Annotated in this window: 57 protein-coding genes and 1 tRNA gene (1 of these 58 cut by a window edge); 8 read left to right on the top strand and 50 right to left on the bottom strand. The window is 37.9% G+C overall.

Features of this window, described 5'->3' with window-relative positions; all coding sequences use genetic code 11:
• From gatA to KKD45_02035, 19 genes are all read right to left on the bottom strand, one after another.
• A protein-coding gene (gene gatA, locus KKD45_01945; GenBank protein ID MBU4309265.1) for an Asp-tRNA(Asn)/Glu-tRNA(Gln) amidotransferase subunit GatA crosses the window boundary here: on the bottom strand, position 1 shows a 1-nt sliver of it. It extends 1442 nt beyond the left edge of the window; just 1 of its 1443 coding nucleotides falls inside the window; its start codon straddles the left edge of the window (only 1 of its three bases is visible, at position 1); its stop codon lies beyond the left edge, outside the window.
• Position 2: 1 nt separating this feature from the next.
• Positions 3–293, bottom strand: coding sequence for an Asp-tRNA(Asn)/Glu-tRNA(Gln) amidotransferase subunit GatC (gene gatC, locus KKD45_01950; protein ID MBU4309266.1), 291 nt, complete (start codon positions 291–293; stop codon positions 3–5).
• On the bottom strand, positions 290–2389 hold the full coding sequence (gene ligA, locus KKD45_01955; GenBank protein ID MBU4309267.1) for an NAD-dependent DNA ligase LigA: 2100 nt from the start codon (positions 2387–2389) through the stop codon (positions 290–292). Before ligA ends, gatC begins: the two co-directional genes overlap by 4 nt.
• Positions 2390–2393: 4 nt before the next feature.
• Complete coding sequence (locus KKD45_01960) at positions 2394–2819, bottom strand: hypothetical protein (protein MBU4309268.1); 426 nt, start codon at positions 2817–2819, stop codon at positions 2394–2396.
• Positions 2820–2829: 10 nt separating this feature from the next.
• A complete protein-coding gene (locus KKD45_01965; GenBank protein ID MBU4309269.1) occupies positions 2830–3420 on the bottom strand; it encodes a hypothetical protein in 591 nt (196 codons plus the stop codon).
• 24 nt (positions 3421–3444) lie between these two features.
• A complete protein-coding gene (locus tag KKD45_01970) occupies positions 3445–3951 on the bottom strand; it encodes a prepilin-type N-terminal cleavage/methylation domain-containing protein (protein MBU4309270.1) in 507 nt (168 codons plus the stop codon).
• Positions 3952–3960: 9 nt separating this feature from the next.
• The gene (locus KKD45_01975; protein ID MBU4309271.1) at positions 3961–4476 is read right to left on the bottom strand and encodes a prepilin-type N-terminal cleavage/methylation domain-containing protein; all 516 of its coding nucleotides are present in this window, start codon (positions 4474–4476) and stop codon (positions 3961–3963) included.
• 70 nt (positions 4477–4546) lie between these two features.
• Positions 4547–5347 carry a prepilin peptidase gene (locus KKD45_01980; GenBank protein MBU4309272.1) on the bottom strand — a complete coding sequence of 267 codons (801 nt, stop codon included), beginning with the start codon at positions 5345–5347 and terminating at the stop codon, positions 4547–4549.
• Positions 5348–5357: 10 nt separating this feature from the next.
• Positions 5358–5807, bottom strand: a complete 450-nt coding sequence (locus KKD45_01985; GenBank protein MBU4309273.1) for a type II secretion system protein GspG — start codon at positions 5805–5807, stop codon at positions 5358–5360.
• A gap of 110 nt (positions 5808–5917) precedes the next feature.
• The gene (gene secF, locus KKD45_01990; protein MBU4309274.1) at positions 5918–6919 is read right to left on the bottom strand and encodes a protein translocase subunit SecF; all 1002 of its coding nucleotides are present in this window, start codon (positions 6917–6919) and stop codon (positions 5918–5920) included.
• Between the two features lie 30 nt (positions 6920–6949).
• Entirely contained in the window at positions 6950–9007 is a 2058-nt protein-coding gene (gene secD, locus KKD45_01995; GenBank protein ID MBU4309275.1) for a protein translocase subunit SecD, read from the bottom strand.
• Between the two features lie 210 nt (positions 9008–9217).
• A complete protein-coding gene (locus KKD45_02000) occupies positions 9218–9982 on the bottom strand; it encodes an HD domain-containing protein (GenBank protein MBU4309276.1) in 765 nt (254 codons plus the stop codon).
• Positions 9983–10126: 144 nt separating this feature from the next.
• Positions 10127–11539, bottom strand: coding sequence for an adenosylhomocysteinase (ahcY, locus tag KKD45_02005; protein ID MBU4309277.1), 1413 nt, complete (start codon positions 11537–11539; stop codon positions 10127–10129).
• Positions 11536–12552 (bottom strand): adenosine kinase, encoded by a 1017-nt coding sequence (locus tag KKD45_02010; protein ID MBU4309278.1) that lies wholly within the window; start codon positions 12550–12552, stop codon positions 11536–11538. Before KKD45_02010 ends, ahcY begins: the two co-directional genes overlap by 4 nt.
• Before the next feature lie 107 nt (positions 12553–12659).
• A complete protein-coding gene (locus KKD45_02015; protein ID MBU4309279.1) occupies positions 12660–14207 on the bottom strand; it encodes a glycosyltransferase family 2 protein in 1548 nt (515 codons plus the stop codon).
• Between the two features lie 52 nt (positions 14208–14259).
• Positions 14260–14913: a DUF1361 domain-containing protein gene (locus KKD45_02020; GenBank protein ID MBU4309280.1), complete on the bottom strand. Its 654-nt coding sequence runs from the start codon at positions 14911–14913 to the stop codon at positions 14260–14262.
• Between the two features lie 2 nt (positions 14914–14915).
• Positions 14916–17003, bottom strand: coding sequence for a type IV secretion system DNA-binding domain-containing protein (locus tag KKD45_02025; GenBank protein MBU4309281.1), 2088 nt, complete (start codon positions 17001–17003; stop codon positions 14916–14918).
• Between the two features lie 81 nt (positions 17004–17084).
• The gene (locus tag KKD45_02030) at positions 17085–18665 is read right to left on the bottom strand and encodes a hypothetical protein (GenBank protein ID MBU4309282.1); all 1581 of its coding nucleotides are present in this window, start codon (positions 18663–18665) and stop codon (positions 17085–17087) included.
• A gap of 109 nt (positions 18666–18774) precedes the next feature.
• Positions 18775–21093, bottom strand: coding sequence for a M23 family metallopeptidase (locus KKD45_02035; protein ID MBU4309283.1), 2319 nt, complete (start codon positions 21091–21093; stop codon positions 18775–18777).
• A gap of 242 nt (positions 21094–21335) precedes the next feature.
• On the opposite strand from KKD45_02035, the gene KKD45_02040 reads away from it, so the two are divergent.
• The gene (locus tag KKD45_02040; GenBank protein ID MBU4309284.1) at positions 21336–22661 is read left to right on the top strand and encodes a hypothetical protein; all 1326 of its coding nucleotides are present in this window, start codon (positions 21336–21338) and stop codon (positions 22659–22661) included.
• Positions 22662–22745: 84 nt separating this feature from the next.
• On the opposite strand, the gene KKD45_02045 is transcribed toward KKD45_02040, so the two are convergent.
• The 3 genes from KKD45_02045 to rpsB all read right to left on the bottom strand — a co-directional run bounded on the left by KKD45_02045 (position 22746) and on the right by rpsB (position 25461).
• Positions 22746–23588, bottom strand: coding sequence for a stage 0 sporulation protein (locus tag KKD45_02045; GenBank protein MBU4309285.1), 843 nt, complete (start codon positions 23586–23588; stop codon positions 22746–22748).
• Positions 23589–23777: 189 nt separating this feature from the next.
• Positions 23778–24548 carry a translation elongation factor Ts gene (gene tsf / locus KKD45_02050; protein ID MBU4309286.1) on the bottom strand — a complete coding sequence of 257 codons (771 nt, stop codon included), beginning with the start codon at positions 24546–24548 and terminating at the stop codon, positions 23778–23780.
• A gap of 181 nt (positions 24549–24729) precedes the next feature.
• A complete protein-coding gene (gene rpsB, locus KKD45_02055; GenBank protein ID MBU4309287.1) occupies positions 24730–25461 on the bottom strand; it encodes a 30S ribosomal protein S2 in 732 nt (243 codons plus the stop codon).
• Positions 25462–25731: 270 nt separating this feature from the next.
• On the opposite strand from rpsB, the gene KKD45_02060 reads away from it, so the two are divergent.
• Entirely contained in the window at positions 25732–26040 is a 309-nt protein-coding gene (locus KKD45_02060) for a hypothetical protein (GenBank protein ID MBU4309288.1), read from the top strand.
• Between the two features lie 47 nt (positions 26041–26087).
• Here KKD45_02060 and mnmA read toward each other — a convergent pair whose 3' ends face one another.
• The 7 genes from mnmA to lepA all read right to left on the bottom strand — a co-directional run bounded on the left by mnmA (position 26088) and on the right by lepA (position 34411).
• Positions 26088–27161, bottom strand: coding sequence for a tRNA 2-thiouridine(34) synthase MnmA (gene mnmA, locus KKD45_02065; GenBank protein MBU4309289.1), 1074 nt, complete (start codon positions 27159–27161; stop codon positions 26088–26090).
• A gap of 64 nt (positions 27162–27225) precedes the next feature.
• The gene (locus KKD45_02070; protein ID MBU4309290.1) at positions 27226–27837 is read right to left on the bottom strand and encodes a 50S ribosomal protein L25; all 612 of its coding nucleotides are present in this window, start codon (positions 27835–27837) and stop codon (positions 27226–27228) included.
• A gap of 143 nt (positions 27838–27980) precedes the next feature.
• On the bottom strand, positions 27981–29090 hold the full coding sequence (gene rodA, locus KKD45_02075) for a rod shape-determining protein RodA (GenBank protein MBU4309291.1): 1110 nt from the start codon (positions 29088–29090) through the stop codon (positions 27981–27983).
• A 13-nt stretch (positions 29091–29103) separates the two neighbouring features.
• Positions 29104–30126: a hypothetical protein gene (locus KKD45_02080; protein ID MBU4309292.1), complete on the bottom strand. Its 1023-nt coding sequence runs from the start codon at positions 30124–30126 to the stop codon at positions 29104–29106.
• 53 nt (positions 30127–30179) lie between these two features.
• Positions 30180–30584: a ribonuclease HI family protein gene (locus KKD45_02085; GenBank protein ID MBU4309293.1), complete on the bottom strand. Its 405-nt coding sequence runs from the start codon at positions 30582–30584 to the stop codon at positions 30180–30182.
• Position 30585: 1 nt separating this feature from the next.
• A complete protein-coding gene (gene recJ / locus KKD45_02090) occupies positions 30586–32310 on the bottom strand; it encodes a single-stranded-DNA-specific exonuclease RecJ (GenBank protein ID MBU4309294.1) in 1725 nt (574 codons plus the stop codon).
• A 316-nt stretch (positions 32311–32626) separates the two neighbouring features.
• Positions 32627–34411 (bottom strand): translation elongation factor 4, encoded by a 1785-nt coding sequence (lepA, locus tag KKD45_02095; protein MBU4309295.1) that lies wholly within the window; start codon positions 34409–34411, stop codon positions 32627–32629.
• A 211-nt stretch (positions 34412–34622) separates the two neighbouring features.
• On the opposite strand from lepA, the gene KKD45_02100 reads away from it, so the two are divergent.
• Positions 34623–36506 (top strand): alanine--tRNA ligase, encoded by a 1884-nt coding sequence (locus KKD45_02100; GenBank protein ID MBU4309296.1) that lies wholly within the window; start codon positions 34623–34625, stop codon positions 36504–36506.
• Between the two features lie 229 nt (positions 36507–36735).
• Here KKD45_02100 and cysS read toward each other — a convergent pair whose 3' ends face one another.
• The 3 genes from cysS to KKD45_02115 all read right to left on the bottom strand — a co-directional run bounded on the left by cysS (position 36736) and on the right by KKD45_02115 (position 39903).
• Positions 36736–38130 carry a cysteine--tRNA ligase gene (gene cysS, locus KKD45_02105; protein MBU4309297.1) on the bottom strand — a complete coding sequence of 465 codons (1395 nt, stop codon included), beginning with the start codon at positions 38128–38130 and terminating at the stop codon, positions 36736–36738.
• A 96-nt stretch (positions 38131–38226) separates the two neighbouring features.
• Positions 38227–39111 carry a ParB/RepB/Spo0J family partition protein gene (locus tag KKD45_02110; protein ID MBU4309298.1) on the bottom strand — a complete coding sequence of 295 codons (885 nt, stop codon included), beginning with the start codon at positions 39109–39111 and terminating at the stop codon, positions 38227–38229.
• A gap of 30 nt (positions 39112–39141) precedes the next feature.
• Positions 39142–39903 (bottom strand): AAA family ATPase, encoded by a 762-nt coding sequence (locus KKD45_02115; GenBank protein MBU4309299.1) that lies wholly within the window; start codon positions 39901–39903, stop codon positions 39142–39144.
• A 137-nt stretch (positions 39904–40040) separates the two neighbouring features.
• Between KKD45_02115 and KKD45_02120 the strand changes: the two genes are divergently transcribed.
• A tRNA-Leu gene (locus tag KKD45_02120) sits at positions 40041–40124 on the top strand.
• Between the two features lie 57 nt (positions 40125–40181).
• Here KKD45_02120 and KKD45_02125 read toward each other — a convergent pair.
• Positions 40182–41240 (bottom strand): AI-2E family transporter, encoded by a 1059-nt coding sequence (locus KKD45_02125; protein MBU4309300.1) that lies wholly within the window; start codon positions 41238–41240, stop codon positions 40182–40184.
• A gap of 67 nt (positions 41241–41307) precedes the next feature.
• On the bottom strand, positions 41308–42009 hold the full coding sequence (locus KKD45_02130; protein MBU4309301.1) for a hypothetical protein: 702 nt from the start codon (positions 42007–42009) through the stop codon (positions 41308–41310).
• A 102-nt stretch (positions 42010–42111) separates the two neighbouring features.
• Here KKD45_02130 and KKD45_02135 point away from each other — a divergent pair, with 102 nt between their 5' ends.
• Positions 42112–44367 (top strand): hypothetical protein, encoded by a 2256-nt coding sequence (locus KKD45_02135; GenBank protein ID MBU4309302.1) that lies wholly within the window; start codon positions 42112–42114, stop codon positions 44365–44367.
• A 62-nt stretch (positions 44368–44429) separates the two neighbouring features.
• Here the strand turns inward: KKD45_02135 and KKD45_02140 are convergent, their stop codons facing one another.
• The 4 genes from KKD45_02140 to KKD45_02155 all read right to left on the bottom strand — a co-directional run bounded on the left by KKD45_02140 (position 44430) and on the right by KKD45_02155 (position 47209).
• Entirely contained in the window at positions 44430–45197 is a 768-nt protein-coding gene (locus tag KKD45_02140) for a hypothetical protein (protein ID MBU4309303.1), read from the bottom strand.
• A gap of 196 nt (positions 45198–45393) precedes the next feature.
• Positions 45394–45816 (bottom strand): hypothetical protein, encoded by a 423-nt coding sequence (locus tag KKD45_02145; GenBank protein MBU4309304.1) that lies wholly within the window; start codon positions 45814–45816, stop codon positions 45394–45396.
• An 87-nt stretch (positions 45817–45903) separates the two neighbouring features.
• The gene (locus tag KKD45_02150) at positions 45904–46632 is read right to left on the bottom strand and encodes a hypothetical protein (GenBank protein ID MBU4309305.1); all 729 of its coding nucleotides are present in this window, start codon (positions 46630–46632) and stop codon (positions 45904–45906) included.
• Between the two features lie 4 nt (positions 46633–46636).
• On the bottom strand, positions 46637–47209 hold the full coding sequence (locus KKD45_02155) for an RNA polymerase sigma factor (GenBank protein ID MBU4309306.1): 573 nt from the start codon (positions 47207–47209) through the stop codon (positions 46637–46639).
• A gap of 187 nt (positions 47210–47396) precedes the next feature.
• On the opposite strand from KKD45_02155, the gene KKD45_02160 reads away from it, so the two are divergent.
• From KKD45_02160 to KKD45_02170, 3 genes are read left to right on the top strand one after another with little or no spacing between them, the layout of a single operon-like run.
• Complete coding sequence (locus KKD45_02160; GenBank protein ID MBU4309307.1) at positions 47397–48164, top strand: 4Fe-4S binding protein; 768 nt, start codon at positions 47397–47399, stop codon at positions 48162–48164.
• Positions 48165–48168: 4 nt separating this feature from the next.
• A complete protein-coding gene (locus tag KKD45_02165; GenBank protein MBU4309308.1) occupies positions 48169–48471 on the top strand; it encodes a metalloregulator ArsR/SmtB family transcription factor in 303 nt (100 codons plus the stop codon).
• 52 nt (positions 48472–48523) lie between these two features.
• The gene (locus KKD45_02170) at positions 48524–48844 is read left to right on the top strand and encodes a cupin domain-containing protein (protein ID MBU4309309.1); all 321 of its coding nucleotides are present in this window, start codon (positions 48524–48526) and stop codon (positions 48842–48844) included.
• 93 nt (positions 48845–48937) lie between these two features.
• Here the strand turns inward: KKD45_02170 and KKD45_02175 are convergent, their stop codons facing one another.
• The 12 genes from KKD45_02175 to KKD45_02230 all read right to left on the bottom strand — a co-directional run bounded on the left by KKD45_02175 (position 48938) and on the right by KKD45_02230 (position 57495).
• A complete protein-coding gene (locus KKD45_02175; GenBank protein MBU4309310.1) occupies positions 48938–49216 on the bottom strand; it encodes a hypothetical protein in 279 nt (92 codons plus the stop codon).
• 211 nt (positions 49217–49427) lie between these two features.
• The gene (locus tag KKD45_02180) at positions 49428–50399 is read right to left on the bottom strand and encodes a permease (protein ID MBU4309311.1); all 972 of its coding nucleotides are present in this window, start codon (positions 50397–50399) and stop codon (positions 49428–49430) included.
• A gap of 4 nt (positions 50400–50403) precedes the next feature.
• On the bottom strand, positions 50404–50697 hold the full coding sequence (locus KKD45_02185) for a TM0996/MTH895 family glutaredoxin-like protein (protein MBU4309312.1): 294 nt from the start codon (positions 50695–50697) through the stop codon (positions 50404–50406).
• A 4-nt stretch (positions 50698–50701) separates the two neighbouring features.
• On the bottom strand, positions 50702–51010 hold the full coding sequence (locus KKD45_02190) for a metalloregulator ArsR/SmtB family transcription factor (GenBank protein ID MBU4309313.1): 309 nt from the start codon (positions 51008–51010) through the stop codon (positions 50702–50704).
• A gap of 404 nt (positions 51011–51414) precedes the next feature.
• Positions 51415–51657 (bottom strand): hypothetical protein, encoded by a 243-nt coding sequence (locus KKD45_02195; GenBank protein MBU4309314.1) that lies wholly within the window; start codon positions 51655–51657, stop codon positions 51415–51417.
• Positions 51658–51791: 134 nt separating this feature from the next.
• Entirely contained in the window at positions 51792–52328 is a 537-nt protein-coding gene (locus KKD45_02200; GenBank protein MBU4309315.1) for a hypothetical protein, read from the bottom strand.
• Positions 52329–52686: 358 nt separating this feature from the next.
• Complete coding sequence (locus tag KKD45_02205; GenBank protein MBU4309316.1) at positions 52687–52878, bottom strand: hypothetical protein; 192 nt, start codon at positions 52876–52878, stop codon at positions 52687–52689.
• 226 nt (positions 52879–53104) lie between these two features.
• Positions 53105–53698 (bottom strand): hypothetical protein, encoded by a 594-nt coding sequence (locus KKD45_02210; GenBank protein MBU4309317.1) that lies wholly within the window; start codon positions 53696–53698, stop codon positions 53105–53107.
• A gap of 57 nt (positions 53699–53755) precedes the next feature.
• A complete protein-coding gene (locus KKD45_02215) occupies positions 53756–53896 on the bottom strand; it encodes a hypothetical protein (GenBank protein MBU4309318.1) in 141 nt (46 codons plus the stop codon).
• Positions 53897–53913: 17 nt separating this feature from the next.
• A complete protein-coding gene (locus KKD45_02220) occupies positions 53914–54891 on the bottom strand; it encodes a radical SAM protein (protein MBU4309319.1) in 978 nt (325 codons plus the stop codon).
• A gap of 243 nt (positions 54892–55134) precedes the next feature.
• The gene (locus KKD45_02225; protein ID MBU4309320.1) at positions 55135–56910 is read right to left on the bottom strand and encodes an ATP-binding cassette domain-containing protein; all 1776 of its coding nucleotides are present in this window, start codon (positions 56908–56910) and stop codon (positions 55135–55137) included.
• A 186-nt stretch (positions 56911–57096) separates the two neighbouring features.
• Positions 57097–57495: a hypothetical protein gene (locus KKD45_02230; GenBank protein MBU4309321.1), complete on the bottom strand. Its 399-nt coding sequence runs from the start codon at positions 57493–57495 to the stop codon at positions 57097–57099.
• Positions 57496–57671 lie beyond the last annotated feature (176 nt).

A 57671-nucleotide genomic window follows, 5' to 3' on the forward strand; every position in this document is an offset into this window, starting at 1 on the left:
TATTACAAAACTCGTTTAACTTTAATTTGCCCTTCTTCAATCTCAGGCGCTAAATTTAAAGCCGCCAAGCGCTCATCAGCCACCCAGACTTTTATTTCATCGCTACGATAAACATTTTCCAAGCCGGTTACCTGCGCTGTCGGCTCTAAGTCGTCAGTATTCACCTCCTGCAATTGATCAATGTAATCCAAAACACCTGACAGTTGGCTGCCATATTTTTCAAACTCCGCCTCGGATAAATCCAAACGCGCCAAGTCGGCAATATGTTGTATTTCCTCTTTTGTTAATTTCATATTAATTTTAAAAATTCTTCTTCACTTAATATCTTCAGCCCCAATTCTAAAGCTTTTTCCAATTTACTACCCGCATCTGTTCCGGCAATCAAAAAATCAGTCTTGGAACTGACAGTTGAGGAGACTTTACCTCCTAATTGTCTTATTTTACCCTTTGCCTCGTCCCTTGTCAAACTGGATAAACCACCGGTCAAAACTACGGTTTTACCCTGGAACACTGTATTTTTTGCTACAATTTTAGCCAATTTTATGGTTACACCATAATTAGCTAATCTATGCAATAAGGCGATATTTTTCTCATCATTAAACCAATTTTTAATACTTTTAGCCACAATCGGACCAATATCATTTAATTTTTCCAAAGATTCCAAGCTTAGGCCATTAAAATAACCATAAAGCTCAACTGGATTTGTTATTCTTTGGTCATTATTAGAAATTGATTGTGTAAGCAATAGAGCGGTTTCCTCACCAATGTGGCCAATTCCCAGACCATAAATAAAGCGCGCCAATTCAATGTCTTTTTTCTTTTCAATTGCCTCAATTAAATTGTCCGCCGATTTCTCTGCAAATCTTTCCAGGGATAACAAGTCACCTTTTTTCAAACTATAAAAGTCTGCAATATCACCCACTAATTTTTCTTTCACTAACTGCTCCACCACTTTTGGACCCAAGCCTTCAATGTCCATCGCCCCTTTGCTCGTCCAATGAGTTAATTTACGCAAGTTAACCGCGTAACAATCCTTATTCAAACATTTATATGCCACCTCGCCTAGTGCCTGTTCGGTCACGCTGCCACAAATTGGACACTTTGTCGGTGCAAAAATTTCTTGTTCACTGCCATCACGTAATTTCTCCAACACCTGTACCACCTTCGGAATTACATCACCCGCTCTTTCCAAAATTACCGTATCGCCAATTTGCAAACCGAGACGTTTAATCTCATCCATATTATGCAAAGTCGAATGACTCACTACTACTCCGCCCACGCGCACCGGATCAAGAATCGCCACTGGTGTTAGCACGCCCGTGCGTCCCACTTGCCACTCCACCTCGCGCACCTTCGTGGTTACCTGTTCAGCCGTAAACTTATAGGCCATCATATAGCGCGGCCCCTTGCCAACAATGCCCAACACTGGCCACAGAGATAAATCATTTACCTTTACCACGACGCCATCGCATTCAAACGGCAGTTTATTACGATTCTTGTCCCAATAATCATGAAACTCTTCAACCTCTTGTAAATCTTTACAGATTTTATTTTGCTTTAAAGTTTTAAAGCCCAAAAGATTGGCCAACTGCAATTCCTGGTCATGGGTTAAAAAATTAATATTCGTAACCAATCCATATACGTGAAAATCCAGTTTGCGCTCAGCCACAATCTTGGAATCCAATTGCCGAATCGTCCCCGCCGCCGCATTACGCGGGTTCGCAAAAACTGTCCCACCTTTTTCTACTTGTCGTTTATTGATTTCCGCAAAAACTTTCGTCGTAATAATGGCTTCACCACGAAACTCTAAAACACCATCTTGGACGATACTTAAAACACTCTCAACGTCATCTTGATCAAAGCCAATCTTTTTCAACTCAGCGGCAGTCGGCATGCGCAAACGGAGCGGAATTGCCTCAATCGTCTTGATATTCTGAGTCACATTTTCCCCCACCTTGCCATCACCCCGCGTTGCCCCCTGCATCAACACACCACCTTCATAAAGAAGGCTAATTGCCAGGCCATCCATTTTTAGTTCACAAAAATATGCACCCAATTTACTTGTTTCAGTTTTTAGCAAAATGTTCAAATTACGCGTTTCCCAATCTTGCATATCTGCGAAATCAAAAGCATCAAACATTGACATCATCGGCGCGTTGTGCGGCACTTTAACAAATTTTTCCAAAGGTGTCGCGCCTACTCGCTGCGTTGGCGAGTCAGGGGTGATAAATTCCGGATATTGTTTTTCAATTGCTTCCAATTCATTTTTCAAACTATCATAAACCGTATCATTTATTTCCGGTGTATCTAAGACATAATAAAAATAACGATGCTTATTCAGCTCGTCTTTCAATTTTTCTAAGCGATTTTTGGCTTCTGCTTTATTCATTTGCTTAATACCTTATTTCTATATTTCTGCCTGTTTTATTATATGAACCAATTGAGGTGATGGTGGTAGTTGGTGTTGTGTAATCATATTCTAAAGAGAATGTTGAATTATTACCAGTCAATGTAATTATTTCACCAATTGAATCGCAACCACTTGTTGAAACTTTAATTTTTTTCTTAACCACATTACATGGAGACCCTGGCACGGTAAAATCAAAACTATTTTTCCTAACTCCCCATAAAATTTTTTCTACACCAGCTTCACCAGCATAAAAAGCCTTAACAGCATCAACTTGTGAGATATTCATGCCTAAATTATTCAAGATAATGGTATTAGAAATTATAACAATAACGATAATACTTGCCAATATCAAAAGCGTCATCGCAATTGCAATCACTCCTTCTTGCTTTTTATAGATATCTTTTAACATTTTTTTTAAATTAGTATGTATACTCTCGTGATGAAACCGTTGTCTGCATTCGAAGATTCATTTTGGGCCCGTTATTCATTTCTGCCTCCACCATTATGGTTATACTAGGCTGAAAAGTTACATCGACGTTGGCAACGGTATCATTATTTACAAATTTTAAACTTATGATGTTTAATTCGTTTGGCGTTATATAGCCCTCACTAGCATCTCTCTTAATGCGCAATCTATCATCAACCAAATCGTAAACAACGCACTGTCCGTAAACATTTTTAAAATATAAAGCAGTAGACATCTCTACGCCATCATTGCTAATATTATTAAAAATTTTAAAATGTCCAGAGACTGGTTTCAGTGCACCGCAATCACTCCCAGCGTATAATCCTTGTGCAGTTCTTAACTCTTTGCCCATTGTCTCAATGGCAAAACGCAAGGACTCCTGGGTAACCTGTGAACTCATTGACTGTCTTTGATAATTAACAATATTTATATAAATACCATTAACCATTAAAGTTACAATCACAAAAACGCCTGTCGCCACAGTTAACTCTAGCAATGATATGCCTTGTTGAAACTTTTTAAATTTTAATGAAATTGTTTTCATTTGCAATCAATATATATTTAATAATCAACGCCAATCATACAATAAAGTCTCAGCAATATAGTCATGATTTTTGCCACTCTGACTCCAGCGAACAGTTGATTTTACATTTATAAACTCAGGGTTCGTACGAGACACCGTAATTAATCTCTTAAAAATAGTGCTGGTGGCGCCAGTGTGCCCATAAAAACCATATTCATCCATCTTTATGTCAGTCGCCGAGCTGCTAAAATCTTGACCCGTTGATTCAAACCCATAAAAATCAATTGTCGACGTAGCTGGTATGCCATCATCAAAACTTACAGGTGGATCTATTAACCAATTAGTGTCACGAACCTCTCTAACCAACTCCAATCCCTCTTGCGCCAACATGGACGCGATTAAATTATTTTTATTCAACGTCTGAGTGAGAACATTTCGCGTCATCAAAGACAAAACACCCATCATGCCGACACTTACTATGCCAATCGCGACCATCACCTCAATAATCGAAAAAGCTGTATTATTATTAATTTGTTTTAAAAAATTTTTCATTTTAATGTATTAATCAACATCAACTAAACCGAAGATGTTCACTTCTATCACTTTAGTATTAGTGTCGTCATAATTTGACAAACCAATCATTGCACTACTTACTGCGCCCGGATTAATAGCAATTTTTGGATCTGGCGGCGCATAAACCAAAGAAATCTGTGCACTTGGGTGAACATCCATTATTTTTACGCCCTTTGGCAGATTAACAACTTGGTAGTCCGTATCACCACTATCTCTTAAGTTGTCCTGATCATTGTCTGCAAAAATTATATACTTACCATTATTATCCTTGTCAAAATAAACCCCCCAATAACCCTTATTAGTGCCGACAATTTTCCCATTCAAGGCATAGCTCTGCGTTTTATGAATATCACTGCTTAAGTTTTGTGCCGCCAAAGACACGGAATTTTTTTTACCTATAGACGCATAATTAACAATTGTTACGGCTGATAGTATGCCAATAATGGCGATAGTTACCATTATCTCCATCAAACTAAAACCTGATTGTTCGTGTGAAAAATTCATAAATAAAATTTGTATCCTCTTAATCTATAGCCTTAGAAACGGTGGCTATTATTTAAAAATTATTTTATTACTAAACTCCAATAAAACCAAAATACCACCTTAATAAAGGATCCCCCCAGAATAAAGTCACAATTGTGGCGACCGATAGAAACACGCCAAAAGGAACATGTGAGCTCCATTTCTTTTTACCAAATACAATTAAACCTATTCCTATAAAAGCCCCGGCGATATATGCCAACATTAAGGCGGTAATAATCTGAGGCCAACCCAGGGCGATGCCCATTAAAAATCCAAGCCGAATGTCGCCACCGCCTATCCATTTTCCTTTCGAAATAATAAATTGTAACAAGAAAAAACCACCCCCTATTATACCCGAAAGCAACAGGCTTTGCCAGCTTATTCCCAGAACTAAATTTAAGACAAAAAGTACAGCAATTGATGGCAAGGTTATCACATCTAAAATAAGATACCAGCGTAAATCATAGATAAAGACAATAATCATTGTCGAAATCAAAAAAAAGTCACGAAATAAAGTTATAAAAAATATATAATTAGGCAATTGTCCTCCCAAGACCGACCCACCGCGGGCGGAAAAATTAAACGCAAGCATGAATAACAAACCCGTAATCAACTCCACAAGCGGATACTGAAAAGATATTCGCATTTTACAACCGCGACATTTTCCGAGTAAAAACAAATAGCTCAAAACTGGGACATTGTCATACCACGCAATTGCCTTTCCGCACTTAGGACATTTGGAACGCTCCATCATACTCTCACCGGTATGCAGACGCCAAATTAAGGCATTTAAAAAAGAGCCGATAATTAAACCGAAAAGAAGTGCAAAAAATGAAAAAATTGAATAATCCATTGATTAATTGTTAATATAATTTCCCAGGCACAGCAATGTGCTTACCCATCGGCACTCGCCCAGCCTTGCCATCCAAGGAATAATACAACTGATAGCTAGTCGCATCAGCTAATCCCGCTTGACATGTATACGGGCCACTGCCCACGCAGGGAAGATAATAATACGGCGCATTTGTCTTGGGGTCTGATGGCACAAAAGATAAATATGGACCACCACACTCCTCGTCTCCGATTACACCACCCGGTTTTACTTCAGTCGGATACTTATTGCAATTAAAATAATATAATTCAAGAGCATTTTGCATCTGCACCACGTCAGTCACTCGAACGGTATCACGATTATTTCTCTGTGAATTATTCAGGGCAATTCCCGCCACCAAAGCAATCAAGCCAACAACGGCAATAAGAAGCAAAATTTCTTTTAAATTTAATTCATGTTTAACAGTCTCTCTAATAATCATATTAATTATACAAATTATTAATTATGTAAACATTATAACATAAAAGAAAGAAAGAAACAAAAAAACGCGTTTACACGCGTTTTTTTAAGACATTCTATTATTATAAATATTTACCTCTTACCTACCTTCTCCCAGATTACCAAAATTGGGCTAGCAATAAAAATCGAGGAATAAGTTCCGACAAAAACACCAATGGCTAGGGCAGACACGAATGATCTAATTGTTTCGCCACCAAAAAGAATAATTGCAGTTAGCGCCAACATCACAATCAATGATGTGTTAATTGATCGGGACAAAGTTTGAACTACAGACATATTAACCGTGCCCTCAAAATCCAAACTGCTTTTTGGTAAATTTTCTCTAATTCTATCGAAAACCACAATGGTATCATTAACTGAATAACCCAAAACTGTAAGAATCGCAGCCACAAAGGGAGTCCCAATTTCCACACCATAAAAATGTCCCAAAAAGGCAAAAACACCTAAGGTAATGAAGACATCATGGAATAAGGCCACGATTGAAGCTACGCCATACTTCCAAGAAGCAACTGGCTTTGACACCTTATTAAAGGCAACAGCCATAAAAATAGCAATTGCCAATAAAACAATAATGCCAGCATTAAAAGATTTTGCTTTTAATTCATTGCCAATTGTCGGTCCAACTGACTCGAAACGAATTTCAGAAACTTGAGCCTTTCCCGCCTCAGCTTCATTGCTAGTTGTCTCGATTACAATATTTTTGTTGTCTGTTTTTATTTCTTCACTCTTTTTTGAAGCTTCTTTCTTATCAACAGTAGCTTCACCTCCAGCCATCTTATTCAATTTCACCATAACTTCTTGATGTTTTTCCTCAGTCACATCTTGAAATCTAATAATCATCCCCTTTTCTCCTATTGGTTGCACGACAAGGCTTCCTAAATTCAAATCACTTACTGAAGATTGAACTTCATTAACAGTCGGTCTGTTAGCTGAAAATTCTACCTCCAAAAGACTTCCTCCGGTAAAATCGATTCCGAATTTTAAGCCCCACATAATCAACATTACTGCTGAAGTAGCGACTAATAAACCAGAAATTGATAACCATATTTTTCTTGTTTTGATAATATTAATCATAAAATATAAATTAAATTTAATAAATTAAAACTATTTCTTCACAGCTCCCACTAGCCATTTATTATTTTCAAACCAGCTAACTGGCAACAAATCGAATAATAATCTAGTAAAAATAATCGCTGAGAACATTGACACAACTACACCCAAGCCTAAAGTAATAGCAAAACCTTTTACTGTACTAGTTGATAGCTGAATCAATACAAAACAAGTAATTAAGGTTGACAGATTTCCGTCACGAATAGACGGCCAAGCGCGATTAAATGATTCACGAATTGCCATGCTTAGCGGTTTGCCACTGCGCATTTCTTCTTTTAATCTTTCAAAGATTAATACATTGGCATCAACTGCAATACCCATTGACAAAACAATACCAGCAATACCAGACAAGGTCATTGTTACCGGCCAAATCTTAAAGATTGCTAAAAGTAAAACACCATAAACAAACAAAGAAATAACTGATAAAATACCCGCAAAACGATAGTATAAAATCATAAAGACCGCAATAAAAATTAGGCCGATAACACCCGCTCGCAAACTTGTCCTCAAGGACTCATTACCAAGAGAAGCGCCCACTGTTTGTTGACCTACTAAGTTAATTGGCACAGGCAAGGCACCAGCATTCAATCTCTGTGCTAATAATTTTGCCTCTTGGATATTAAAGCTACCAGAAATAACCGCTTTTCCACCGGAAATCTTTTCATTTACATTTGGACTACTGATAACATAACCATCCAAAAAGATTGCCACCTGTTTGTTCACATTACGCGCGGTAATATCTTCAAAGAATTTTGCCCCCTGTTCATCAAATTCCAAAGACACTTGTGGTTGATTTGAATTTGGATCAAACTGTACTGAAGCTCTTTTTAAGTTTTTGCCACTTAATTCAGTATTTTTCCAATTCTTATCAGTGCCAGCCACATCTTGTGGCGTCATTGATCTAGTAAAAATACGACTCACTTTATATTCATAAGACTCTCTCTCGCCTTCTTTTAAAATAATGTGGTAGCCGAATTTAGTTTCAACAACAAAGGAAATCTCGCCCACTTTTTGTGCAAATACCGCATCAGAAAAAGGCTCAACCATTGCTGCCTTACCAAACCAACCCAAATCACCGCCATTAGCAGCGCCTGGATCATTGGAGTATTCTTTAGCCAAGCTAGCAAAGTTTTTTGGAGTAGCCTTGGCTTTAATTTCCTTGATTTTTGCATAAGCCGCCTCTTTGCTAATTTCTTTAGTACAACCTTCAGAGCCTGTATAACAAATTAAAATATGTGAAGCTTTTACCTCTTTTTCAATTTGCTTGTCGTCAAAAGGATTTGTCTTTTTTCTTTTTTCTTCTAATTTATAAATATCAAAACCATTGGCCGCACGAACTAGATCACTAGAAGTTTTGCCCACAGTCATATCTTTTACTTTAGCTACAATTCCCGGATCGGTAGATTCGTTAATCCAACCCAAATCACCGCCATTATCCTTGGTGTTTGTGTCTTCACTAAACTCTTTAGCCAAAGCTGCAAAATCACCACCAGAAATTACCTTACCCAAGACACTTTCCGCCCGCTTCTCCGCTTCCTTATTAAAAGTATCAATCTTGTCTTGTCCTGCCTTATCCAATTGAGGCGCCTCAGTACCCTCTTCTTTGAATTCTAATAATGGAGTTTCACCAATCATTTTAATCGCTTGATTAACATCTTTAATGCCGGCTAATTCTACAATCACCCGATAATCGCCACCAGAACTATTGGTCTGCACCAAAGGCTCACTTACGCCGAATGCATTTACTCTTTTTTCGATTACATCACGAACGCCTTCTAGGGCTACAACTTGATCGCCACTAGGAACCTTGGACATGTCAGCTTGATAAACTAAATGCGTACCTCCTTGCAAATCAAGCCCTAGTCGAAAAGGAATCTCCTTGGTCTTCGGCAATTGCACAACGTTGTGAGTTTTACCAGCCACCCAATCAGTCGCTCTATTATAATAAGCGCCAGCATCGATAACGGCTGCAAAAATAACCAATAAGGTTACCAAAATGAAAGATCTCCAAACCTTTCCCCTCTGACTTGGTTGAAATACTTTTTTAATCATAGTGTTAAGTTATATTAATAAATAAATTAATTAAATTCTAAAATAATATAATCCGCCGCAAGGGACGGAAGTTGCTTATCCACACTTAGCCATTTTTTCTAAGTAATAGCTATATTTTAAAGCAACATTAAATAAATTGCAATATTGACAAAGATAAATTTCTATGTTGAAAAATAAAAAACCCGATATTTTCTCAGAATATCGGGTTTGTCAAAATAATGTTGGCTGTCTGCGCTTTCTTTGATAGCGCATAATCACCCTTTTTGGCACTTTTAAGGCCAATTTAGCCATAACAACTGCTTCTTGTACTGCCATATAAAGCTTTTCCCCTTCTTTGGCGTATCTGTAGTCAGACTGAGAAATTTTTTCCCCAAGCGGATAAACAAATCTCTCAGTTTCCTTTATATATCTATAAAGCTTCTTCTTGGTAAAAGGTTTTTTAGGACCCTGCCTTACTTCGCCAGGATTTTCTCTAACAACCGGCCTCTTTAAATATAGATTTTTAGCCATATTTCTTAAGTTGTGATACCTGTCGGCTAATTTTACTATAATGCTATCAAAATCCCTTATAATCAAACGAAAATGTTCCCTGTCAGACATATCATCTTTCTTGGTCACCCTATGAACAATTGAATATACTTGTTCTGGATAATCCTCTTCAATTTCTTCCAAAATTTTTTCACTGACATCTTCCGGAGCATCATGTAAATAAGCCGCTGCTGAGATTACCGGCTCATCAACCCCAAACCAAATCAAAATTTTAACAACTTTTTCTGGATGAGTTTTTACCGGCTTACCATCCAGCCTAAATGTGTTATTATGCATACCACCAGAACAATCGTGGGCTTTTTCAACTACACCAGTTTTATCCCTAGCCATTGCATCTTTCACGCTGACTTCATCCCATGGTCTTTTTGCAAAATATTTAATTAATTTCATCGGATATTCATGAATATCCTGATTTTTACTAGACATATCCGCGCCTCCGTAGTTTATAGGTTATTTGTCAATGTTCAATATAGACCTCAACCTTACCCAAAAAATAGTATTTTGTCAAGGTTAATTTGTCAAATAAAAAAACCAGTCCCGATGACTCGGGACTGGTTATCAAAATACCTATTAATAACGATATCTATCTGGCTTATACGGCCCTTCGACGGCCACATCAATATATTTCGCCTGTTCATCAGATAATTGCGTCAAAGTCACACCCAATTTATCTAAATGCAGTCTAGCCACCTCTTCATCAAGTCTTTTTGGCAAAGTATAAACACCGATTTCGTAATCCTTTTCCCAAAGTTCGATTTGTGCCAAGACCTGGTTTGTAAATGAAGCGCTCATCACAAAACTAGGATGACCAGTTGCATTACCAAGATTTACTAAACGACCACGAGACAAAAGCACGATTGCGTGTCCGTCTGGGAAAACAAATTTATCAACTTGTGGTTTGATATTAATTTCTTTAATACCATTATACTTTTCTAATTTTTCAACTTGAATTTCATTATCAAAATGTCCGATGTTACAAACAATTGATTCATCTTTCATTTTTTCCATGTGCTCCACGGTAATAATATCACGATTACCTGTTGTTGTTACATAAATATCACCTTCATCCAAAGCTTGTTCCACTGTCTTCACTTCAAAGCCCTCCATTGCCGCTTGCAAAGCACAAATTGGATCAACCTCAGTCACAATCACGCGTGCGCCAAAACCGCGCATACTCTGTGCGCAACCCTTGCCAACATCGCCATAACCACAAATAACGGCGATTTTGCCAGCCACCATCACATCAGTACCTCGCTTGATACCATCGGCCAAACTTTCGCGACAACCGTAAAGATTGTCGAATTTACTTTTGGTTACAGAATCATTCACGTTGATGGCTGGGAATAATAATCTCTTCTTTTCTGACATCTGATAAAGTCTATGAACACCAGTCGTCGTCTCCTCGGATACGCCCTTCACGTCTTTGATTATACCGCTCCAAAAAGTCGGATTCTCTTTATACATCCGAGCCAAAATTTTCATCAACTCTTTTTCGTCTTCACCTTTATCTGAATAATCTTTTTCCAAAATACTGGAATCCTTTTCAATCTCCACGCCCAAGTGCAACATCAAGGTCGCGTCAGAGCCGTCATCTACGATCAAATTTGGACCCTTGCCACCTGGAAACATAAACGCTTGCTCTGTGCACCACCAATATTCTTCCAAAGTTTCACCCTTCCAAGCATAAACAGGCACGCCCGCTTTGGCAATTGCTGCCGCTGCATGATCTTGGGTAGAATAAATATTACAAGAAACCCAACGCACATCTGCGCCCAACTCAACCAATGTTTCAATCAGTACCGCAGTTTGAATAGTCATGTGTAGACTGCCCAAAATACGTGCTCCAGCAAGCGGTTTCTGTTTGCTAAATTTTTCACGCAAAGCCATTAGGCCCGGCATTTCTTTTTCAGCGATAACGATTTCCTTTCGGCCGTAATCAGCCAAACTAATGTCTTTGATTTTAAAATCCTCTGTGTTTGTCATAAATTCTTATATTTAGAAATTAAATTATGATGTTTTTTGTCCATACGCGCGCCCATGCTCGCCACCACCAAGGCGGAGACATGACTAGCAATTTCGCCAGCTTCTTGCAAATTCAAACCATTAACTAGGCCGTGCAAAATACCGGCAGCGTACATATCACCTGCCCCGTTCGTATTTACCATCTCCACCTTGTGCGGTTCAATATTATAAACTTTACCATTTTCTTTAATCAAGCTTCCCTTCGCTCCTAGTTTTACTACCGCAATCTTGCAGTTATCTGCAATATCGTGTAGCGCTTCAGTTGAGTCTTTTTTATCCGTAAATTCAGACGCCTCTTCTTCATTGGCAAAAACAATGTCCACATGCTCACGCACTACGTCCTGAAATAGTTTTTTATTGCGCTGAATCAAGTGTACATCTGAAAGATCGAGAGAAATTAAGACATTGCCTTCCTTCGCAATGCCCACAGCGTGCATCACCGCATCGTAAGTATTAGGATTCTCCAATTGATATGCCTCAATATGTAAGATTTTACTATGTCGAACTACATTTTCATCAACATGTTTTTTGACAAAATTAGCCGACGCACCCAAATGAGTCGCCATCGTTCTTTCTCCATCTGGTGTGATAAAAATGATTGAATGCCCGGTCATATCGCGATCATGACGCAAAAGATGTGATACGATTCCCTCTTTTTCAATTTCTTCGCTATATCTACGACCATGACTATCATCGCCAATCATGCCCAAAAAAGAAGTACGATTGCCCAGGAGATTAACGCCTGAAAGCGTATTAGCCGCAGAGCCACCCGGTGATAATTCATGAGCCACGTGACTAAGTTCATTTAAGATGTTTTTACTTTCCGCTTCGGAAATCAAATTCATCGAACCTTTTTTGATTTTTAAATCATCGAGAACTTTATCTTCGATATTAATTACAATATCAAGTAAGGGACTGCCGATGCCCAAAAGATCCCAATGCTTATTTTTAACTGTTGTGTTTTCAGTTTTCATATTTTTTCATAATAGCATATTTTCATTTATGTGCCAATTTTTTTACTCACAAAAAAAATACAGACTAATTATTTTAGTATGTATTTTTTAAAAAAATTTTTCAAACATTAACGACTCTTGGGCGTCACCCAAAAACCCATATATTTCCCAAACATCAGCTTGGTTTGTGAGTCCAACCCCGGAATTGAGCCAAAAACGATAATACTGACAGGCAGAATTACCCATTGCACCGGAATTAATAATGTTTTCCAAAAACTATAACCATCAGGTCTTTTTGGCAATAATAAAGTCGCGATAATTGAAGATAGCACCAAGCCAGACATGGCAAAGGTCATCAAAGCTCTGGTTACCATTGGTAGATTGGTTGATAAGGTAGTAGAGTTAAAAGCCGCCCCGCCCAAAAACAATGGCATCCAACCAATAACAGCAATAATCAAAGCATTGGTCGCCCAAGAATGAAAACCATACAATTGAGTAAAAATTCGACTAATCATGGTCATCTTTGGATAAGTCTTCCAATTTTTAATAGTATTAAAAATTAAATAAGGTAAATTCTCCACACCCCAACCCCAACGTCTTTGTTGTTTATAAAGACTAGTTGCCGTCGCCTTCAAGGTCTTGTCCATACACGCATCCATTGAGACAGGATAGTTCATCGGCTCGACGCGGTAGTCACCTTTGTAATAACAAAAGCAATGCCAAAAAATACGCGAATCTTCACTCACCATTTTCGTTGACCAAAAACCAATATCCACCAAAGCGCGCCAAGTCATGGAATGCGAGGAATAGGTCGCCAATTTTTCTTGGCGAATCTGTTGCATCATCTGCCAAAAAGTATTAGATGAAGCGGCAATGCGGGCAAAGAAAGGGGCTTGCCAAATATTATTATGATAAACCGGAATCGGCTGATAACTCGCGCGATAGGGATTGGGTACAGTCAAAAATTTGTAAGTCAGGTTGTAGAAATAATCCGGATAAATAACAGTATCAATATCAAAAACGCTCACCAAAATCTTGTCATAATCAATATTATTCTTATCAACATAGTCACGCTTCAAGGCACTCGCCGCCCAGGCCTGGTTCGCACCCTTACCCTTCAGTTCACCCTCAATGCCATCTGGATGAAAGAAGACAAAAAAATCTTTAAACTTGTGCCCGAATTCATTTTTAATTTTCTCCGCATTAATGTGTGCTATTTCGCCGCCCCGCTCCTCAACTGCCAACACCACCACCATTTTATCAACTGGGTAATTACTAAATAACATCGCTGAAAAACTTGTCCGAATTACTTCAATGCTCTCATTATATGTCGGAAAAAAAACCAAGTGAATAACATCATCCCAGGCCATGGTCTTGCCCTCAATATTCACCGCTCCCAATTCATGACACTTCTGCCCCCAATCAATTTTAATATTTTTTTTCAAACGATCATAGGCCACCAATAAATGCACGCCCAGAAACACCACCAAGAGCAACCAGTACACATCGAAAGCGATAATAAAGAAGGCTACAAAAACAGGCTGCCAATAAGACAGCGCTAATAACAAAAACAAAGTCGCCCACGACAAAAAGCCAGGCAAGATTTCCAACCACCGATACAAACGGCGATCATCACCGGTTAACTCTGTTGCTTTTCCAATTTTTAAATAATCCATACAGCTACAATGCTAATCCGCGAATAAATACTAATCTGCGAATAGCGAATAATTATTTTTTATCTTCTTTTAATAAAAAACTTCCTAAAAAATATAATACGTAAAAGAAAACTGTAAACACGAGGAAATTAATAAAATAATTCCATTCCGTCAAATACAATAAAGCATCTTTCATAATTAAGCCGGGAAAATAAAACATCTCCCAACTATTCCAACGATTTACCAGCCCCAATAGGACACCCAAGGATATCAAGGGAATAATACCGACTATAAAAGAATTCGCCACTGTCTTATTAAAAATAAGAATCAGTAAATTTTTCATCTGTCGCAGTAAATGCACAAAAAATATCCAGCCTACTAAAGCATAGGTAAAAAAGACAATAATCATCCAGGCATTTTTTACACATACTCGATAAAAAGAATACGGACAGTAATTCATCAAATGGCGAACATCTGTCATTATATAAGCAGAATTCGGCACAAAAAGCAACCATAGTAGAAACCAAAAGCCAAAAACTACCTTTTGGGTATTTTTTTCAATCTTTGTCAGATTGTAATACCGCACCAAAACTTTAAAAATCAACAATGGTACCAATAATAAAATAATATTCCAAACAATACCAAAAACCGGATATTCATTAATAAATAAATAACCGGGCAAATTTGAATTATAAAAAAAGTCTGAAATTATCTGATCACTACTCATAATTAAAAATCTATTTCATCATCGTCGCCAAAATCAGTTTCTTTACTATTATTTGTGATGACTGGTCTGGGATTTTCTTGAACAACCTTATTTTGATGATTAACAATTGACTTAACTTCTTCACAAATAACTTGCTTTGGCTGATAAGTCGCCGCCGGAAACTCCTCTCTAACAATCCTATTTGTCTGACTAACAACTGTTAAATTTTCTTCCTTAATAGTCCTATTGGACTGTACCGGCTTAGGCTGATTATTGTTCTTTGGTCGATTCCCAAAATTAACCGGCGCCATTTTTAAAGCCTCACCCAAAGAAACCTCCTTAACATTAATAATCGGCTTTATTTCAACTCGACCAGTTTCCTTCAATTTTTTCAATTCTCTTTCTTTCTGTAAACGACGCTCTTCAATTTCTTTATTCTTCTCCTCTCGTACTAGCGATAGACACTCCTTACAATAAATCGGTCGAATACCATCTGGCTGAAAGGAGGTTTGTGTGTTTTTTCCACAACGATTACAACTAACATCAAATTTATAAACCTTGTTTTTGTCGTCATTACTACTACTTCGAACCTCTTCTGTTTGCGTGTTACTTGGACGAACAATTTCAGCCGTCGGCCGACTGTTCAATTCCGGCGCTATTGGTTTTTTGTCAAAATTACTAACCCGATCTGTTGAAGGTTTTTTATCAAAATTATTTGACGGCACAGCTGTTGTTTTTTTCTCAAAATTATTAACCGGCGCCGGTCTTTTAGTCGCATCAACATTGCGCGCCGCCTCGACAAATTTAGCCTGGCGTGGTAGATCGTCATCATCCTCATCATTATGCCATTTGGCAATTTTTTCTTCAACTATCTCTCTCGGTTTTGCATATCTTTCTCGAGAAATCGCGATTACCTTTTCAAAATTACCAGTTTTCTCCTCAGCGCTTAGGGGCGGCAAACCACGCGCCGAAAAAGGATCAGAAGCAACGCCGTCAATCATTAATTTTAAATAAGTTTCATATTTGGGTAAATTCAAAATATCTTCCGCTGTAAAAGTTGGCATAAATTCCGGTTCCAAAAATTCGGCATCGGCCGCACCCACTCGAAAAGCGACAATCGTGCCCACGTTACCAAACACCGCACTCGCCACTTTCTCTGGTAATTGCTCCACGTATTGATGGGCCAAAATCAAATTCAAGCGATATTTACGCGCTTCGGATAAAATATTCGCAAAAGAATCAGTTGCAAAATTCTGAAACTCATCAACGTACAAATAAAAATCACGCCTTTCGCTTTCCGGCATATCTACGCGACTCATCGCCGCCAACTGAATCTTGGTTACAATCATTGATCCTAAAAGTTGGGAATTATCCTCACCAATTCGGCCTTTACTTAAATTCAAAATCAAAATCTTGCCCTCATCCATGATTTTGCGAATATCAATTGTTGATTTCGCCTGACCGATAATATTTCTAATTAAAGAGGTCGATAAAAACTGACCAACCTTATTCTGAATCGGCGACACCGCCTCAGAGGCAAACTTATCATTATAACTAGCGAATTCATTCACCCAAAAAGCCTTCACAACCGGATTTTGAATATTGTCCACCACCTTCTTGCGGAAATTTTTGTCTGACAAAATACGAGTCACCCCCAAAAGCGTCGAACCAGGATAATCCAAAATCGCTAAAATGGCGTTACGCAAAATATATTCCAAGCGAGGACCCCAAGAATCCGCCCACAACTTTTGAAAAACGCCAATCAGGCCAGAGGCAACTAGATGGCGTAAGTGTGGCTCAACTTGCTCCACAATATTAAAAGCAATTGGAAAATCATAATCAGCCGGATTAAAATAAACCACGTCATTGATTCGATCATTGGGAATATATTCCATGATTTTCTCCGCCAAATCACCATGCGGATCTACCACGGCCACGCCATGACCCGCTCGAATATCACTAATAATCATATTCTCCTGAATCGTGGATTTGCCCATACCCGTCTTTCCAATCAAATACATGTGACGACGTCGATCATCACGCTTGATACCAAATTTTCTATTTTCATTTCGATAAGTTGTCTCTGCAAACAATGCAATATCTTTATTCATAAATTTTTACACCGTCATCCCCGCGGAGGCGGGGATCCAGGCACCTCGTACTATAAATCTTAATTAAAACAAATCTTATTTTTATCCAAACGGCAAATTACTTGGTGGTCCACCCCTTTTCTCGACAGGTTTTTCCGCTGGCATCTCAACCGCCTTCTTAGCCGTTGGTGTTTCAAAAATATCTTCCGAGCCAAAATTACTAATATCCACCACGCCACCTTTTCGTACTTCTTTATTTCCTGACTGTGGCGCGAATACCGGCGCTGATGATTTTAGACTCTCGTCAATCTCAGCAAAAATATTTTCACTACTAACCTTCTCGGTAAAAAAATCATTATCAACTGCATTCTCAAACATCGGCAAGGTCATCGGCGGTTCAGACTTACGGCCCGGAGCCTTCTGGATCATCGGCGCCTTCACTACAAGTTCCAATGGGAAGTGCCACAGCGTTGCCAATTCTTCAATATTGAAATAACCAGCCGTTCTGCCCGCAGACATACTGCGATTTTTATAATTTTTCACTATTTTATGCTTCTTTTCGTTTAAGCGATAATTTTTGAAAAAATAATTAGCCGATGTCATCGTCTTTAAAGAGTCTGGTTTCAAACTATTTAAATCCTGTTCAATGAATTGCTTGATATACCCATTAAAACCATTAACCACTTTCGGCTTAACCATGGTATCCTTTTTGCTAACATAAACCATTCTGATTTTTGACTTAAAACCCAGTTTGGCACTTTTCATTTGAATCGCCTCAACTTGCTTCTTTTCTTTGGGCCGCAAATTCATCATCTTTAATAATTCATCTTTCTTCTCTTCCTTCTTGGCGGATTCAAACGTAAAAAACGCATCACCAATAGATGAAATAACAGCCATTAAAAAACCGGCCAACATATCTACAAAATTATCCTTGGCCGCTGTTTTGTCGCCTAGAATTTTTTTAATTTCCTCATCACTCTTCTTTGTCCAGGCATGATCTCCTGGCTCAATAATTATCTGATACCACATCTGTTCTCCTTTTCGCAAACTACTACACAAATCCATCAATGATGCCATTGGATCCTTAAATTGTTCCTCTGGCTTAGTGCCGTCACTAGCCAAAAACTCAGGATAAGTTTTAATCGGATAAGCGCTAGGTGCGGTTTGAATAAACTCAGCCCCCCAAACATCGTATTCAGAGTCTGGGTATTTGGTGGGTATCCCCACAGTGTAATCATCCACATCGGATATTTCCGCATCTGGATATTGTGAGTAAATCGCAGACTCAACTAAGTTACGGAAAGCCAATGGTGTCCTGATTAAGAATTGCGTATAGCCATCAATGCTTACTATTTCCATGCTAAATGACAGTTGAAACTGCCCCTCCCAATATTTTTCAATCAAATTTTTTGAACCATGTGCTCCAGCCAAATAGGTAAAAATATTTTCCACCGCTCGTAAAGATTGAGTATTGCCTCTAGGAATATCAATAGCTAAAAGAATCATTTTTTGAGTTTCAAACCATTTGTCCTCAATATACTCTTTCCATATATCCCAAGCCCCTACCAAAAAAACCATAGCGACTGGAATCCAACCGACATTAACAAGCACTGTCAAAAGCAGCTCGTCGGCTGGCAATGACAAGAATTGAAATATTGGTGATAAATCTAATGAGATATTCACAGTTTCTCCTTTACTAATAATAAAATTATTATAACATATTTTTTATTTTTCTCAAAACGCAAAAGACTCGCAATGACGCGAGTCTTTATAAATATTCACTTTTATAATTTTATAACAAATAAAGTTCCGGATCAACATAAACACCATCCTTAATAAGTTCAAAATGAAGATGCGGACCATTGGAATACTGACCGGCGCCGGAAGTGCCTGGTGTGCCACCACTCTTACCCAGAAGCGCGGAAACATTAACTTGTTGACCGACACTCACACTAATCTGTGACAAATGACCATAAACAGTTCGATATCCATTACCGTGATCGATGGTAACATAACTATAACCAGACAATCCGCCATTAACAGCTGACACAACCGTCCCACTTTGTGCTGCCCGCACATTTGTACTCTGACTGGCAGCAATATCAATACCCTCGTGAGCAAAACTATAAAGATATTTTGGATCATGAAATCCATAATTCACCCGACCCGAAACCGGCCAATGCAAAACAATCTTTGTCGCCCCTGTTTTTTCATTATATGTGTATGAACTAGTATTATTGCTTATTGCTGTAGGCGTAGTTTTGACACTTGTTGTCATTGTTGTCTTGCTACTTGCGCTCCCCCCAGTCACCACAACACTACTAGTGTTATTGCGCGCTTCATATTTACCGCCAAGCACAGAAACAGTTTTTTTCAAACTAGCGCCGCCATTAGTATTATACCCCACTTCTTTTAATACAATCTGATAATAATCACCAGTGTTTAGAATTGGGAGTTTGGCCACAAAGCCAATATTAACCGATTTATTGGAACTGCTTAATGTCTTATTAAGACCAACGGAATAATAATCACTTGAGCCTATTCTCACTTCTTGCAAAACTTCACCAGTCCCATAATCAATAATATACAGGCTATCTAGCCCTGGCGTGTTAACACCCTTTATCAGACTAAAACCAACTTTATTCAAATCCATTTCTTGCGCTGAACTTCTTAAATTAAATGAAGAAATAATTGTTCCCTTAATTTCATTCAATGTTTTTAAGCCAGGCATAGTACTTGCGGAATTAACCACCAAGCTTTGATCAATAATTTTATTGGACTCATTAAGATTAACACTGCTATTTTTCACACCGACGCCATATTCTGCGCTCTCTGCCACTACTTTTTGCAATTGCAAATCAATATCGCTGTTCGTTCCATCCAAGATTCCCCCCAAGACCACAATCATCTTGCTGGAATTCTTACTAATTTTTAAATAATTCGGTTTAAAGATTATTTCCCGACCACTAATTGTCGGCAGCTGTGCAACAACAGTGTTATCAACTTTTAATTTTAAATTATTAAAATACGAATTTTTCAAACTGCCATTATTAACCAAAACAATCTGCTCGATCAAAACATCTTCACGGCCGCTGATTTCTTGCACAGTAAAACGACCAAAAACTTGACCCATGCTTCCCGCTACAATATCATGACTATAACCAATCAAAGACTCTTCAGTAATACTTAATTCACCAAATAAGCCACTACTACGCACAAATTTATAAGTAGCTGATTTCAAAGACGCACTAGTCACTGCCGGTTTATTATTGTCACCAAAAACATTAGAACTAACTAATTCCAAAAACAAATCATTATTAATACAGGTCTCACAATTATTAAGATCAACAAAAATATTTATCTTTGTTTCATTATTATCAATCACAAAAGCCTTGCTTCCCAAATTAAAAGTCAGTTCGCGATCATTAACGCTATTTTTTTCTGCCAAAACCACTCCGTCTTTTTCCAAATACACTTTAGCAATTGCGGAACTATCATACAACCCCTTCAATGATACATTAATGGTGCTAACCTTGTTTTCCCCATTCAAGCTTCGCGCTCGTATTGTGCCGATATTATTATGTGTCGATCCCAAAGCCAAAGAAGTTTTCTTGGCACTATCCAAATTAACAGAAAAGCCGTAGGGATTAACATTAAAATCCTCCTCACCCGTATTGGCATATTGTGACAATTCAAAAGCACTAATTTCCATTACCTGATTCCACCTGTAACCCAAACTTAAAAATTCCGCCTCAGATACTACAATCCTCTTCTTACCATCTCTGATTATATAAACAGTCGGATTATTTTTCACCTTAACCACCTCCGCTGTTTTCCACTGATTCAAATAAGCCGGCGCGATTGTCTTAATCTGGTTTAATTTATTGCCATATGCTAAAAAAACCGCCTCATTTATATAAGCCTTCTTAATCTTTTGCGCGTGATTCAAATAATAAACCACCGGACTATCCGGATATTTTACCTGGGTTATATTCTTATCAATCCCCAGGGCCGCTTCGGCATTTTGCGCACGCAAAAAAAGCACACAAAAAGCACCAACCGCTAAAATTTTCCAGAATCTATTTAAATTGTCTTTTGAAAAAATAAACATAAAAAAGCCGACGGCTTTTTGTATGGTTGGAAATTCATTTTCCACAACCAAAACAAAATCTGTTAAGATTAAATAACATACCAATATAGCATACTTTTACTAAAATGTCAAACAAATGTAAGTAAATATGCTATTTGCAGTAATTATTTAGACAAAGACATTGGATAAATACCTTAATATAAGCAAATTTCCCATAACTATTGACAAATATTCAATAATATGCTAATATAAAAAATCGTACAATGAAATTATCCAAAGTACGTAATATCAGAACATTAACATTTTATTTTGCTTCACTCACCCCAAATGGAGGAATAACCATGACTGAGATTATTGCCACACCGACCACGCAAACCAAGATTACCCTTTTGGAGAAATCAGCCTGGATCAAACTAGTGTCGGGCATCCGGAAAATTATTGCTGGAAATATCAGAATCACAAACGCCGAGATTGAAAAATCAATCGTGGCCAACAACCCGAACTATGCCAGTAAACTGATTGACCTAGCCGCCAATACGGCCAGAAATTTTCACCAGAGCTATTTGGAATACCTGGCAGTAATGCAGCCACTAAGCTACGGCAACGAAGCCATGGAAGCATCCATTCTTGAATATTTGACGGGAAGCCTTCAAATAAAGAGCACCATCGCCAAGGCGGCCATCCTGGAAGCACGAGCCGAGCTCAAGAAAATGGCTTTTGCCATGATGGAAAAAACTGCCAAGAACGAAGTCAAACCCGAAGATGTCCACACCAAGCCGACAAAGATCGCAGCACGGATCAAAGATGACCACTATGATGGCGATCTGACTGAAAGTCTTTTTGGGATGTTGGTCGTCGCCACTGACGCACAGCAAAAGATTCTCTGGCAAGACTGGCAGAAAAAATATCGGGAAGAGCAGAGGCTACGTTCCGAGCAAAGTGCGGCCGACGAAAAAGCCAGGAAAGAGCGGGCTACAGTCACGGCTACTGCCCGTGCGAATGAAGACGAAGCTAAAGCAATCGCCAAGGCCAAAAAAGATGCAGAAAGAGCACAGAGGCTCAATGAGGTTCTGCGCCGTCCGCGTGTGAAATTCACAATAGCCGGCCGAATCTTCTTTGCTTTTAACGTCAACCAAGAAGAAGCTTTCTTGTTGGACGACGGCACCTTCTGCGTTAACGACGGGGCGTTCTTCCGGGTTAACAAGAACCCTAAAAATGGCCGAACCTCAACCACAACTCTTGTCGGCGCAGAATTTGTTGTCGACAGAAAAGAAGAATCATCAAACATTAATGACTCGCTTACTATGCCGTCCGCCTTTAGTCCGGAAAAAGCTCAGTCAATCTGGGTGGTTTACGAAGATCTATCTGGTCGTGAGCAAACAGTCAAAGCGATGGTAATTCCCAGTAAACACTTCGTCAATCTGACGATTAACGATGACGACAGTGGAATACTCATCATCAACGACGAGAACGGAGGCCCTCTGTACCGAAAAACGGCCAGCACGGAATTCCAAATTGGAACATGTCGACTGGCAACGAGGAGAGAAAAAACCGCCATCAAGGGACAAAAAATGTCCATGGCTGCGTAAAAGCAATAACGTCCAAAACGTACACAAAAAAGCCTGTAAACACTCACGTGAATACAGGCTTTTAAATTTGTAAAAAATATTTACTTATTTCTTATCCTTATTCCGATTCAAATCAACCTCAGCAATCGTATACCCCTCCCCTTTTTCACCTGGAAACTTGACCATCACGCATTGCTTCAAAGTCCGGTGACCAATCACTTCGCCCTTTTTACCATCAACATCCACCTTTTTACCAAGTGGCGGCATTTTTTTAAATAACTCTTCATAACCGGCTTGCTCGTAAGCCAAACAGCACATCAAACGACCACAAATGCCGGAGATACGATCCGAACCGCGATGAGAACATTGTTGCATTTCAGACATTTCTGAGGTAATTGAATCCAAGTTCTTTAAATGCCCACGACAACACAAAGGACGCCCACAGTGACCACAGTCACCACAGATACGCGCTTCGTCGCGAATACCGATTTGTTGCAAACGAATACTACGTCCGAAATGACGGGTCAAATCTTTGACCAGATTACGAAAGTCGATGCGACCATCAGCGATAAAAGCAAAAGTGACGCGAGACCTATCGAAGGAAAAATGGACATCCAGGAATTTCATTTCCAAATTATACTTCTCCTTCATTGACTTAGCATATTCCAAGGCATCCTGTTTGTCTTTTTTTGTTGGCAGACCCTCCGCGTCTCGCTCGGTTACAAAGCGCAAAATCGGCTTGATTTCTCGCTTTTCTTTTTCATCATCCGCCTTGGATTTTTTGTAAAATTCTTCTTCATTGACCTCGGTTAAACCGATAACCTTACCGATTTCCTCGCCAATATCAGTCTTAACAACCACTTGATCATTTACATGAACATCAAGGTTATTCAAAGAAAAATAATATGTCTTATCCCAAGGGGAAAATTGTATTTGAGCTACTTTCATTTAATCATTATTTCGTCCGTCATCCCCGCGAAGGCGGGGATCCAGGTACCTCGTAGATTGATTTCAGTATAAGGAAAATTAAAATTTACGAAGTATTATTTATTATCTATATTTATATTAAGATTAGTCTCTATAACCACATATTCGAAGTCTGTGGCGCCTGGATTCCCGCCTTCGCGGGAATGACGCTTATAGCACAATCCGAATAAACTTCTCAATCACCGCGCTCGCATCAGCCTCTTTCAAAACTTGCTCTACGCTTTTCTTGTCATCTTTGATGTATAATTGCTTTAACAAACAAACTTCTTCGTAATATTTACTTACCTTACCACTCAAGATTTTTTCAATCATTTCTGCTGGTTTACCTTCCTTAGATAATTGTTCACGATAAATATCTTTTTCCTTTTCTACCTCCTCAGCCACTACATCTTCCGGCTTCAAATAAGCAGGCGCCATTGCTACGGCGTGCATTGCAATTCCACTTGCCAATTCAGCGTCAACAACTTTATTAAAAACAATGACACTCGCCAACTTCGCATTTGAGTGCACATAAGTTGCGACAAATTCACCAGTCTCTGTTTCAGTACCACCAAGAGTTAAATTTTCACCAATCTTCAAGATAACGGCATCTTTCTTTTGGCCAAAATATTCCTCAGCGCTACCAGTTAGTCCCGCCTCAGCTACTTCCGCTGCAAAAGCTTTAAAGTCGTCATTGCGAGCCACGAAATCACTTTCGCATTGCACCTTAACTACAGAAACTTTTTTGTTATCACCGGTCAAAGCAATCGCTACTACGCCTTCAGCTGTCATACGATCAGCTTTCTTCGCCGCCTTAGCGCCACTTTTCTTTCTAATAATTTCAATTGCTTTCTCAATGTCTCCACCTGATTCATCCAAAGCATTTTTACATTCAACCATACCAGCACCGGTGATTTCTCTTAATTGTTTAATTTTCTCCATATTGTTTTGATTATATTAATTTAATATATTTTATCGACAGCTCCCTCTCCTTTGTAGGAGAGGGCTAGGGTGAGGTAGAGATTTTTAATAATACTCCCTCACCCCGACCCTCTCCCGGCGGGGCGAGGGAGTATACACACCATCTTCCTTCTAAAAAGAAAAATGAGATGCTTAATATTTGTTATTTAACAACTTCTTTTTTCGCCTCAACTTTTGCTTCTACTTTTGCTCCTTCTTTTTTACCTTCGATAATTGCTTCCTTGACTGAGTTCAAAATTAATTTAATAGTCTTAGTCGCATCATCATTAGACGGAATAATATAGTTAATATTTTCTGGATTTGTATTTGTGTCACATACAGCCGCTACTGGGATGTTCTTTTTCTTAGCTTCCAAAATAGATGTATTTTCATTCTTAATATCCCAAACGAAAATCAAGTCAGGCATTTTCATCAAGTTTACTAAACCGCCGACTTTTCTTTCTAATTTTTCAATTTCACGGTCAATTCCTAATTGTTCTTTCTTGGTATATTTTTCCAATTTGCCACTTGCACGATCATCGGTTAATTCTTTATATTTCTTTACTAATTTTCTCACTACTGGGAAGTTGGTCAAACAACCGCCGATCCATTTTTCACAAACATAAGGCATGCCAGCCTCTTCTGCGATTGCCTTGATAGTATTCTTTGCTTGCATCTTGGTGCCAACGATTAAAATCGTCTTGCCTTCAGCTGAAAATTTCTTCATTAATTCCAAGGCATTTTCTAACATTTTTCTTGATTTAACCAAATCAATAACATGCACGCCATTGCGAGCGCCAAAGATATATGGCTTCATTTTTGGGTGCCATTTGCTTGTTCTGTGGCCGAAATGCATTCCAGCCTTGAGCATTTGCTCAATTGTAGGTGTGTTCATAGTTTTTTTTCCTTTAATCCTCTACTCCTGGGTATATAAATTAAGCTTTAATTAGCCAAATTTACAAGGAATTATTAAATAATAATAGGAGTATGAGTGATTTATTATATTTTTTGAATAAAAACATGGCCTATGTTTAAGCCATGTATATACACTATATAACATTTCTTCCCATTGTGTCAATATTGACAGATATCATTTTATATGATAAATTAGAATATGTTCAAAAAATGTTTTGAACTAAGATTAAAATCTTCAAGAGGGGTGTTTATGAAAAAAATGTTCTTACCTTTGGCCCTTGTCGCTCTTTTCAATTTTACAAATTTTTCCATCACCACCGCTCAGGCCTGTGACGATAATGACATACTAGTTACAACCAAAATTAACATCATTGAAATCGTAACAAAAAACACAAACGTGTGTCTCGAAGGCGGAAAAAATTATCGAATTATATCCCTCGATCGTGGCTACTTCTTTGACACATCACACATCAATACCAATGAGGAGGCTCAAATTCCACTAGACGAGGGTGTCTATATAATTGCCGATATAAAATGGTTGCGCAGTGTAGCCTTGTAAAAAAATAAAAAAATTATCTAACCCTTGCGCAAGTGAGGGTTTTTTATTTACCGAGTTATCACACCACCACCCAATAGTTCATTGCCACGGTAAAAGACAGCGCTTTGACCAATGGCAATGGCGCGCTGCGATTGAGAGAATTTGACGTGATATGATTTTTGGCCGTCATCACTTATTTCTGCTTTTCCAATCACACACTCTACACTTCTGTGTCGATAGCGAATTACCACTTCGCAGGCAAATGGCAAGACTGGCTCTTTGCCGGAAATCCAGTTCACATTTTCAACAAACAATTCATCACGAAAAAGACCGGTGTCATTATAATTATTGACGACATAGAGTATATTATGAACATAATCAAGTTTCACCACATAGTAAGGACCGGTGCCGCCGATTTCGATTCCCCGTCTCTGGCCAATTGTATATAATGGCAAGCCCTGATGTTCGCCTAATTTTTTATCATTCAAATCACGAATCTCACCTGACTCTAATTTAATTTTACCTTTCAAGAAATCATTATGCTCACCAGGCAAAAAACAAACATCTTGGCTTTCAGTTTTTAAATTTGGCAAATCAAGTTTTTCGGCAAGTTTCTTTACATCAGCTTTATCATAGTCAGCTAGAGGAAAAAAAATCTTTTTCAATAAATCCTGACTCAAATTATATAAAAAGTAGCTCTGGTCCTTGTTCTGATCTTCCCCTTTTAATAATTTATAAGTCATTTCATCGTCCGACATGCGAAATTCGACATTCTTGATATAATGCCCAGTTGCCAAATAATCCGCTCCCAAATCCATGGCCCGCTTAAAAAGTTCACCAAATTTTATCATCTTGTTGCAACGCACACAGGGGTTTGGGGTTTGTCCACCTTGATAGGCATCAATATAATAGTCGATAATTTCTTTTTGAAACTTCTCGGCAATATTTAAGGGATAAAATTTAATACCCAACTTTTCGCAAACCAAACGCGCAGCGTCTTCAGCTGGTTTGTAATTATCGTTTAAGCGCATGAAAATACCGATAACCTCATAGCCCTTTTGCAAAAGCAAATGAGCCGCCACGGCCGAATCAACACCGCCAGAAATTGCGATTGCAACTAATTTTTTATTATTGTTAATCATAGGTTAAAAAAATCCCCAAAACTAATTAGTCTTGGGGATTTTCTGAGAGCTTATCTAAAATAATTTACTTACCTTTCTTTGCTGGTGCTTTTGCTTTTTCATCTACTGCCGCTTCTTTCTTTTTCGGTGCCAAGACATTAACGATTAATTCCCCAGGATGACCCAAGATTTCAACACTCTTAGCAATCGGTAAATCTTTCACGCGTATACTATCAGCAAAAGTTTTTAAGGCTGATAAATCAACTTCAACATTTTTTACTAAATTACCTGGAAGACATTTTACTTTTACCGTTTCTCTATTAACCAACATCGTACCACCCATCTTTTTCACTGTTTCCGATTCGCCTACAAAAAGCAAAGGAATTTCTACGATAACTTTACGAGTTTCATCAACTTGGTAAAAATCAACATGGGTAATATCCTCTTTCATTCTTGATTTTTGGATAGTTTTCACAATTACGCGAACTGAATCCTTGCTATCAATAGTTAGGTTAAAAATCTGTGATTGACCAACTTTGTTGTAAAAATTAACAAAATCTTGCTTTTTCAATTTCAAATTAACATTTTTTGATTTTGGACCATAAACACACGCTAAAATAAAACCAGCGTCTTTTACATTTTTTAAATTTTCCTTAATATCTCTAGTCAGAGCATTAAAAACTAGTTCTTGTGACATATTTTTATACAATTATAATCCAAATTATTATTTTAGATTTTTTTTAATTACAAACAAAAAAAATACAAGAATTTCAAGTGATTTTGCAAAATTCTTGCTATTTTTCCTTACTAAAAAAAGTTTAACACATTGTTGAAAAAAAATCAATACTTGGATCGATTCCTAATATTTATGCTTTCAGCAATCCCAACCAAAATAAAGGTCGATATAACCACTGAACCACCATAGCTCAAAAATGGCAAAGCAATGCCCACCACGGGCAAAAGACCGATATTCATGCCAATATTAACAAACATTTCAATAAATATCATAAACATCATGCCCAAAAGAAAATAAATCGCAAAATCATCATTGGCTTTTCTAATTATCGCCACTAAACGCAAGAAAAAAACAGCAAAAAGGGAAATCACCAAAATAACCCCCATTAATCCCAACTCCTCTGAAATAACCGCAAATATAAAATCAGTTTGTGCCTCTGGCAAAAACTTTAACTGCGACTGCGAACCAAAGCCAATACCCCGCCCAAACAAACCGCCTGAGCCAACTGCAATAATCGCTTGGGTAATATTATAGCCCTCACCCAAAGAATCCTCCACTGATGGTTTAAAAAAGGTCATAATTCTTTGTTTTTGATAAGGCTTAAAAAATACCAACCAACCCATCACAAACACCAACACCAAAACACCACCAATGACATAAATATATTTCATATCAAAACCAGCAAAGAAAATCATTGCCCCCCAAATTGCAAACAAAATCAAAGCAGCGCCAAAGTCGGGTTGCTTCATCACCATCAAAATATAAACAAAACTGGCTAAGCCAGACACTAGCAGGTGGCGCAAGGGATTCATCCTAACTGAGTTATTAGAAAAATACTTAGCCAGAAAAATAATCAAGATTATCTTGGCAAACTCAACCGGTTGTAAACGAAAGCCACCGATATCATACCATCCCATGGTACCTTTGACCGTTGTACCGATCACCAGTACACCCAATAGCAAAGCACCGCCGATAATATAAAGATAATTACCAAAACTGCGAAAATTATGATAATCAATAAATGACAAAAAAATCATTACCCCAAGACCTAGTAGCACAAAAACAACCTGCTTCTTAAAATTGCCTAAATCGGAACCACTCTTGCTCAAAGCAATGCTATAAATCTCAGCCAAGCCAAATAAGATCAATAAAAAAACTGAAAAAAACAATATCCAGTCGAACTTTTTTAAATATGAGAATATTCTACCAAACATCTACAGTAAAAAATTATTTCGTAAATCCTTCTCCCTTGAATTTGGAAAAAATATTATTATCAACAATATTAATATCGGGCACGATTTCTATTTTATCAATTCCAGTCACCTGACCGGGAAATATTATACTAACATCTTTTTCAAGCCCTGAATAAAAATCTTCCAGCACATAACGATAAACACTTACAACACGACTATTAGTCGATAGTAATATTACAAAACTAGCTTCTGCGTAATTAAAGCTAGTATTATTTTTTACCTTAAAATTAACTGAATTTAAATCAACCTTTTCGCTTAAGGCGTTTTCGCTAGCCAGGGAAATATCAGTATCTGTGATAATAATTCCGTCTAAACGATCACCTCTGTAATCGTTCCAATTGCCATACTTATGAGGATCAATTCTGTGCCAATGCAGGGCGGTTATTTTGAAACTGACTTCGCTCGGTCGCCAATCAAGCTCCCTACCAAGTGCTAAAACATATTTACTCGCGCCTGGTAAAATTGTCGCCTTATTGTTCTCAATAACCTTCTCGCCACCAGTAAGAGCATATTCAATCTCAACCCAATGATTAGGATTAGGATTTTTTACCTCTGTTAAAAAATCATATCTCCCAGGCAAAAATTCAAAAATCTGCACATTGTCGATTGCTAAGTTTTTTGGACTAGATTCTGTAAAATAATTATGACTTGGAAAAAAATTCTGCGTAAGCCTATTAAGCATGGCGGAGTCCTGTTTCATACCAAAAACAAAATAAGTGCCAAAGGCTGATAAGAAAAAACCCCAAAGCACAATTCCCAAAACACCAAGAAAAACATTTCTCACTAGAATAAAATTCCGTTTATTTTTGATAAGCCAAAAACCAGTATCTAACGACTTTACAGTAATACCCTCTTGGTCTTTGTATCTTTCTAAGTCAATAGCCTGTTCAATTTCTACTTTTTCAACCTCTTTATTCCCGGTATCTTTTTTGACAACCTTTTTCACTGCCAATTCTTCAGGAGTGAAATGGTCGTGTTTATTTTTGAGTAAATCCATGATAATGAAAATTAATTTACTTTATTATACCACATTTAATAAACTAAACAAAATTAGCAACCCTTGTCCATCGCCAAATTCGCCAAAGCATCGGCTTCAGTGTTAAGCTCTCGACGAATGTGAGTATAAGTAATTTTTTTAAAATTAAGAGTCAGATTATGAACCTTAACAAACAACGAGGCCAAATCAGCATTTTTTACTTTGTATTCGAGTTTTAACTGCTTAACAACTAATTCGCTATCCAAAAAACAATCTAATTCCACAGCCCCCAGCTCCTTTGCCCTTTCCAGGCCAGCCAAGATTGCCCGATATTCCGCTTGGTTATTGGTACCATTACCAATAAACTCCGAAACCTCAGCAATGGTTTCGTTGTTTTCATTTTTGAGCACTGCTCCGATGCCGGATGGGCCAGGATTTCCTCTTGCCCCACCGTCGGAATAAATTCTTAGTTTTGTCATATTATTTTATATCAACAATTATCATTTGAATTTCGGTCCGACCGTTAAACTCATTTAAATTAATATTGTAGACCAAGTCGATAATTTGACCAGGGTTTAAGTCTTCCCATTTTTTACTCTGACCAAAGCCCAGTGCATTAATCACATTGGAGTCCTGTTGCTTTAATTTAAATTTCACGTGTTGATTATCTGAGCCCATGAACATTTTATCAATAATCACCGCCTGCATCGTGCTGAATTTCGGTCGGTCATTGCCCTGTCCAAACGGTTCAAAGCGGGCAATATCACTAATTAAGGTTTCGTTGATTTCGGTAATTTTTAGATCCGCTTCAATCTTGATACTAGGCGCCAACTCAACATCCTTCAAGAATTCATTAGTATTTGCAATCATTGTTTGTTTAAACTCATCAATCTTTTTGTCAGACAAACTTAAGCCACAGGCCATGGGATGACCACCAAATTTTTCTAACAATTCACTCACACCAGCAATCGCTTCAATCAAATTAAATTCCTCAATGCTACGGCCAGAACCTTTATAACCATCTTCCACTTTGGTAATTACCAATGTCGGTTTATAATATTTTTCACAAATGCGACCGGCCACAAGACCAATAACGCCCTCATTCCAAATTTCACTTTGTTTTTCTTTATCCAAATCAAAAATCCCAATCAAAATTTTATCCTTACTGTCCTTAACTTGATCATCCACCTGATTAAAAATCGCTACCGTTGCCTCCTGTCTTTGAATATTGCGATCGTTTAACTCTGTCGCTAATTCCAATGCCCTGCCCTCATCCTTAGTAATCATCAAATCAAAAGCCGTGTTCGCATGATCCATCCGACCAGCAGCATTAATCCGCGGCGCAATTTGAAAACCAATATTCCAAGAAGAAACTTTTTTATCATCAATCTTTGACGCTTTTAACAATTCCTTCAAACCAATTCGGCGCGAATCCTGCAACGACTTCAAACCTTCACGGACTAAAATCCGATTCTCACCCAACAAAGGGACACAATCGGCCACCGTCCCAACGGCCACAAGGTCTAACATCCGCTTCTCAATCATCATTTTCATCTCATCATTTAATTTTGCCTTACTCAAGATAGCCGTTGCCAATTTGAAAGCCACGCCCACGCCCGCCAAGAATTTGTAGGGATAGTTTTCTGTCGGCATCGAAGGATTGATAATCAAACAGTTTGGCCAATCCTCGCGATTCTCTGGTGGCATGTGATGATCAGTAATAATTACCTCGATCCCCTGACTAAACGCATACGCCACTTCCTCCTTACTACGAATACCAGAGTCAACGGTAATCACTAACTTCGCTTTTTCGCCAGAAATAAAATCAATCGCTTGCTTATTGACGCCGTAACCCTCTTTAACGCGGTCTGGAATATAAACACTAACATCAGCCTTGAGCATTAGTAAAAAATCATATAACAAAGACGATGAAGTCACGCCATCAGCATCATAGTCACCGTAAATAAAAATCTTGTTACCAGCCTTGATGTGACCAATTACAATCTCGGTCGCCTTTTCCATATCATTAAAAAGAAATGGATCATTGGCGTCGGTATCATAAGTAGCCTTTAATAAACTTTCAATATCGGCCTTTTTTGTAAAGCCGCGATTAAAGAGCAGTTGCAAGATAACCCTGCTATAATCAGGATTATCATTAATAAAATCCTGACTAATCTCCGGCATTAAACGCCATTTTTTTTGCATAGGTTATTTCATGAAAGCCATACCAATAAAGGAAAACAGCATGGAAAAAATCATAATGACTGCAAAGATTGCCAAAACTGTTTTAATTATTTTTTTTCTTCGTTTCATATGTTATGTTATTAATTAATTTATTCATTCGTCATCCCAGCGAAGGCTGGGATCCAGGTACCTCGTAGATAGTTTTCAATATAAGGAAAATTAAAATTTACGAAGCATTATTTATTATCAATATTTATATCAAGATTAGTCTCCATAATCATGTATCCATTATCTGTGGCGCCTGGATTCCCATTTTCATGGGAATGACGCGGAAATTTTATTTCCGCAAAATCTTAATAAAGGTATCACTCGGAATCTCCACGCTACCCTTACCCATTGCCATCATCTTCTTCTTGCCTTTCTTTTGCTTCTCTAATACTTTACGCTTACGACTCGCGTCACCACCATAAAGACCAGCTGTTACATCCTTGCGCATCGCTGATAAACGATCACCAGCCACCACGTGACCACCGATGGCAGCTTGCAATTTAATCACAAACATTTGGCGCGGAATGGTTTCCTTTAAAGTTTCAATAATTTCTTTACCGCGTCGGTTCGCCTCATTGGTATAAACAATCATTGATAAAGACTCAACCACTTCCTCGGCCACCATAATATCCATTTTAACCACGTCCGCTTCTTGGTAGCGAGAATATTCATAATTAATCGACGCATAGCCAGCGCTGATACTTTTTATCTTATCATAAAAATCCGTCAAAATCGTACTCATCGGAATTTCATAATGAATCACTGCTCTCGTTTCATCAATATATTCGGTCGTCTTGTAAACACCGCGACGCTCTTGCGCCAAAGACATAATGCCGCCAATATACTCCTTGGGTGTAATAATATCCAAATTTACCCACGGCTCTTCAATCTTTTCAATTACCTCGCGCGCGGGAAACTGTTGCGGTGTGCGAATAATGCTACTCTCGCCATTTTTGCGATAAATTTTATAAGCCACACTCGGGACAGTCACAATCAGTTCCAAATTATATTCTCGACGCAAACGTTCTTGAAATATTTCCAAATGCAAAATTCCCAAAAAACCACAACGATAACCAATGCCTAGAGCATCAGATTGTTCTGGCTCATAAACCAGAGCTGAGTCATTTAATTTCAATTTATCAATCGCATCACGCAAAGCCTCAAACTCATTACCCTCTTGTGGAAAAATACCAGCAAAAACCATCGGCTTCACTTCAGTATAACCTTTTAGAGGCTCCATATCTTTCGCATCTTTAACCAAAGTAATCGTATCACCCACTCGACATTCATTCACACTCTTAAAGCCTGTCACAATATAACCAATCTTGCCCGGTTCCAAATGCGCTGTCGAAAAATAATCCGGCTTCAAAACCCCAACATCAATAACCTCACTCTCAGCCCGTGTCGCCAATAATTTTATCTTATCCTTTTTACTTACAGTGCCGTCGATAATACGCACATAAGCAACCACGCCCTTAAATTCATCGTAATTAGAATCAAAAATCAAAGCGCGCAACTTGCCGTCATCAATTAATTTTTTCGGTGGTGCCACTTTTTCGATCACAGCTTGCAAAACCTCAGCCACGCCTTCGCCCGTCTTTCCGGAAGCATAAATAATATCTTCTTCATCACAACCCAATAAATTCATAATCTCATTCTTGGTTTTTTCTTTATCAGCGGCTGGCAAATCAATCTTATTCGCCACGGGAATAATCGTTAAGTTCTGATCCAGCGCTAAATAAAGATTGGCCAAAGTCTGCGCCTGAATTCCTTGCGTCGCATCCACAAGTAAAATCGCCCCTTCTACGGCAGCCAAACTTCGTGAAACTTCATAAGTGAAATCCACATGCCCGGGAGTATCAATTAAATTCAAAGTATAACCCTGATAGTCCATGGTTACTGGTTGCAACTTAATCGTTATTCCTCGCTCGCGTTCAATGTCCATTCGATCCAATAATTGAGCCTTCATCTTTCGTTTCTCAACCGTATTGGTAACCTCTAACATTCGGTCAGAAAGTGTCGATTTTCCATGATCAATATGAGCAATAATACAAAAATTTCTGATTTTATCCATATATATAATACTGTAATAAATACTAAACAAAGGCGAGATATAATAATCTTCGCCCCTTTCTCAGTTTCTGCATTTATCTTAACTATTTTTTAACTTTTAGTCAAATTAAGCTTGATTTATTAAATAAATACTGCTAAAATAAAAATAATTTTTAAAAATCATTTAATACAAAACCCGCCTACGTTAGAACTACGGCGCGGTAAGGCAAAATATGAAAGCTAATGAATTACGCCAGAAATATTTGGACTTTTTTAAGTCTAAGGGGCACACTATTATTCCAAGTGAATCTTTGATTCCGCAAAACGATCCAACTACCCTCTTTACCAGCTCGGGCATGCAACCGCTAGTTCCCTATCTTATGGGTGAAAAACATCCAATGGGCACTAAATTAACCAATTCCCAAAAATCATTCCGCTCCGAAGATATCGAAGAAGTTGGCGACAACCGCCATAATACTTTTTTTGAAATGCTTGGTAACTGGTCTTTGGGTGATTATTTTAAACAAGAACAAATCCCCTGGATGTTTGAATTCCTAATTGATGTTGTTGGACTAGATCCAGCCCGACTCTATACTACTGTATATAGAGGCAACGAAGAAATTGGCATTGAACGCGACATGGAGTCAGTCAATCTTTGGAAAAAGCTTTTCAAAGATAAAGGCATTGAAGCGATTGATATTGATTTTGCGGAAGACAAAGGCATGCAAGGTGGCAGAATTTTTTATTACGGCGATAAGAAAAATTGGTGGTCACGCTCTGGTATTCCAGCCAAGATGCCCATCGGAGAAATTGGCGGACCAGACAGTGAAATGTTTTACGACCTCGGCGCTGATTTAAAAAAACACGAAAATTCACAATGGAAAGACGAACCTTGCCACGTTAATTGCGACTGTGGTCGCTTTATTGAAATTGGCAACAACGTCTTCATGGAATTTCGCAAAACCGAAAATGGTTTTGAAAAATTACCGCAGAGAAATGTCGATTTTGGTGGCGGATTAGAAAGAATCCTAATGGCGGCTGAGGGCAAGGATAATATTTTTGAAACTGATTTATTTGTCAATATCTTAAACAAATTAACCGAACTCACCAACGGCAAAACCTACAAAGAAAACATGCACGCTTTTGAGGTTATTTCCGACCACTTAAAAGCAGCGACCTTTATCATGGGTGACAACAAAGGCATTGCCCCAGCAAACACTGATCAGGGGTACATTGTACGTCGTTTAATCAGAAGGGCCATTCGTTATGGTATGCAAATTGGCATCAATAAAAATGATTGGGCAAAAGAAATTGCGCAAATAGTAATCAGTGATTATGGTGATACTTTTATTGAACTTGAAAGAAATAAGAATTTTATTCTTGCCGAAATGTCTAAGGAAGAAGAAAAGTTTAGCAAAACCTTGGAGAATGGTTTAAAAGAATTCAAAAAATGGACAATGACAACAAGTAGTGCAATCGGAATCATACCAGGAAAGGTAGCCTTTGATCTTTTTACAACTTATGGCTTTCCGATTGAGATGACCGTGGAAATGGCTAAAGAACTACATAAGCAGGTCGATTTAATTAGCTTTGAAGAAGAATTAAAAAAACACCAAGACTTATCCCGTACAGCCAGTGCCGGCATGTTCAAGGGCGGACTCGCAGACCAAGGTGAAGAAACCAAAAAACTCCACACTGCCGCTCACCTACTTTTAGCCGCGCTTAGAAAAGTCCTTGGCAACCATGTCGTCCAGCGCGGTAGTAATATTACGGCAGAACGCTTACGCTTTGATTTCTCGCATCCCGACAAAATGACGGACGAACAAAAACAAGCCGTCGAAAAACTAGTCAATGAAGCCATTGAAGCTACGTTGCCAGTCAGCGTCGAAGAAATAACCTTAGATGATGCCAAGGCCAAAGGCGCCATGGGAGTCTTCGAATCCAAATACGGCGAAATGGTCAAAGTCTACGCTGTCGGCGAAGGCACGGATCGATTCTCTTACGAAATCTGTGGAGGTCCACATATAAATAATACTTCAGAATTAGGCAAGTTTAAGATTCAAAAAGAAGAAAGTTCATCTTCGGGAGTTAGAAGAATTAAGGCAATACTAAGCTAAACATCAATTAAAGCTCCCTCTCCTTGCCAGGAGAGGGTTAACGCAATCCTCGTCCGACAAATAATAAAGGGGACGAGGTGAGGTAGTTATTATCAAATCTTCAATATAAAAAAACTCGATTCAAGAACGAATCGAGTTTTTTGTATTCCATATTTTAAATTTTCTTCGGACCACCCCTCACCCCGACCCTCTCCCGCCGGGGCGAGGGAGAATATATAGCATCCTTTTCCTATATTTTCATAACCCGCATTTCCTCACCACTATCCTCCACTCCAAATCCCATCTTATTAATCTCATCGCGCAATCGATCCGACTCAGTCCAATCTTTCGCCACGCGCGCAATTTTTCTTTTTTCCACCAAAGCAATCACCTCCTGTGGCAAGGGTTTTTCTTTTTGCTTATCCAAATCCAAGCCAAGCACCTTGTCAAAATCCAAGATCGTCGCCAACTTATCAACCTTACTCAATTCCGATTTCAAAACTTCCTGCACTACCGCTAAGGCCTGAGGTGTATTCAAATCGTCATTAACTGCTTCTGAAAATTTATCCTTAAATTTCATATTCACAATGCCAGTTTCTAAATCTTCAACCTTAAACATCAAAGTCCGAACTTTATTCACTAAATTCATCAAACCATTATCGGCATTCTTCATTGCCTCCTCACTATATTCCATTGGCTTGCGATAATGTGTTTGCAAGGCCGCAAAACGATAAACCAAGGGATTAATATCTTTTTTAATTAAAGCATTTTCCAAAGTTAAAAAATTATCATCACTCTTCGCCATTTTCTTGCCACCAGCAATATTTAAAAAAGCATTATGTAGCCAATAGTTAAAGAACGGTTTACCCGTTGCTGCCTCAGATTGAGCAATTTCATTGGTATGATGCACATTAATATGGTCAAAACCACCGCAATGAATATCTTGATTATCTGGCAATTCAGCCATACTCATCGCCGAGCACTCTAAATGCCAACCCGGAAAGCCAACACCCCACGGACTCTCCCATTCCATTTGCCGCTTCTCATCCTTAGAAGAAAACTTCCATAGCGCAAAATCAGTCGAATTTTTCTTTTCCTCATTAATCTCCACTCGCGCGCCTTCACGCAAAGTTTCTAAGTCCAAATGTGACAGCTTATTATAATCGGGAAATTTAGCAGTATCAAAATAAATCCCATCACTAATCTTATAAGTAAAACCTTTTTCTTCAAGTATTTTTAATAAATCAATCTGCTCTTGGATATAATCAGTCGCCTTGGTAAAAATGCTTGGTTCCAAAATATTCATAAGCATCAAATCTTTCTTAAAAGCCGCCGTATAAAACTCCGCAATCTCCCAGGCTGTTTTACCCTCGCGCTGCGCCCCTTTTTCCAATTTATCTTGCCCTGTGTCACCATCACCAACCAAATGCCCCACATCAGTAATATTCATCACGTGTCGCACTTGATAGCCATTATACAACAAAACCCTCTTTAGGATATCCTCAAAGAGGTACGAGCGTAAATTGCCAAGATGGGCATAATTATAAACCGTCGGTCCGCAAGTATACAGCCCTACCACATCAGCCATAGCCTTAAATTCCTCCTTTTTCCTGGTTAAAGTATTTTGTAAATAGATTTTTTTCATAAGTTAATTCTATAATATTATTTAATTTTAAGCAAGAAAAAATAGCCACTTTTTTTCCAGGGCTATTTTTTTAAAATCAATAATCAAAGTAAATATTTACGCATTTTTAATTTTATCCATCAATCCATTTAACTCCTCATCGCTATAAAAATGAACAACGATCTGTCCACCCTTGCCGCTTCTCTTAATTTCCGCCTTAGCGCTAAAGAATTCTCTAATTGCAAATTCTTTGTCTTTGTCTAAATAATTAATCTTAACTCTGGCTTGCTTAGTGCCACCCATCTTGCGCACCTCGGTACTAGTATCGCCAACAGTTAATCCAGTGTGTAAAATTTGGCGAAATAATTTCATTTGCTTAACCTCGCCTTCGATACCAATAATGTATTTCGCATGACCTTCTGTGATTTTACCATCAATCAAGGCTAATTTTATTTCTTCCGGCAAATTCAAAAAACGTAAAGTATTGGCCACTACCGGTCTGGATTTACCGACTTTCTTAGCCACATCTTCTTGTGTCAACTTAAACTCATCAATCAGACGACGATAAGACATCGCGCAATCGATTGGATTCAAGTCTTCTCTTTGAATATTTTCAATCAAGGCTAATTCTAGTTTGTCCTGGTCAGCCACATCCTTGATAACCACGGGCACCTCCTTGAGACCGGCCAATTTTGAAGCACGCAAACGACGCTCACCGGCGATTAATTCATATTTACCGTTCTTCTTGGAGCCAACAATCAAGGGTTGAATAATACCATGCTCCCTAATAGACGCTGCTAACTCATCTAGTTTGTAATCAGTGAATTTGTGTCGAGGCTGAAAAACATTGGCAATTACCTCATCCGGACTAATCATCAGAACGCCACCATTGTAAGGAACAATCTCGTCATGCTCATCTCGAACAACTAGTGGTTGCTTCGCTGATTTTTGAGGAATAAGAGAGCCAAGCCCTCGACCCAATCCTGAGTTTGATATTGCCATATATATATTTTAAATTATTTAAATAATTATTTATTCAAGCCCAATTAATTCTCGCGCCAACTTCTCATAAGCCCTACCCCCCTTAGAGTTTGAGTCATAATGCAAAATTGAGCGACCAAAACTTGGCGCCTCGGCTAAGCGGACACTGCGCGGAATTACTGTGCGAAAAACACGATTAGGAAAATATTGATAAAGCTCTTTCATAACAGAACTAGATAAACGGTTACGACTATCAAACATAGTAATCACAGCCCCCATGATGCCCAACTCGGGTTTTAAACCGCCCTGAACCAAACCGATTGTTTCCAATAATTGACTAAGTCCTTCAAGGGCATAATATTCACTTTGAATCGGAATCAAAACCTCATCCGCAGCCACCAAACTATTCACGGTCAAAAGACCTAGTGATGGTGGTCCATCAATAATTACATAATCATATTCATCCTTAATTTCATCAAGAATTTTTTTTAAACGAAATTCACGCTCATCCATGCCAACCATTTCAATGCCAGCTCCTGCCAATGATAAAGTTGCAGGCGCAATCATATACCTGTCTTGAACCGTCCGTTTAATAATATCATAAATCGGTTTATGTCCAATTAAAGCCTCATAAATACCATGTGGCAAACCACGATGATCAATGCCAAGTCCGGAAGTGGCATTGGCTTGCGGATCTATGTCTACCAAGAGGACATTTTTGCCCAAATGTGCCAAATAAGCCCCCAGATTTACTGCAGTTGTGGTCTTACCGACTCCCCCTTTTTGATTTACAATTGAAATAATTTTACCCATTCTTACAATATTTTATACACAAGTTTATTATAACACTATTATACATTATTTTAAAATCTTTGACAATTTTTTTAAAATAGTATATATTAAAAATAATTAAAGCCGATCCGCCATGGCGGATTAGTTTTTTTTAAAAAGCCTCGGTGGCGGAACTGGTAGACGCGCGGGACTCAAAATCCCGTTCCTTTCGGGGAGTGAGAGTTCGATTCTCTCCCGAGGCACACAAAAAAAAGAGTCCTGAGATTTCAGGACTCTTTTTTATTATTCAATTTTCAGAACTATTTATCCGATGTCATCTTATGGTCAAAAAGATCCCCAATAAAAACACTTACTGCCGTCGCCACCGGAATCGACAAGATTGCACCAATAATGCCGGCAACACTAAAACCAATCATCAAAACAGAGATACTAATAATTGGGTTTAAACCAACTACTTTTTGCATTAACTTTGGCACGATAATATTATTCTCAGTCAATTGAATGATGTAGTAAAAAATCGCAACCGAAATAGCCAAAACAATACCGCCCTGCGCAAAAGCCAAAAACACAGCCGGAATTGCCGCAAAAATCGGTCCTAAATACGGAACTGATTCTGTTAAACCCGCAATTAAGGCCAGGACCAAGGCATACTTAACGCCCAACACTGACAGGCCAGCATAAACAAAAATAAAAATTATTACTGATAAAATTAATTGACCGCGCAACCACAGACCAATCTTTTTCTGCATCCTATTAATCAGGTGCATAGTATAAACCTGATATTTTTGTGGCGCCAATGACCAGACGATTTTCTTAATCGCATTTTCTTCAACCACCATATAAAAAGTAATCACCAGTGTCAAAAGAAAAGTAAATATTCCACCCACAAAACCAGAAATGGTTGAAAAGACACCACTCGTCGCATCTTGCACCGAGCCGATAGTGGCAAAATTATCTTTGATATAGGCTATCATGTTGGCAGCGGAAAGATCCTTGAAGACCGAAACTAAAATGGCCGCTTTTTCACCGATATAAGCTTTAAACTCGCCCGCAAACGGCATATTATTAGACAAGTCGGTAATTTCATTGACAATCGGCGGAATAATAAGATAAATCGACATTGCAAATACGCCAAAAACAGCCAGATACACCAATAAGACACCAACGCCTCGCGGAATTTTCTTATGATGCATCCAGTCTACCCAGGGATCAAAGGCTGAGGCTAGAATCAAAGAGATAAACAAAACTGCTAAAATATCCTTAACTAAATACAAAAAATAAAATAACACAAAAATCAAAATAACCTTAATTACGGTCATACTTTTGATGTTTATAAAAAGTTGATTTTTTTCGTCCATATTATTATTTTCGGTTGAGCAATCTTTATATTACCAACCACACAAAAGCCCTGCGGCTTTTTTAATATTAAACTCCTAATTCATTTATGACTACAAATTTTTTGCTCTCTAAAACTTCATACAAAAATACATCAGTTACTTCGCGACGATATTTAAATTCACGCTCCTCCATGCAAGTATAATTAATTTCTCGATCCAACTCTTTTTCCAAATCCTCAACCAGCTTTTCAACCTTTGGTTTATTTACTTTTCCGACTAACAGCAAATCAACTTTTGCAGCCTTGTTGCCAACAAAAAAACCAGACATGACCAACAACTTAATACTACCGGTTTTTTTCAAGCTATTAATAAAGTCCTCCTCGTATAAAACTTGCGCCTTCATTATTAACGCCTTCAGCTCCTCGAACAAAATGAATTGCCTGTTTATCCGAAAAGATTTTTCCACTTTTTTAATTTTAACTGATTCTTCTTTCTCTTTACGTTCCTTGGCCTCTTTTTCTTTTTTCAAATTTTCTCTTTGCATCTCCTGCACTAACATATTTTCAGGATATAATTCCTCACCAATATCAATAGTTCTTCTTTCGTCATTTTTTTCACCAGACGTCAAAAGGCCAAATTTTTCTAAATTCTCAAGCTCCTTTATCACCAAAAGCAATTGCAATCCAAAATCTTTAGCCAACTGCTTGGCAAAAAAACCCTTGTCTGGGCTGGATAAAAATATTTTTAAAATTTTAACTCTTAAATTTGAACCAAATAATTTTTCTAACATAACTAATTTTCTATTATATATTATTTATCCTCCTTGATATTTCTATACCTTTTATAGTATAATATTATTAGAATTAAGTCAAAATTTTAAATAGGAAAATCGATGTACAACAAAATCGCCCAATTCTCTCTATCCTCCAAAAAAGCAAACAATATTAACGATATTTTTGTCGCTCAGCCTGATTTTAATATTGAAAAAATTGCCGGAAAACTGTTTATCGTCATGGAAATTGACACTACTTACAAAAATACGCCCAAAATAATCAATTTCTTAAATAATACGATTAATAGTAATTATTATCAAAATGAAAAAATAATCCTCAGGGAAAAAATAAGCACACTCAAAATAGAGCACATTTTTGAGGCCTCTCTTACCAAAACCAACAAACAATTTACCGAATTTCTAGAACGAGAAAAAATAGATTTTGATTTCGACACTATTAATGCCACGGTTGGCGTTATTCATGAAAATGACATTCATTTTGCCAACACGGGCAAAAACAAAATTCTCCTTGTTTACAAAAATCTCAAAAAAGAAAAAGAAAGCCCACTTATAAGCGAGGCCAAAAAAGAGGAATATAAAATATCCGAAGTCTCCAAGCACATCATTAGAAGTAAAGATGACGAGGAGAATAATGAAAAATTATTCTCTAATGTTATTAGTGGTAAAATACCAGCAAGAGGCAATCTCATTGTCTGCAATGAAGCTTTGCCGGAATATTTTTCCAATAAACAACTTATTGACACGGTCGCCACGCTGCCGCCAGTTCCAGCTGTTACTCAAATCAAAAACTATCTCAGCGCTCTCAATGTGTATACTTCATTTTATGGCATAATTATCAAAAACACTTCTCTTGATCCAGAAGAGCCTCGTCCAAGCACTAGATTAATGCCCAATACCAATAACTCGATTAGTCAACTCAATAAAACCGAAAATGAAACGGAGGGCCTCTTGTCCCCTGGCAACATATTCAGTCAAATAAAATTACCAACCGCGCTTAATCTTTTTTTAAATAGACGAAAATCTAGCTCAAGCGCTAACCACATCTTACTCAAAGACAAAATCTTTTTCAGAAAGAAAAATTTCACCATCCTTAAAAAATTATGGGACTACGTAAAAAACTTCTTTATCTACACTGGTCATCTTATTACCCATCTGACTAAAAATTTATTTAACAATGACAAGCCGAAGAAATTAATTAAACAAATTGCCATTTTTTTCAAAGTCCTAAATATTAAGAATAAAATTCTATTAGCCTTATTCTTCTTTTTTATCGCGCTCTTTGTTTCTAATTCCATCTACCTAAAAACCAAAAATCAAAAACAAGAGGCGCAAATTGATTATAAAATTCTTACCGCCGAAATCGAACAAAAACAAAATCAAATTGACGCAACCCTTTTATACAACAACGACAACGGCGCCAAAAAACTTTTCTCCGAGCTTGAAGTCCTGATTGGCCAATTACCGCAAAAGTCACCCGAAGACAACCAAAACTACCTAAAATTTAAAACCAAGATTGATGCACAAATGGAAAAAATTCGCAAAATAACCAAGATTGATAAACCAGTGGAGATTGCCAATTTTAGTAAGCTCAACGCCAATGCCCAGACCAAAAATATCACTTTTGTGCCTGATGATAAGCAGGGAATAATTTATGGCACTGATCCAATTCAAAAATCGATCTATACTATTAATGTCAAAGAAAATTCAGCCACTATTTTCACACCCAAAGAATCAATTAACATCCTTAATCTTTTATCCCCCTCCAAAAATGGTGAAAATTTAATTTACTACTTAAATGACAAAAGCATCATCGAGTTTGACCCAGGCAAAAACACACTGAGTGAAATTGCCATCGAGGAAAAAGCTTTGGATAATCTCGTCTCCGCCGAGGCCTACGGTGATAAAATGTATTTATTTAATAAAAATGGCGAAATAATCAGATACACCAAAAAAGGCAAAACCTTTGCCTCGGCCTATCTTTGGAATCAAAACAATACTGCCGATCTCAAAGATGCCATCGGCATTAGCATTGAAGGCAACATCTTTGCTCTCAGCGCGACTGGTTCCATTATCAAGTTAGCCCGTGGCGAAAAAGTTGATTTCCCCCTTGAACAAATCGATCCTCCGTTTAGCAATCCAACCAAAATCTACGCTTCGCCAAGTCTTAAATTTCTCTATATCCTCGAACCAAGCCAAAAAAGACTGGCCGTCTTTGACAAGGACGGAAAATTCCTCGCTCAATACAAATTTGACTCATTGGAAAATGTTGCAGACTTTGCTATTGATGAAAAAAATAAAAAATTATATCTTCTAAATAATAACTCTGTATTCAGCGCTACTACTAATCATTTTTAGAAAACACTGTCTTGGATATAAAAAAATACGACTTGCATAAGTCGTATTTTTTATTTTCAAAATTATTTTCTCGCCAATTCAACCGCATTTTGAATGCGATAATAATTAATCCCAACATCTGCAATCCATTTATCAACACTTTCCGGACTGTGCCCCGCACAGGTACTGCCACATTTCCAGGAAATCATCTGCTCTGGTGTTCGCGCGCCTTGTTTTACGATTCTAGCAATCCGATCACCAACCACTTGAATAGCATGATCCGGGTTATCAAAACAAGAATAGCCACTCTTAGTTGTATTTTCCCTACCTCTATATCCCCAATAATTAAAACACTCTTTCCCGTCTTTTTTCGGTGAAAATTTTCCAAACTTACTTTCCTTCATGGCAATGCCAACAATAAAGGCCGCTGTCGTTTCATCACGATTAGCAATAGCGTCGGTCATTTTTTCCATGGGCGTGCCTTTTATAATTTTACTTATGTTGTTGTGCAAAATCTGATTAGCGATTTTTTTCTTCACTGGTTGCATTACAAAAAGTTTACGCGGATTCACTACATTCTTATATAATATCGCTGAACACATTTTTTCTGCATTAACACCTTCATTCAATGACAAAGCTGGAAAGAAAGGCACGGACGGATTTATCAAAAACAAAGCAAACAAAGCAGCCAACAAAAGTTTCTTTTTGTTGAACGGTTTTTTGGGAGCACTAACTAGAGCTACTCTAGCCGCCACCATCTTTTTATGACGTTTTTTCTTCCGAGACTTCTCCGCCTCCTCCAACCTCCTTAATTTGAGTTTTTTCTTATTAGAATTTGAATCTTTTTTCATTATTTTCGAAAATTTCTAAAACAAAAAGAATAGCCTTCGGCTACTCTAACATAAACGCATCTTAGCAGTTCAAGCCAAACTTGTCAATGCTAAACAAAAAAATAAGGCTAATTTTAGCCTTATTTTATTTGAAGAGCTTGAATTATTCCAGTTATTCTTCACTCATTGTTATCAAAATGTATCTTGCTACTAAATTTTACTTAACCAGTTGTTCCGCATGATCACAAACGCCATTGTTATTAGTATCAGCAAAACCAACACTATCACCAGCACCCTTGTGCATCGCGCAACCACCGCCGGTGTGACCAGCACCATTATTCATGCCGCAGCCACCGCTACGATTACCACGTCCTTGTCCTAAACCAAGTTCTGTGCGAATTTTTTGTGCTTCGCCATATTCACCATCAACCATTAATTGGTGCATTTTGTTGAATTGGTCAAAGTTTTTCTCAGTCACCACTTCTGATGCCCGACCGCCTTTACTGCCCATAGCTTCGCGCCATGCGCCATAATTATTAGACGCAGCGTAAACTACAGTCACAGCTGAAACAGCTAAGATAGCCATGCCTAAACCGATAAAAAGATGTGTTTTGTTCATATTATTGTTTCGCCACGCCATAGTTTTGGCGATGGCGGGTATTTAATAAATAAAAGCGAAAGTTAAGCCTTTCATTCTTATTACGCAAGCCTTATTATTTTTCTTTCACTATTTCATCATTTGACACGCTCCAGCGCTCTCCATTACAGCACAACCACCAGACATCAACCACGGACGTACCTCTTGAACAATAAAATTATTTCCATCCATAGTTCCAATTAATTTAACTCTTAAATTAATTTCAGCCCGCAGATCATGTCGCCATAAGGCTTTACTTGCATCAACTGTCCAAGTCCGTCCATCAAAATCCTGAAAACTAAAATTATTATCATCTTGAATCTTAATTATTTCACCCGCCAATAAGCCTTCATTCGGCCGTTGCCACATATCTTTCATATAGGCCTCCCTGTTTTGATATAATGGCGAAGCGCTAAAAAAACTATCCATACGCTGACTAGCACCAAAATAATTCAGCGACCCGCCTAGAATTAATCCCAATAATAGTAAACTTAAAGTAATTTTCAAAACTGAATAACGATAGCCACGGCCGATATTACGAAAATCGAATAAAGCCAAACCACCGCCAATAATAATCACGCTTAATAATAACAATGGCATTCGTCCAAAAAATAAACCAAACCCAAGACGACCGCCATGCACCCATGGACCATCAGACCAAAAATACCATAGCAAACCAAGAGCTGAAATTATCAGCAAAATAAACAACCCTAGTCCAATCCACTGTCCACTATCACGCAAACGAAATTGCCAAATCGGCAAAGGTTTAATCTGTTCTTTTTTAATTTTATTTAAAACTTTGTCTGAAATTGTATTCATAATATTAATTTAGTAATTCACCTTCAATAATTTTCGCAAATTGTTTCTTCGCCCGATTAACCAAGGTTGCAATCGTCCCCATCGGTTTTTTTAAAATATCAGACATTTCGCTATAATCTTTTTCTTCAAAATATTTCAAAATCAAAACCTCCCGATATTTAGAATCTAATTGCTCCAAAATAATATTTATTTTCTTTTGCAAAAGCTCTTGATCAATTTGTTTACCTGGGCAATTATCGCGTGCCATTTCTTGCCACGGTGCCAAGTCTGATAATTCCACCGTCGGCCGCACGTTAACCTTGCGAAAGGCACTGATAGTCTGATTGTGTGCAATCCGGTACAACCAAGAGGAAAATTTCAAATCTTTATTAAAATCATTTAGATGTAAATAGGCATTTAAAAAAACCTCCTGCAAAACATCCTCGGCATCCGTGGAATTACTACCAAGCCGAACAACATAACGCCGCAAAGCCTCAGTATAACGATTAACCAAACAAGCATAATAATCAGAATTGGCTAAAACAAGCTCAACTAATGCCTCGTCGGAGTATTTTTGACATTCATTTTCCGTAATCATAATTAAAGTATAGCACAATTAGTACGCATGTTAAGCAATTTTTCTTTCAAATTATATGTTAATTAATAAACACCCGGATTATATTTTAAATATTCAACTTGACAGATATTTTCATTATGATACTATATCAATAGTCATTGATATACTTTAATCAAAAAATTGTATTTTATTAATTTAAAAACTCACTATGAAAAGAAAAATTATTCAAATTGATGAAGAACTATGTAACGGCTGTGGTGCTTGTACACACGTCTGCGCCGAGGCAGCTCTAGAAATCGTTAACGGCAAAGCAAAACTTGTTCGAGATTTTTTTTGCGACGGTATGGGGGCATGTTTAGATGTTTGCCCGGTTGACGCCTTGAAAGTCGTCGAAAAAGACACAGACGCTTATGACGTAGAAAAAACCGCCGAACATGTGCGCAAGGCTCGCGGCGAGGAAGCGGTAAAAAATGTTCACGGTTATCAAGCTGAGGATGAAAAGGAAATTGCGGGAGCGCCGATGGCCTGCGGTTGTTCTGGTTCAATGATGCGTGATTTTTCAGATACTCCCCCACCTAGTCCTAATAATATTGAACAGACTAGCGCTGTCTCCGAACTAAGGCAATGGCCTGTTCAACTTCACTTAGTCAGCCCGGCGGCTCCTTATTTCAAGGATGCTGATTTATTGATCTCTGCTGATTGTGTGCCCTTTGCTTATGCGAATTTTCATAATAAATTTCTAAAAAACAAAAAACTCATCATGTTCTGCCCCAAACTTGATAGCGGGCAAGAAGAGTATGTAGAAAAACTGACTGAATTATTCCAAACACAAAATATCCGTTCCGTAACCTTGGTCCGCATGGAAGTGCCCTGCTGTGGTGGAGTTGAATATCTTGTCACCGAAGCCATCAAAAGAGCAGGCGTTAATGTAATCATCAAAGACTACACTATCTCTATCAGAGGTGAAGTTGTTTAAACTTATGAAATTAACTTGTTGTGATTTAGCTCAAAAAAAAATAAAACTTAAAACTGCTGTAAAATTTTTAAAGGTTATATCCGATGAGAATCGCCTAAATATTTTACGCATTTTAAGAGACAAAGAATTAAGCGTCAGTGAAATCTGGCAATATTTAGACTTGTCACAAAATCTCGTTTCACATCATCTAAAAGTATTAAAAGATTTTGGCCTGGTCGATTCCCAAAAAAACGGCATGAAAGTTATTTATTCCTTAAACTTAAGCAATGCCAAAAGATATAAAGCTTTATTAATTAATTTTATATAAAAACCTACTCAATAATTAATCAATTGATAACACGGTTGCTAACCTAAAAAATATGTTAAAAGTTAATTCCGCTGAAATTTATAAATTTGCCGACATGGTCGGCTATCAAGACGGCTCGATTGTTAGTCGCGAGATTATCCAAAAACCAAGTGGCACTATTACTGTCTTTGCCTTTGGCGCTGGTCAAGGATTAAGTGAACACATTGCCCCCTTTGACGCACTCGTCTACATCCTCGATGGACAAGCCGAGGTTATGATTGACGGAAAAATGTCTGAAGTTGGTCAAGGTGAAATGATAATTTTACCAGTCAATGTTATTCACGCCCTTAAAGCCGTTCAAAAATTTAAAATGGCCCTGATAATGATTCGCTAAAAAAATATACCAATGACAACAAAAAAACCACTTTGAAATAATTACAAAGTGGTTTTTTATACGCCCCTAGACGGGGGTTCTTCTTGGTTCATGTTAGTATTGTTCGGTTATGTTTCCGTCAGTCTTGTTTACCAATTCATATCTCTTGAAAAGATAAACGCTAATAACAGTTCCTACAGCACAACCAGCCGCATAAATAAAGGCGATTCGCCAATTACTTATGTCACCAACAATTTGCTGTAAAACATAATACCAAATAAGTACATTAACCATAGTGATTGCACCGGATGCCAAGACTTGAGTCTTTGTCACAACTTTTGTCCAAGCCGTCACTATCACCATTTCGATAACGCCGATAAAAAATAGTGTCATATGGTTAAAACAGTTTAATTAAGTTTTTTTTATAAAAGTTCGACCTTTCTTTTATCAATAAACAAAAAACGTCCCAGGCCATTAAAGCTGAAACGCTTCTGATTAAGATATTTGCATTATAAAACATTTCCACGCTGTCGTCAATTTATAAGTCAAGAAACCAAACAAAACTGCAAAATGTTGATATTATTTTACCAATATTAAATAAATATTATTTCAAAATAAAATTGAAAAGATAACCAGTAAAAATAATGCCCACCCCAACCGTGCTGGCAAAAATAACAATAAGTCTCGTCCTCATCACCTTTTTTAAAATCATAAATTCCGGCAAAGACAGAGCGGTCACCGCCATCATAAAAGCAAGGGTCGTGCCCATGCTTACACCCTTTTCAGTTAAGGCACTAACAAGCGGAATCACGCCAGCCGCGTTAGAGTACAGCGGAATACCAATTAAAGTTGCCAAGGGCACGGCATACCACTTATCTGATCCGGCATATTGCGCTAGAAAATCTGTCGGCACATAGCCGTGAATCCAAGCCCCCAAACCAATACCAATGATAATATACGGCCAAACTTTTTTAACAATATCAAGTGTATAATCCCAAGAGAACTCTCGTCGCTCCTTGGTGGTCATCTTCATCAGGGGCATAACATTCGCCTGCGCTCTATTTTTGTTAATAAAATCTGCCAATAAATGCTCAACATTAAAAAAACCGATTGCCAGACCGGAAAAAATCGCGATCATCAGACCACTAACAATATAAATCACTGCAATCTTCCAGCCAAACATCCCCATCAATAAAACCAAGGCCACTTCATTAATCATTGGCGATGATACTAGAAAAGAAAAAGTCACACCTAACGGCACGCCAGCTTCCACAAAACCAAGAAACAACGGCACAGCGCTACACGAACAAAAGGGCGTGATAATGCCAAACAAAGACGCCAACACGTGACCGAAATATTTATTTTTGTGCGACAAAATGCCCCGGATCTTTTCTGGCGGTAAGTAGGTACGGAGAAACGACACGGCATAGATAATCACCACCAAGAGTAAAAAAACTTTAATAACATCAAAAATGAAATAATCGATTACTTCACCAACATGCGTTTCTGGATCAAGACTTAATAAACTGAATGAAATCCAATCAGCTAATAATTGCACTGGATAAAAAATACTCATAAATTTACCATCTATCATTGCCGCAAGCGCAAGTGCCAATACGGACGTCCGGCTTTTTCTTTTTATTCGAACCCAGTAGCTCTTTTATTTTTTCCAAACTTGGAAATTGTCCAGCCGTAATCACCTTACCATCTATTACCAAAACCGGGCTCGACATCACACCCAAGGCGAGAATTTTTTCCATGTCATTTATATACTCAACTTCAACCTCGAGATTAAGTTCAATAGCCGCTTGCCTAGTGCGTTCATACAGTTTTTTACAGGTCGGACAACCAGTGCCCAAAACTTGAATGTTCATAGTTTTACTTGATTAATTTATTAAATAATAGCTTGTATTCTTTTAAGACTTTTTTATTAACGCTATAACGAATAAAATTCCCCTCTCGCTTCTCAGTCACTAAACCGACTTTCTTCATCTGCCCCAGATGGTGCGAAGTTAATTTTTGCGAAATCCCAATATCAGCAAAAATATCCGAAACACATCGAGGTTTATCTTCAAGGATACACAAAATTCGAAGGCGATTCTTGTCAGCAATGATTTTCAAAAAATCATATACTCGACTCACCTCTTTTTCTTCTGTCGTATTTTTTGTGCAACACTTGAACTCCATAAAAAAACTATACTAATTTATATTAGTATAGTAGCAAAATTATATTTAAGCGTCAAGTTGTTGTCAATCCATAATCCATATTTGAAAAAATTAGTTACTTGATATGTGCTTAATATATCAAGAATTAATCAATGAATCTGAATTTATATAAAAAATCACTTCCTCAATTTTGTCTGAATATTACTAAATTCCAAACCGAAATATTTCATCATCTCAACAGCCGTTTAAAATGTCTGAATTATAAGTTGAGCTAGGAAAATTATATAACAAAGGTTAATTTGCAAATAAAAAAGCCTTTTGGTTTCATCCAAAAGGCTTTATTAGTTTCGGAAAAAAATGCAGTTATTTGCAATAAAAAAATACTCCGCTTGAGTAAACTTATTGCAACTACCTTGTCCGCCTTATTAATGAAAATCGGGATCAGCATCTTCATCGTCTTCGTGTTTAAGCCGCGCTTGAAGATTTTCCAAAATTACCGCTGGATCATCACTTTCTACGGCCATTTTTTTAAGCGATATGCCTACCCTTTCAAAATTACTCTCAATTGACTTGGGTCTCGGCCCCTCGATCATATGAAGCTCATATCCGAAGCGACCAGGCATAAAAACAACCTTTAATAAAGATAAACAGCTGACTCCATTATTCATTTCGCGCCTCCTTTTTATTTTTAAAAAAGAACTACACCATTTATCAATATTCACAAAAAAAATACTGCAAATATCTTATTCACAGTATAGCATATTTTATTTACTATGTTTATACACCTAAACCAAGACGCATTCTAACCTCTTGCGAGGGACGTAATAACAAGTAAGCCAAAAGTATTTAGAAAAAATGACACCACGACAAACTGCCAACGCTTTATCTTGCTCAACCCCATTAGACTGATACCAATTTCATCTGGAAAGGGTGAGGCGATTATAACTGCGCCAATAATCGGCATTAGCCAAATAAAATATTGTGAATTATAAACTCGCAAAAACAACGGTCTTTTAAAGAAACTAAAAAGGGGTTTTATTTCGTCAAAAAAGCCGTCTCTTAAAAAGCTGAAGATCAAAGCATCACCTATAACTGCACCCAGGCCGGCAAAGACGGCTACCTCCCAAGGATTTAATGTCTGGGCTAAATAATAAACAACCAAAGCGGATGGCACAACTGTAAACGTTGAAACAAAAAAAACGCCGGCGATAAGGGCACCAAAATAACCCCATTCCCCTAACTTACCAACCACCTCTTTCATAAGAACTGAGTCTGCCGCAAAGTACAAAATTATTAAACTAAGTACGAGAAAAAACGTATTTTTATATTTCCATTTCATATTTTAAGCTTTATTAAATAAACTTTTTATGCTACTAAAAAATTGAACCAACCTGTCACTTCACAATCAGCCACATGACAGTTTCAAATAACTCGCTAAATATATCAAACAAGAATATATATACATTTTAGCACACATTGATCGTTTAAACAATTGTATTATAAACAAATTTAATCATCTTATAGCCTTCTCTGGATTAGCATCCCTCGCGTGTTCAGTAATGGCAATAAACTCATTTTTCATATTTTTTAATATTATTATTTTCTTTTATTATATCACAAATACCATTTCTCGTCAGATAAATAAAAAGCGACCTTTAGCGGTCGCCTTTGTTAATTTTTTTTATGATATTCAATTTTTATTCAGCCGTTGTTTCCTTGCTGGATTGAGTTGCAGCTGCTGCTGCTTTACCAGCGGCTGAGATTGTCACCGTATCGCGATTATCCCGCGTAACCGGCCCTTGCTGTGCTTCCTTATCAGGACCCATTTGTTTTGCATAAGCATTTGTGACCAAACCGACTGTATTAGCAGCAATTAAACCCACATCCATGGCAAATCTCCTTTAAGTTAACTTAATAATGAACGATTTTTACATCGTACTGTAATTTACAGCGATTGTCAAGCCATTACAAAATAGCTAATTCTAAATAAAGCATTTGTAAATGAAGATTATGTAATAAAAAAGCACAATTTTTACAATAAAATTGCGCAAAAAATAAGGCTAAAATTTGCCTTATTTTTTTTATACATATAGCACTATACCAATTCTTACATCTTTATTTCTTCTCATTAATCATCTCCTTAATCAACTGCACAATCCCTTCTATGTCCAGACCACTCCTCCAGAGAGCCAAAGTTTTTTCTCTGTATTTTTTATGAACATCCCACCCTGGTTCCCAGATATCAGAAAAAACATCCTGATTTATAACAGTAATCACTTCCTTAATTTCCTCAAAATCATCATGACTACACCCTATTTTTTTACAAAAATCATAGTAATATTTTCTAAAAATATAGTGTGCCGATTCATGAACAATAACTCCCTTAATCTTTTCGCGGTTTGTAAAATTCATTGAAATGGAAATATGTCCAGATGGATAACCATCCATTGAATACGGGCTCGTATTCACAAAACACTTTACATCATTAGGGAATTCGATCTTATAAATCTTTTTAATACCCGCCATAAAATCATCACCCATTTCATCCCAAACCTCCCTATATAATACTGCTCTTTCCCGCGCCTTCACTGTACCCCTATCAGTTATATGATATTCCTGTGGAAAAAAATGACCAAAAAGCACACCAGCTTTTATTATTCGCTGCCAACACTCTTCATCGATTTGTTTATTGTATGTAAAATTAAACATATTATTTAAAAAAGGGGCGCGTAATTTCTTACCGCCCCCACGTTCACGCCCAAAGGCCTATTCTTCGCAATCGTCCCCGCCGCCCTCGCAAACGCAGATGTTTTCATCGTTGTGCAATGACTTGTGTCCGACTATCGGACTTGTAGGAGCTAATTGCTCCCCCTTAAACAGTTTTTGATACAAGTCTTGTGCCTTCATTTCATACTCCTCCTTCATTATTTATTGTTGCCAAGAAGCTCTGAAGCTTCCCGGTAAAGCCAATGGATTCTGCAGCCACCGCCACAGAATTTCCACTGAGAACAATTGACACACTTTTCATGCGGACAACTCGAAACTGCCGCATAAAAATCTCTAACATCTTCTTTTTTTCTAAAGAGCAAGAATTCTTCAGCCGTTTTAAAATCACCCCCCATTTCTCCAAGTGGGTTATCGCAAAATTGATTGCATGGTAACAATCGGCCTCTCGTGTCTAATATTATACCACTACCCCTAAACATTTGGCAACCGGAAATCAATTGTTTTTTATTCGCCAACTCATCAATAAAGGCAGGCGGAAAAAGACAGAACGGCAGCGTAATTTTTACCGTGGTCTTCATTCCACAAGTATCTACCTTTGGGTAAATCTTGCAAAAGAAATCAGCCATTTCTTGCGGAGAAGCTGATCCAGAAAACTGTGCTTCGTTATTAAGGATAACCGGACGCTCCATATCAAGGGCAAGTCTTTTTGCTCCACTCTTGACTACAGCCCCCAACAACTCATCGAATTCATTAAACATGCTCCCGCAAACTGTCACCGAAATCTTATGTGACACTCCTGACTCCTCTATGTTCGCGATTGCTTCCATAACATCATTAAAAACATCGACTCCGGTCAACCTACGATACTGCTCACCACTGCCAGCCTTAAACGATGTTGTAATTCCATCAATACCCGCCGTCAAGGCTGCCCGCAGAAACTGCTTATCCGCCAGTCTTACCGCATTTGTAACCAAAACAGGTCTCATGCCGGCTTCACGTATAAGACCAACAATCTCAAGAAATTGAGGATGAATCGTTGGTTCGCCACCAATCAATATAATGTTTTTTAGGGAAAGCTCCTTGAAAAGCTTTATTGCCTGAATAACTGTACCCAGGCTCATATCCTCCCTAGAAGAAAAATTCATCGTTCTCCCGTAACACCATTTGCAGCGCATATTGCACGCCCTATTTATTGTCAACCAAGCAGTCGTAAAATTCACAGTACACCCTCCTTTTTTTATAATTTTAAAAGTACGAATCAATCAGAAATTACCATCCTTTACCAAGTATGTCAATAAAAAAAAGACAAAATTAACAGCTTCTTGCTGAACATAAAAAAATGACTAATTTTAGCCATATTTTTTACATAATATTCCACCCCGACAAACGCTAGTGTTTATTCTGCATGAAAGTATTATTTATACCAATTCTTCCATCTCAATTTCAAGCTCTAATAACTTATCTTCTTGATAATAAATAGAATCCTTAAGCTGTTTCATTCTAACATCCCTTTCCCGGTCAAATTTAAAATTATCAGCTTCGTATTCTGCGAGCAATTTCTGTTCCAGGGCTTTGTCATATTCAATACCCTTCTCAATCTTGCCCAGTTCTTTTTTTAATTCCTTTCTTTTTTCCTGTTTCGCCTTGCGCGCCTCTTTGTCGTCTTCCCTGATTGCTTGTTGCTCAGCACTTTGATTGGGGGCGCCAAGACCGGCTTTCATGTAAAGCTCGTGCAGATAATCATCGTATTTCAGTTTACTAAATTTCACAACACCCTCGCCCACTTCAATAATCTTGTCAGCCACGGCGTGAATAAATTCTCGATTATGACTAATGAATAAAATTGTCGCCTTACTCTTACTTAAGGCGTCAGCCAAAGTGGTGACGGTTTCGAAATCCAAGTGATTAGTCGGTTCGTCCAGTAATAAAACATTACACTCCTGCAAAAGAATACCGGCGATGCATAGGCGTGCTTTTTCACCGCCCGAAAGCATGGCAATTGTTTTCTTAATATCATCACCGTAAAACAAAAAATTACCGGCAATGCGATAGACATCCTCAATATTTGAGCTGACTCCAGCTTGCCGTTCCAAATACTCACCCACCTGTTCACGAGGATTCATTCCACTTGTCACATGTTGGTCATAGTAAGCAATTTTCGTTTTATATGCCCAGGCAAATTCACCTGACAGGACAGGTAGCTCGCCATTCAAGGTTTTTAAAAAAGTGGTTTTACCTTGACCATTGTCGCCCAAGACTGCCACGTGATCACCACGACGAATATCGAGTGCGGAAATGTCGGCGATTTTTTTACCCGCGTAACCAATGCTCAAACTATCCAAATTAAAAGCAAAGCCACTCTTGTTAGCCACATCCGGAATAACAATCTGCGCTGTCTTTAAAGACTGCCGAATTGAAACTTCGGACAAGCGCTTCAACTGCTTCATTTTTGACTGCGCCATTGACGCCTTGGAAGCCTGGTATTTGAATCGATCAACAAAATCCTGCAACTGTTTTTTCTGTGCCTTTATTTTCTTATTATATTTCTCATCTGTCTTATCTTTTAATTCTTTTTGTGCCAAGTAGGCATCAAGCGAACATGGAAAAAAATACAGCTTACCCTGATCCACCTCCAAAGTTTTATCACAAGTCGAGCGCAAAAACTCCCGGTCATGCGAGATGACCATATACGAACCGTTATAAGTTTTCAAAAATTCTTCCAAAAGCAAGAGCGTGCTCAAGTCCAAATGGTTGGTCGGCTCATCGAGCAACAAAAGATTCGGATCCCGCAACAACATCGCTGTCAATTTGACCCGCATTCGATAGCCACCCGAGAGCGCACTAATCTTGCTATCCAATAATTCATTCTTCAAGCGAAAGGCTCCTGCCACCTTCGCACACTCCCAAGTCTCCTTACCACTATCCCGTTCCAAAAAGCCAATGACTGTATCAGTATCCAAAAACTTCTCCTGTTGCTCTAAGTACCCAATCCGCGTCCCATCAAACACGGCAATCTCCCCACTATCAATCTTCTCCTCCCCCAACAACATTTTAAACAAGGTGGTCTTCCCCGCCCCATTTCGCCCAATAATCCCAATCCGCTGTTTTTTGGCCACATAAAAAGTAGCCTCATCAAAAATGACATGAGGCCCGAAAGATTTTGAGATTTTGTTAATATTTATTAATCCGGACATATTATTTTATTTTTATTATTCTTAATAGTTATTATATTTCATTGTTTCAATAAACACAATTAAAATAAAAAAGGCTAAAATGGTCTTATTTTCATTATTTGCCAAATCATTGGCAATGTTAAAACCAAAAGAAAAGCTGTTGCACAATAAGTTATGCAACAGCCAATTTGTTCAAGGAATTTTTAACTATTCCCACGTTGATGCTATTTTTTCCCATTCCTCTTTTGTAGGCTCAGGAGCAATAGTCTTTACTCCATTTTCGTCGAACCTGACAAAGCTCATGTTCATCTTAACCCCAGGACCAGACTTTCCATTCATATTGATATGCGTGTCCAAATTCCTGGGATACCAATTGCCGTCCAAGTCCTTTACCAGGTGAACGTTTGCCAAAAAGCCATGTCTCTTCTTTGTTTCAAGAATTTCCAGTTGACCGTAAGTATCTACGCTCAAGAAGTCGCCACAGTCCGTGGAATCAACCGTCACACCGGCAAAGCGAACTTTTTGATTCAGTACTTCTTCAATGTGCTGTTGCGAAATTGACATTGCCAAACATCTTGAATCCGTAATTCTCATTTTCGTTGCCATTGTCGACTCTCCTTTTGTTTGAAAAAGATTGATGAAATATCAACTACTATCGTTAGGATAGTATTGCTACTATAGCATAGAATTAATTATTTGTCAATGTTAGACAGGAAATATTCCATGGTAAATTCTGTGAAACAAAAAATAAGGCTAAATTAGCCTTATTTTTAATTTATATC

The organism is Patescibacteria group bacterium (assembly GCA_018897195.1).
Classification (GTDB): domain Bacteria; phylum Patescibacteriota; class Patescibacteriia; order Patescibacteriales; family UBA12075; genus JAHILH01.

Coding starts and splice junctions, on each gene's coding strand:
- KKD45_02110 (MBU4309298.1), bottom strand. CDS start 39,111: ATGGCAATATCAAACTCAGGATTGGGTCGAGGGCTTGGCTCTCTTATT.
- KKD45_02155 (MBU4309306.1), bottom strand. CDS start 47,209: ATGATTACGGAAAATGAATGTCAAAAATACTCCGACGAGGCATTAGTT.
- KKD45_02215 (MBU4309318.1), bottom strand. CDS start 53,896: ATGAAGGCACAAGACTTGTATCAAAAACTGTTTAAGGGGGAGCAATTA.
- KKD45_02180 (MBU4309311.1), bottom strand. CDS start 50,399: ATGAGTATTTTTTATCCAGTGCAATTATTAGCTGATTGGATTTCATTC.
- secF (MBU4309274.1), bottom strand. CDS start 6,919: ATGATTAATATTATCAAAACAAGAAAAATATGGTTATCAATTTCTGGT.
- KKD45_02225 (MBU4309320.1), bottom strand. CDS start 56,910: ATGTCCGGATTAATAAATATTAACAAAATCTCAAAATCTTTCGGGCCT.
- KKD45_02015 (MBU4309279.1), bottom strand. CDS start 14,207: ATGGATTATTTAAAAATTGGAAAAGCAACAGAGTTAACCGGTGATGAT.
- KKD45_02010 (MBU4309278.1), bottom strand. CDS start 12,552: ATGAAAACTGAAAACACAACAGTTAAAAATAAGCATTGGGATCTTTTG.
- KKD45_02130 (MBU4309301.1), bottom strand. CDS start 42,009: ATGTTAGAAAAATTATTTGGTTCAAATTTAAGAGTTAAAATTTTAAAA.
- KKD45_02060 (MBU4309288.1), top strand. CDS start 25,732: ATGAAAAAAATGTTCTTACCTTTGGCCCTTGTCGCTCTTTTCAATTTT.
- KKD45_01965 (MBU4309269.1), bottom strand. CDS start 3,420: ATGAAAACAATTTCATTAAAATTTAAAAAGTTTCAACAAGGCATATCA.
- KKD45_02115 (MBU4309299.1), bottom strand. CDS start 39,903: ATGGGTAAAATTATTTCAATTGTAAATCAAAAAGGGGGAGTCGGTAAG.
- KKD45_02140 (MBU4309303.1), bottom strand. CDS start 45,197: ATGAAAAAAGATTCAAATTCTAATAAGAAAAAACTCAAATTAAGGAGG.
- KKD45_02195 (MBU4309314.1), bottom strand. CDS start 51,657: ATGAATAATGGAGTCAGCTGTTTATCTTTATTAAAGGTTGTTTTTATG.
- KKD45_02185 (MBU4309312.1), bottom strand. CDS start 50,697: ATGAACATTCAAGTTTTGGGCACTGGTTGTCCGACCTGTAAAAAACTG.
- KKD45_02145 (MBU4309304.1), bottom strand. CDS start 45,816: ATGGCGTGGCGAAACAATAATATGAACAAAACACATCTTTTTATCGGT.
- KKD45_02165 (MBU4309308.1), top strand. CDS start 48,169: ATGAAATTAACTTGTTGTGATTTAGCTCAAAAAAAAATAAAACTTAAA.
- rodA (MBU4309291.1), bottom strand. CDS start 29,090: ATGTTTGGTAGAATATTCTCATATTTAAAAAAGTTCGACTGGATATTG.
- lepA (MBU4309295.1), bottom strand. CDS start 34,411: ATGGATAAAATCAGAAATTTTTGTATTATTGCTCATATTGATCATGGA.
- KKD45_02025 (MBU4309281.1), bottom strand. CDS start 17,003: ATGAATAAAGATATTGCATTGTTTGCAGAGACAACTTATCGAAATGAA.
- cysS (MBU4309297.1), bottom strand. CDS start 38,130: ATGAAAAAAATCTATTTACAAAATACTTTAACCAGGAAAAAGGAGGAA.
- KKD45_02175 (MBU4309310.1), bottom strand. CDS start 49,216: ATGACACTATTTTTTATCGGCGTTATCGAAATGGTGATAGTGACGGCT.
- KKD45_02205 (MBU4309316.1), bottom strand. CDS start 52,878: ATGGATGTGGGTTTAATTGCTGCTAATACAGTCGGTTTGGTCACAAAT.
- mnmA (MBU4309289.1), bottom strand. CDS start 27,161: ATGATTAACAATAATAAAAAATTAGTTGCAATCGCAATTTCTGGCGGT.
- KKD45_02100 (MBU4309296.1), top strand. CDS start 34,623: ATGAAAGCTAATGAATTACGCCAGAAATATTTGGACTTTTTTAAGTCT.
- rpsB (MBU4309287.1), bottom strand. CDS start 25,461: ATGAACACACCTACAATTGAGCAAATGCTCAAGGCTGGAATGCATTTC.
- KKD45_01985 (MBU4309273.1), bottom strand. CDS start 5,807: ATGATTATTAGAGAGACTGTTAAACATGAATTAAATTTAAAAGAAATT.
- KKD45_02160 (MBU4309307.1), top strand. CDS start 47,397: ATGAAAAGAAAAATTATTCAAATTGATGAAGAACTATGTAACGGCTGT.
- KKD45_01970 (MBU4309270.1), bottom strand. CDS start 3,951: ATGAAAAATTTTTTAAAACAAATTAATAATAATACAGCTTTTTCGATT.
- KKD45_01980 (MBU4309272.1), bottom strand. CDS start 5,347: ATGGATTATTCAATTTTTTCATTTTTTGCACTTCTTTTCGGTTTAATT.
- KKD45_02230 (MBU4309321.1), bottom strand. CDS start 57,495: ATGGCAACGAAAATGAGAATTACGGATTCAAGATGTTTGGCAATGTCA.
- recJ (MBU4309294.1), bottom strand. CDS start 32,310: ATGCAAAAAAAATGGCGTTTAATGCCGGAGATTAGTCAGGATTTTATT.
- KKD45_02040 (MBU4309284.1), top strand. CDS start 21,336: ATGAAATTATCCAAAGTACGTAATATCAGAACATTAACATTTTATTTT.
- KKD45_02085 (MBU4309293.1), bottom strand. CDS start 30,584: ATGACAAAACTAAGAATTTATTCCGACGGTGGGGCAAGAGGAAATCCT.
- gatC (MBU4309266.1), bottom strand. CDS start 293: ATGAAATTAACAAAAGAGGAAATACAACATATTGCCGACTTGGCGCGT.
- ahcY (MBU4309277.1), bottom strand. CDS start 11,539: ATGACAAACACAGAGGATTTTAAAATCAAAGACATTAGTTTGGCTGAT.
- KKD45_02190 (MBU4309313.1), bottom strand. CDS start 51,010: ATGGAGTTCAAGTGTTGCACAAAAAATACGACAGAAGAAAAAGAGGTG.
- KKD45_02150 (MBU4309305.1), bottom strand. CDS start 46,632: ATGAATACAATTTCAGACAAAGTTTTAAATAAAATTAAAAAAGAACAG.
- KKD45_02210 (MBU4309317.1), bottom strand. CDS start 53,698: ATGTTTAATTTTACATACAATAAACAAATCGATGAAGAGTGTTGGCAG.
- KKD45_02125 (MBU4309300.1), bottom strand. CDS start 41,240: ATGGACGAAAAAAATCAACTTTTTATAAACATCAAAAGTATGACCGTA.
- KKD45_01975 (MBU4309271.1), bottom strand. CDS start 4,476: ATGAATTTTTCACACGAACAATCAGGTTTTAGTTTGATGGAGATAATG.
- KKD45_02170 (MBU4309309.1), top strand. CDS start 48,524: ATGTTAAAAGTTAATTCCGCTGAAATTTATAAATTTGCCGACATGGTC.
- KKD45_02035 (MBU4309283.1), bottom strand. CDS start 21,093: ATGTTTATTTTTTCAAAAGACAATTTAAATAGATTCTGGAAAATTTTA.
- KKD45_02200 (MBU4309315.1), bottom strand. CDS start 52,328: ATGAAATGGAAATATAAAAATACGTTTTTTCTCGTACTTAGTTTAATA.
- KKD45_01960 (MBU4309268.1), bottom strand. CDS start 2,819: ATGTTAAAAGATATCTATAAAAAGCAAGAAGGAGTGATTGCAATTGCG.
- KKD45_02220 (MBU4309319.1), bottom strand. CDS start 54,891: ATGCGCTGCAAATGGTGTTACGGGAGAACGATGAATTTTTCTTCTAGG.
- secD (MBU4309275.1), bottom strand. CDS start 9,007: ATGATTAAAAAAGTATTTCAACCAAGTCAGAGGGGAAAGGTTTGGAGA.
- KKD45_02135 (MBU4309302.1), top strand. CDS start 42,112: ATGTACAACAAAATCGCCCAATTCTCTCTATCCTCCAAAAAAGCAAAC.
- KKD45_02070 (MBU4309290.1), bottom strand. CDS start 27,837: ATGTCACAAGAACTAGTTTTTAATGCTCTGACTAGAGATATTAAGGAA.
- ligA (MBU4309267.1), bottom strand. CDS start 2,389: ATGAATAAAGCAGAAGCCAAAAATCGCTTAGAAAAATTGAAAGACGAG.
- KKD45_02080 (MBU4309292.1), bottom strand. CDS start 30,126: ATGGATTTACTCAAAAATAAACACGACCATTTCACTCCTGAAGAATTG.
- KKD45_02000 (MBU4309276.1), bottom strand. CDS start 9,982: ATGTCTAGTAAAAATCAGGATATTCATGAATATCCGATGAAATTAATT.
- KKD45_02020 (MBU4309280.1), bottom strand. CDS start 14,913: ATGAGTAGTGATCAGATAATTTCAGACTTTTTTTATAATTCAAATTTG.
- tsf (MBU4309286.1), bottom strand. CDS start 24,548: ATGGAGAAAATTAAACAATTAAGAGAAATCACCGGTGCTGGTATGGTT.
- KKD45_02045 (MBU4309285.1), bottom strand. CDS start 23,588: ATGAAAGTAGCTCAAATACAATTTTCCCCTTGGGATAAGACATATTAT.